We start from the raw sequence: 45,186 nt of genomic DNA, 5'->3' as shown, positions 1-45,186 counted from the left end.
GTTAAATTTTCTATTGTGGCGCCATCTGCCACGTCCACTTCTATAATGTAATCAAATGGATAGTTTGGACCTGTTGCAGTTTCATCCTCATGCAGAACAGCCCTTTTATTGATCCTTATTACCGAGGGGATGATGGTGATATTTTTTGCTTCACCATAGATGGGTGGGTCGACTGTTGGATCATCAAGGGGGTCATTACCAAACCGGAATATCGGTAGCGCTGTTATATTAAGTGGCAGACCTACTGTTGCATTCAGTGCCATTTTCAGGTTTGTTATCATCTCTGCAGGGGGCTGTTCAGGGGCAAAACTGCCAAATGGGTATTCTATGACAAGGAGACTATAACCTGGAGGACCCAATGTAATGTTTCTTGTGAGGGGATCCAGAAGTTCACCTGAATCCGGGAATATTCCAACATTTACGTATTTTGTCGGGAATCCCAGGTAGCTTGAATTCAGAAAAGTTATCTGTGGGGGGAGTATGAGTTCTACTATGGGTCCAAAGCCTGGTGTAGTGCCATTGTTATCAAAATCGACGTTTATCTGGAAGTTCTCGTTTATGAATGATTCTGAGGGTCCTGTGAGCGTAACTGCCGGCTGTCCAAGTGATAGGTCAACCTTTATGGATGTTTCATTATTTATTTCAATAACCTTAACACTCTCAAGATGTCCTCTGTAGCGTGCATGAAGGGTCACTGTCTTTGATGGGGTAACATTAAGTGTGTATGACCCATGAGAATCCGTTATATTGCTGATGACATGTCCTCCATCTGTATGTGCAGTTACATTAACCCCAGCGATGGTTTCGTTTAAGTTTCTACAGTTATAAACAGTTCCATAAATAATAATATCCGAAGAATTTTGATCATCAAAGGCGTATGTAGTGCCTATCAATGAGAACAAAACAAAAACTGCCGCTGAATATAGTAAATATTTATTTACCAATTTATTCATCCCCACTTTCAAATATATCTACGTAAACCTGTTTAATGTCTTGTTCTGGGATATTTATAAAATTAATTGTATTAATGTGTATATAAAAATTTCCATTTTTTTTATCCGCAGCTAAGCCCGGATCTACCGCTTAATTACATGATTAATAATGAAAAAATTTATATTGGAAAATCAATATACTCCCAAACTCAATACCAATGGAGGCCATGATATGTGTGAATCAAACCTATACTCTGAGGATGGAGACCTCCTAATGGAGGATGTTATACTCATCGAGGTCCTTGAAGATGGAATTAAAGCAACCGATGTCCTCAACTCAACGAAGAAGTTTGAAGGAAAACTCACAAGGCTGGACCTCGATAAACACAGAATTTACATAAAGCAGAAAAAATAACCTTTTTCTTAAAATATATTATTCAATAGATCCACTCAACAGCTCAAGTTAAACCACAGAAACAGGGAATTAGTTTTTGAAAAATTTCTAAATACAGAATTCTCTATCAGTAACTTCTGAAACCTATTTTTAAAAATAAAAGGTTTTATGCTGGAATTATTTTCCAGCTGGTATGATGAGGTCCCTTTCACCCTCTGGCATGAACTCCCTGAGGGCACCTGCTGCGATTGACTTCCTTGGTGATGTGAAGTCAAAGGCGAGGTCCTTATCTGCAAATGCAACCTTTATGAGTGGGTTTGTACAGAAGGCGTCTCCCCTTGCAGCGTGAGGTGCCTGGGCTATACCAGCGTACTCTGGCTGGTGACCCACGTTCATTGCGTAGTTCGGATAGTTAGGTCCACGGAGTTCGTGTATGAGTCCCTCATCGCTCCTGATTGAGAGTGAATTGGATGCACCGCACTGGTCCTGCAGGTCGTATCCGTAGAATCCGAGCCTGCTGTGGGCCTCCTTGTGGAGTATCTGGCTGAGGTACCATCCGTTGATACCTGCGTTTGAGTTTCCGGTTGCGAAGGCTGTTGAACATCCTGCTGCTGCGGCTGCAACAGCTGCCCTCTGTGATCCTCCGAAGTGGTCCTCCAGGAGGGTTGGGTATTCCTCGTACTGTTCAAGGCTGTAGAGTGTGACCTCTGTTGAGATGTCCCTGACGACATCCATTGTTGGTTTTGTTCCGCAGATTCCGTACTTGTCATCCACGTACTCCATACCGTAGTAGACGAAGTCGTCGAGGATGTCGTCGGTGTAGGATGCTGTTGCGTACTGGGTGAATCCGACACCACCTGACATGTATGAGCCGAGCCAGACCTGGTCGTAGAGTGCTGCTGCACCTGCTATGACCTCAAGTGATATGTTTGCAGGGTCATCTGAAACCCTTGAGGTCTGGACTATGTCTGCGAATGTTCCGAAGGCAACTCCACCGGGTTCGTTTGGTCCCCTTGCCCTCCTTGCAGGCATTATTGTACCCATCTCTATAACGTCTGCGTGTTTTGCGGCGTATGAGAAGTCAGCGATTGCTGCTTCACCTGCACAGAGTTTGTATGCTGATATGAAGCTCATACCGATCTGCATTGCAGACCATCTTGAGACTGTACCGCCGTCACAGGTCCTCACGACTATTGTTGGGACCCTGTTAACCTGGTAGGTCCTGTTTCCAATGTAGCTTTTGAGCTGCTCGGCCTGCTCTTCAGGGAACTCCTTGTTTATGTCTATGAGTATCCTCTTGTCCAGTTCATCTGCCAGGTTGTCGTCTCCTGTGAAGATCTTGGCGTAGCAGTCCTCCACGAGTCCCGGGTGTACCTCGACCATGTGCTCCTGGACAACGGCACCGCCTGGGAGTGCGTGGTTGATTGCCTCCATGTACTCGTTGATTGTCTCAGGGGTTACCTCCACACCGAGCCTCTTCTCAAGGACGGCGTGTGCTGTGTCCATACCCACTATAACTGTCCTTTTTATGTCGTCCACCATCTGCTGGATGGCTGCGTTGTTCACGAAGTGGAGGTCGTCACCTTCAACGTAGGCGTCTGTTCCTGAAACCCTGTATGCCATGAGTTTCCTCTGACCCAGTGGCACGCCTATGTCAGGGTTGTAGAATGGTATTCCGCCCCTCTTCTCTGCTGCCTTCTTGGCGTACTCTGTGAATTCTTTTTTACGTGCGGACTGTTCCCATCCGCCGAAGCAGTAGAAGTTTGTGTATTTTTCGTCAGGGTCTTCCCCCTCAAACTTCTTCTTTAAAGCCTTAAGGAATAGTTTCTTTTCATCCATTAATCATCACCTAGCCTTTTTCTTAGGTCATCCTTGAATACGTCCATACCGAATCCGCCCAGGGTACGGCCGGTGTGTATGTTTTCAACAACTTCAATTGCCTCTTTATCATCCCTCATAGCGATGTTGTCCTTCCTGTAGATTGTGGTGATCTTCTTGAGTTCATCCTCGCCGAGGGGCTGGCCCATGTCCACTGGCTCGTCAAGGGGCCTTCCTACCTGGTCCTTGACGTAGACCACTTGGCCCTTCTCCTCATCGAAGACGTACCTCTGGAGGGCGTCGAACATTAGACCGTTTTCATCGAGCCTCAGGGAGTGTCCGTGAACTGTTGCACCCCTTATACCGGTTGTTGCAGGGTCAAAGAGCTCGGTTTCCACCAGTTCCTTTGAGACTCCCTCAAGGTCAAGTTCCCTCATCTCAATGACCTGCCTTCCTGAGAGTGTACCTGTGTCAACACCACGGTACCTCCACATGTAGGTCCTTGCCCTGTCATAGGGCTGGGCAGGTGCATTGTACATGGAGTCTGCAAACTGGATGTACCTGACCCTCACACCTTCCTTTGCACCCTGTATGGGTTCAACCATGTCCCTTACGATGTCCTCCTCGAAGTCCATCTCATCCAGTGGTGGGTGCACTGACTTGTAACTTTCACCGGGGTTTCTGTGTCCCAGGACCTTGACCAGGTCCTCGTCTGATACTTCCCTTAATTTACGGAATTCGTAATCAGGGTCCATGTGTTTTCTTCTGTTTTCAGCTATCTGGGTTTCTCCAGGAGTGTACTGGGCTTTGTAAGACATATCATAACCTCACAATCATTTTATGTTAATAACGGTGTCCTTCACCCTTGAACTTGGATCAGCCATACCGATTATCCTGGGGTCGATTTTGTCCTCAAAGTTGAGACCGTATTTGAGGTAATCGGATATGGTGATGTCCTTCTTTGTGAAGGCACCTATGAATAGCTTATAGGGACAGGGGAGCACTTCCCTCAGGATTTCATCGATTTTCTCCATGTTATCCTCCAGGGCCTCCGGGAGTATCCCGACTATGACCTCTCCGACCTTAACGCGGAGTTCAACCTCCTCTCCACGCACCATTATTCTTCTCCGGTCGCTGTGTTTAACCTCTGTGCCCCTTGCAGGTCCATAGTAAACCCTGTCGGGTATCGACGGTCCATGAACCAGTACCCTGACTATACCCTCAAGGGCGTAGATGCTGTTCAGCAGTTTCTCAACGGTTTCCGGTTTCAGGAGCCTCTGGGGAAATATCTTCACATCGACGAATCCTGTTTCTGGCATTTCAACTCCCCGTTTAAGCCTATAACTGGTCCTTTACCTCTGCAGCACCTTTTGCAACGTTGACTATTGGTTCCCTGAAGTAGTCTATTTCGCTGTAAACTGATCCTATGAGTCCTGATGTCTTTTCAACTGAGAACATCTGTGTTCCTGCGTCAAGACACATGGCTGCAGCCACGCATGGGAGGGCGAATCCCTTACTGTGCCTTGTTACGACGTGGTTTCCGTGGAATATACCTGGACCTCCTCCACCATAGATGGAGTGGCTGAAGAATGAGAATCCCACTGCTGTACCCATGGCCCTTCCGAAGTCCACGCCTGGGAGTCCTGTTTCGTATTCAAGGATGTCGTTGTAGTAGAGCACTGTTGATGCAACGCCCTGGGCTGCCCTTGCTGCTCCCACGTTGACTATTGTTGCTGCAAGGAGTCCTGTTGCTGCGTAGGCATTCCATAGTGCCCAGTCGGCTGGTTCGTAGACCTTGTAGCCTGAGTTCATCTCCCTGGCCACTTTAACGACTCCGTCCTCAACTGCCCTTTCCACCAGTGAAGCTATTACTGTACCTACTGTGCCCTTACCGTTCTCTTTAACCAGGTCAAAGAGAAGGTTGTTGGCGTTGAGTCCCTGGTATGCAAGTCCAAGGAGGTGCATTCTTTCGAATGCCCCGACAGCGTCACCTGTTTCGAACATTGCTGTCTGTTCGAGTATGGATGATAGTGCTGATGCGTTGAGTGTGTTCTTTCTTGTGATGGCAACGACGTGGTTTGCCATTATGTTCCTGAGACCGTATCCAAGTCCCTCAAGGAGCACAGGTGGTCCGAGGAGTGTTGAGAGGTTGGCCCCTGTGAAGTCCACTGTCTGTGGGTATCTTCCCATTACAGCTGTTTTAACTGCATTTGCATCGAACATGTCCACGTCGAATTCGTCGATGATTGCCTGTACAACTGCTGCCCCTGTGACAAGTGCTGAGACGGTGTAGTCTGCTGCTACACCCATCCTTGTTGTTGGGACCTGTACCAGGATCTGCTGGCCGTTGTTTATGAGGCGTATGTTTGTGTCGTCGTCCTCTGAGGTCTGGACGAGTTTTTTGACCTTTTCAGCGATTGCCTCTGCGTTTTCAACGATTGGCAGTTCAATTTCCCTTCCCGGGATGAAGTTGGATTTTCCTCCAAGGGCTGCCTTCCTGAGGCTTCCCTCGATTCCGGCGAGGTTCACCGCAACTGACCTCTTCACGTCGCTTACCAGGTTTGCTATTGTCGGGTTCTTAAGGGGGCTTATGGCTTCAAGAGGAACATCCTCCTCAAGGAGCTTACCATCTGCCCCATAGAGATCTATTCTGTCTTCATACATTGGCATGGTATTCACACCTCTTGGTTTTTATTTGTTTATTAATAAAATTTATTAATTTATTATTGAATGTGAGGGGGTTATTGGTTTGGTTTATGGTCTTAACAGTGTTCATCTCAGATTCAATGTCTCTAAATGTGCCTTCAGGTTATACCGAAGTTCATCCTCCAACCTCCAGAGCATAGCTCATTATAGAACAAGCCATACTGCACATATCAGTATTAACCGGTATTAATTCAGATATAACCGCTTATGCTTCATTTTCTGGACATCTATGACTCTATTGAATAAGAAAGAAGGATAATATAAATGTTTTCAAAAGGAAAAAAAGAAAAATTTTAAATATGAAAAAATGGGTTTCATAAAAATATTATTCTGAATAATAACATGTGGCATGTGAAGTCCGGAGTCATCCTGAAAAACAAAAAAGAGGTGGGTTTATTTCAGTGACAGTGCACCCTTCGGACAGGCAGGTATGCACTGGTCACAGAGTATACAGAACCCTTTGAGTGGAACCTTCTCATCGGTGAGTTTCAGCATGTCGTATGGACAGGCCTCTATACAGTCACCGCACTGGTCACAGAGGGCAGGATTGTACTGGACCCTCTTCCTCTTGACAACCTCACCATCAATGACCTTGTCCATATCCACAAGGCTGAGGGCTCCCTTTGGACAGGCCATGGTACATGCACCGCAGCGTGTACACATGGCAAATGATGGCTCCTCATCCACCTTCTCATTGTCAGGGAGCTTCATGCCCTCTCTGGTCACAACCCTTATTGCATCGTTGGGGCATATGTTGGCGCATGCACCGATGAAGTCACATTTTCCTTCATCCCAGACAAGGCCCTCTTCACTTGCAGGTTTGGCAGGTCCGAGTTCCACATCAAGGTCTATGGCATCCACTGGACAGAGCTGTTCACATAACCCGCAGGCTGTACAGATGGCTGGAAGTTCAACTGTAAGGTTTGATGACTTTGGAACTATGAAGTCACCGGGGCATGCCTCAACACAGGTGTTGCAGCCTATACATGCCTCCTCATCCAGTTCGAACTTCCTGATTTCCTTGGCCCTCTTCTCTGGTTTTTTGCCTGAGATGTAGACAGCGTTCCAGGGACAGGTCTGTGCACAGACACCACACTTTATGCAGGTGTCCTCATCGATCTCTATGACTCCACCCACCTTTTCAAGGGTTATGGCATCCACAGGGCATTCAGGGACACACATTCCACAGCCAACACAGTCAGCAATGAATATGGGCCCTTCGATTTCCAGTTCAACCTTTGCTGGTTCCTTTATGCCCTCAACGCCTATGACACCCACAGGGCAGATGTCAACGCACTTCTGGCACATGACACAGAATCCCTGAAGCGGAATCTTTTTGACCTTACCCTCGTCAAGTTTGAGGATCTGTGGAGGGCAGACCTCCACGCAGTCCCCGCACTCATTACACTTATCAGGGTTGAAAACTATCCTGCCCTGTGTGTTACCTGCCTCATCAACCACCAGGTCCTCAATTTTGAGGGCGCCGGTTGGGCAGGCATCGACACACTTGGGTTCCCCGCCGCAGATGTCACAGTAGATAACATCCTCCGGTGTTACCTCAATGGCTGCGGTAGGGCAGGTCCCCTGGCAGGCACCACACCTTATGCAGTCCTCTTTGTTGACAACTATCATTTTACCACCTTTACCCGGGTGAAATTAGATCCTTTTTACAAGGTCGCCTTCACTGTCGTATACTTCCAAGGTGGCAAGTCTCATCTGACTGTCAATGGTGTGTGTCGCGCAGGAGAGACATGGGTCGTATGCCCTTATGACCATCTCCATGAGGTTGAATATCTTATCATCCACTTCAACACCAGGTTTGATGTAGTCCTGGGCAACCTTATGGATACCCATCTCCATGGCAGGGTTGTTCTGGATTGTTGCAACCACGATGTTTGCCCTGGTTATGAGGCCGTTTTCATCACAGGTGTAGTGGTGTGTGAGTGTTCCCCTTGGTGCCTCAACTATACCCACACCGTCGCCTGCCTGCCTTTCAAGTGAGTCAGGGAATTTCTCTCCGGATAGGTCTCCTTCAAGTGCATCGGCTGCACATTCGGCACATGCGAGGAGTTCTATGAGCCTTGCCCAGTGGTAGAGCAGTGTCTGCTGTGCGTATCCAAAGTTGTCCCTGAACTCCTTGAAGTATTCCTGTGCCTTTGGAGCTGCATCAGGCATCTTGTCTGCGACGTTGAGCCTTGAGAGTGGTGAGACACGGTAGACACCGTCAGGGTAGCCCAAGTCCTTTATGTATGGGAATTTGAGCCAGGAGTATGGTTTAACGTGTTCAGCGATGGTGTCGGCGTAGTCTGCTGGCTTGAACTCCCTGAACATGTTTCCTTCCTTGTCCTTTATCCTCACTATACCATCGTAGACGTCCCATACACCGTCCTTAACGAGACCTGTGTGGTATGTCTCGATGTTACCCAGTGAGTTCACGAGGTCAATGTTCTCCTCGAATATTGGAACTGCAAGTTCCAGTGTGGCCTCTGCCAGTTCAACGTTCCTCTGGGCCTTCTGAAGGAGGTCCTTCTGTGTTTCATCGTCAAGTTCTGTTGATATACCCCCTGGTGTTGAGGAGGTTGGGTGAATTGGCCTTCCACCTGTGGCCCTGACGAGTTCCAGAGCATTTTTACGTAACTCTATGGCCTGAAGAGCAACATCAGGGGCGTCCTTTATTATCTGGAAGACGTTTCTTGTCTTCCTGTCCTTACCTGCTATGAAGTCAGGGGCTGCGAGGAAGTAGAAGTGCAGACCATGTGAGTGCATGTATGAGCCCCAGTTCATGATCTCCCTCATCTTGTAGGCTGCAGGGAGAACATCTTCAGGTTCGAATCCAAAGCAGGCGTCAACAGCCTTTGCAGCTGCCAGGTGGTGCTGCACATCACAGATACCGCAGATCCTTGGAACTATCCTGGGGGCTTCCTCTATGGGTCTTCCCTGGAGGAATTTTTCAAATCCACGGAATTCCATGACATGGAGCCTTGTGTCCTCAACATTACCTGCATCATCAAGGTGTACGGTAATCTTGGCGTGACCTTCAATACGGGTCACAGGTTCCATTGTGAGTTTAACCATCTTATTTACCCTCCTTCTTTATTTTCATTGGTATGAGTGCTGCTGGAAGTGTGAATGTGTAGAATGTTCCAACAATGTCATCCAGCTGTTCAGCCACTTCCTCAGGGTCGACGGTTTTGTCCTCCTCGACCTTGTAGTCAGAGGCTATGGCACTTATCATCTTGGCACCCTGGTCCTCCACACGTGCTGTTGGACCGTAGCAGCCACGGCATGGTATGGCTATGCTAGGGCACTCTGCACCGCAGATTGATATGGTTGCTGGGCCCATGCATATGAGTCCCTGTGGTATGAGACAGAGGTCATCCTCTGGTTTACCAACCTCGAACTGCCTTTTTATGAAGTCCATTGCAAGGCCTTCCGGTGGTTTTTCCCTTGGGCAGACCTCACAGAGGTTTGTGCTTGGCAGTTCTATTTCTTCGCCCTTGAGGAGTGCGAGAACAACCTCAGCGACAACATCAGATCTTGGTGGGCATCCAGGAATTTCAAAGTCAACGTCTATGACTTCACCGAGTGGCTTGACCCTTCCCTCAAGGTGTGGTACCTCTTCGGATGGTATGACACCCTCCTCGTTTGGTGTTGTTATTGAGTTGATGTAGGCTTCCTCTATGACCTCCTCCTTGTCCCAGAGGTTCCTGAGGCCTGGTATGCCTCCGTATACAGCACATGTACCGTAACTTACGACAAATTTGGCCTTTTCCCTGAGCTCCTCTGCGAATTCCCTGTTTTCATCGTTTACGATTCCGCCCTCGATGATAACAACATCGAGTTCAGGGATTTCATCGTATTTTGTGTCCATTAAAACAGGGCTGAATTCAAAGTCAGCAAGTTCCATGACATCCAGAAGTGCTTCGTGTAAGTCTGCAATGGACAGGTGGCAGCCGGAGCATCCTCCAAGCCACATTGTTCCTATTTTTGCCTTTTCAGCCATTTAACATCCTCCTTATGCTTCAGCTAGCTGTTTTTTGATTGGTGATGGACCAAGGGCCCTTATTCTGTCAACCATCATCTTGACGGTTTCAGCGAATTTTTCACCCTCTGATGCGGATATCCAGTCGTGGTGGATCCTTTCCCTGCCAATTCCAAGCTCATCTGCCAGTTTGTAGATCAGTCTCATTCTCCTGTCGAGCTTGTAGTTTCCTGCGTCGTAGTGGCAGTCACCGTGGTGGCATCCTGTTACGAGAACACCGTCAGCGCCTTCCCTGAATGCCTTGAGAACAAACTGTGGCTCTATCCTTCCTGAGCACATCACACGGATAACCCTAATGTTTGTAGGGTACTGCATCCTTGCTGTTCCTGCAGTGTCCGCTCCACCGTAGGAACACCAGTTACAACAGAACATCACAATCTTTATGTCATCTTCAGCCATAGAGTTTCCTCCTTGCTTGGGTTGTACTTATAATTGTACTTGGTATATGGTTTAGGAGTGGCAAGTATAAAGGTTACTTATGAAACAATTTCGAAAATTTTATATGTGTGGTTAAAATTTTTATTATTTTTAATACTGCCGGCTCCCCATTAAACCGTTAAATGATGTTCATACAAGTGTCACCGCCTCTCTGAATTTTCCGGAAATTCTTGCAGCGATCTCCGGGATGGTCGTGGAAACTATGGCTGAATCCGAATCCCTGTATGCATCCGCGTCACTGGAACCGCCACATCGGACCTCTGTTTTAATTTCTGATCTGAGGTTATCGGTGCTAACCCATTCAACCCACGGGTCACTGTCCACAAGTACGAATTCATCCACCATTCCATCGAGTTTCTTTGCAATAACCCATGATACAAATCTTGCGCCAAAGATTGCCACTGTTCCGTGTATATCTCCATTTCTGGCCATCTCCACAAGCGTATCCACGTCTCTATTTATCTTAACCCGTTCATAGAGTGGAGTTGATGGGAGGCATGCCCAGTGGGCGTCGCCCACGTATGTATGCCCGATGGTTTCTGGATAAACATTCTCTCTCCCTGAAACCTTTACTGCAGCTGCAAGGGCCTCAAGCTGGGGCTTCTGCACTGGTACAGGTGTGAGAGCAGCCTCAACCTCCTCCCTCATTATCTTCATGACCCTGGGGAGGCCAAACTTACCCCTTCTTGCTGTGCCGGGACTGTAACCACACATGTAACCATGGTGGTTCTTTGGGAAACCTGTTATTATGGCGTTCAGCCCTGCCCTTAGCCCTATGCGGCACTCGTCCTCATATGCGCCGTTGGTTGCAACGATTCTCCCTGGTGTAAGGATCCTTGCTGCGGCAACAGCCCCTGCAAAGGCGTCGAGTCTGTCAGAGGCAAGGTTGAATGGGCCGCCCTCAAGTACGAATACATCGACCCCCATATGGAGTCCTGCCTCAAAGCCAGATATGAGGTCATCGTATCCATCTCCAACGAACATTATGGCCTCAACACCCTTACCATGCTTCCTTGCAAGTTGAAGGACCTCTTCTGCCTCATCAAGGGGTGCTGCATGGTTTTCAGCCCCCTGAACAGGTGTGAGGTTAACAGCCACAGAGGAGGCAAGTTCAACCCATTCATCCCTGTCAGGCAGGCCCTCCTTTTCCTTTTCAAGGAGTCTTGAATGTATACGTTGCCTTGGACAGCCCTCAAAGGGGGGTCCCTCCAGGTAACATTGGCCTCCGCATCCGGTTATTGACCGGGGAAACCTCATGGGGCCGTATCTTCCAAAGTGGTCAAGGTCCAGGGGGACCTCAGTGGTCTCCCGCACCTCCCTCATGAGATCCACAGGCCTCATGCCGTAGTTCTCGGCTATATCTGCAAATGCATAGGCACAGACGTGTATTGTTGCACCTATCGTGTCTGAAAGGATGCAGTTTCCAATAAGATCCATCCTCTCAAGGTCAGATGCGCAGGTGCCCACAATGATCTCTGTGAGGTCACAGCCGAGGGGAAACCTCTTGAAGGTGGCCCCCAGCTTAATCTTATCCTCCCTTGAAAGGTCAGAAATTGCATCCACAACCGCGATGACATCCCTGTCCATTTTCATGATTTCCCATGCAGTTTCAGGATTATCCACTGCTTCCCTGATGATATCGTGCATATTGTTTCACCTTCATAGGTCACTGTGATTCACTCTGATACCAGATGTTATAAATTTTGACAAAAATTATGGGTTAATAAGAACATGCTGCTTTAACCCATAATTTTAATACCTGCTATTTTCCCGCCCTCTTCAGTGGCCCAAGGGATTTTACAGTCTCATAGAAATCCTGCATTGTTTTCTGAAATTTTTCACCCTCTGATGCTGATATCCACTCCCACCTGAACCTTTCCTTATCTACGCCAAATTCAGGGAGGATATCCTCAATGAACCGGGCCCTTCTTTTCCATTTGTAGTTTCCTGAATCATAGTGGCAGTCCCCTATGTGGCATCCGCCGACAAAGACGCCATCTGCACCCTCGCGGAAGGCCTTCAGTATCATTGAGGCGTTAACGCGGCCTGAACACATCACCCTTATTATGCGGACGTTGGGTGGATACTGCATCCTCGCTGTTCCCGCGGTATCCGCTCCGCCATAGGAACACCAGTTACAGCAGAAACCAACTATCTTTGGCTCGAAACTCATCATATCACCCCTGATCCTTCTCCCCGCTGTACATTGGGGGCAGTTCCTGGCTCACCCCTGCTTTGAATCCCGTCCTGTTACGGTATTTTTTCTGTATCCTGTGGTAGATCCTTGCAATGGGTATGTCCATTGGGCAGACATCCTCGCACTGGCCGCAGTTGATGCAGCTGAAGCCCATGTGCGAGAGCCTCACTCCCTGGAATGTGAGGGGGTCCGGTGCCTTCTCATCTGATTCCAGGAGGTAGTCCCTTTCAAGTTCACATTCCCTGCAGAAGCATACCGGACAGGCGTCCCTGCATGCGAAGCAGTTTATACAGCGCTTCCAGTACTCATTCCATTCATCCAGTGAGGGGTATTCCTCATCAAGGTATTTATCCTGAAACCTTCTGGCCATGCTGATCATTGCATTTTCGATTTTCTCCCTTATCTTTATCATCTTCTTGGAGGGTTCCCTCACCTCAATGTATCCACTGCTGCGGGCGCCATCAATGATCTCCTGACCTCTTTCAGTGTTGACCTCTATGAAGGTCCATCCGTCCTCTGCACCCCAGTTTCCACAGGCTATATCAGCGTTGCGTGGGACCATTATTTCGCAGCGCTGACAGTTCTCCCGTCTCCCGAAACCCTCCTCCTCAAGGTAATCGATTGAGATCTCCCTGTGACTTCCATCCCTGAGTTCCACTATGAATTTACCCCTGTCAATCTCCTCACTCACAACATCATCAGGGTCTATCTCATAGAAGGTCTCTATCATTTCCCGGGCGGATACAGGGGCAAGGGTTCCGCCGCAGTTCAGCCCGATCTTGTATACCTTATCAGGGTCTATCTGGTGCCTCTTCTCAAGCTCCCTTATTGCCATTGCATCACAGGGTTTTACAGCTACGGCCAGCCTCATATCACTTAGATAGCGGGATATGAGGTCCCCGAACATGGTGGGTGCGCAGTGCAGGGAACCGCAGGTTGATTCTATACCTGAAGAATCCTCAAGTAGAACGGGGATTCCATCATACACGTCATCTCCCCTTTCCAGTGTTAGTACAGCGTCCACAACTTCTTTATCCAGCATGTACTTGAATATGGCTGTCACCGCTCCTCCACATTCTCCTTTTCTCTGAATCTCCTCGTCTGTAGCCCGTGCAAGGAAGTACTTCATCTCAATCACCTGCCCTGAGTATTCTTTCAAATATTTCCATGTCTGAGAGAACCCCTTCTGGTGCCTGCAGTGCGGGTTCAAGTTTCATGGTGTATCCCGCTGTGCTGGTGTATGAACCTGATTTTTCACACCATGCTGCCACTGGAAGGAAAATATCAGGTGTCAGACCTTCAGTTCTTATGGACTGGAGAACGAATTTTCCTGATACATCCACCGGCTCTGCAGCTGCACCGGGATCTATTAACCAGACAGAATCAAATTCTCCTTCATTAACGGGAGGTAAATGTTGCATCACCCCCCTCGTGTTGAAGTCTTCAAAGATGGGGAGAACATCAAATTCATTTTCAGATGAGAACTCAAGAACGGGTCCTATAATTTCCGGTATTTCAGGTGTTATTATAATCAGAGACCCCCCTGGAAGTTGCTGGAGATCATTCAGTAGCTCCCTCTCATCTGAGAAGGTTATGTGAAACCCTGAATTTACCGCCATTCTTGTTTCATCCCTTCTGTCATAGGATCTCACCTCTGCTCCGGCAGCCATTGCATGGAATATTCTCCTACCTATGAGTGGGGCGCATGTTATGGCATCTCCTATGACTGCAATGTTATCATAGTCCCTGATCTTTCTGATATCAATTTCAGGATAATCAAATTCAGGGAAAACGGTTATTAAACCTGATTTTTTTACATTAAAGTTTTCTATGATTTCTCTGAGTTTGAGTGCCTCCTCATTGGTGAGGGTTCCTGTTGTCAGGATGGATATGTCCTCTGATGAAAGAAGTTCTGTTAATTTATCCAGTGCCTCATCCCAGTTCACTCCACTTAGTTTCCCTGATTTTTTAACTCCAGGGGATGTTACTCTGTCCATCAAGGGGATTTCATAGCAATCCCTGCCGGCCCTGCATGTCTTTCCCTCATTGACCGGGTGTCTCCTGTAGGGGTAGGTTCCCACAGGTGCGCCACCCATCTCCACAATATTCACGCCACAGCCTGCACTGCAGGAAGGGCATAAGGTGTGTTTCACAATCATTTATCTACACCTCCAGATTTTTCACCTTACCCTTGAACTCATCAATACTGAGAAGTTCATTCTGGACGCTGATGGTCCTATCACGGGTTATGTTGAACATCTCCACCATGATGTTAAGTCCAAGGTCAAGCAGAAGTTCAGATAGGTTTCCGGGTAGTTTCTCAGAGTCTTCAAGAACAACCTTCCCCTCCACCTTGAATTTCAGGGGTACTCCTCTTTCTGATTCCATATAAAATGTGTATCCCACCGAGTTATTTCCAAAATCTGTGTAGTCAATTTTCCAGTCCATATCAAGGCTCAGGGTACACGATTTTGGGTTTTTCTCAGGGCGAAAAAGTCCAATCCTCTGAATCTGGATTTCCATGCTTTCACCACAACCTCCGGTTTTATGTTTATCATAAGTATGTGCTAATAAGTATTACATATATAAATGTTTCCAAAATAAAAAAATGATTAAAATGCTTCAAAAAGAATTATATGAAATTTTTGGGTTTATTTTTTGAATTGAGTTCTTCTAAATGTTTAAAAATGAAAAAATAGTATTTAAGTGACCTGTAAACTCAGGATTAATATTTGGGGTCATGGAAATATGTTCATAATAAATATTTATTTTTTATTATTAATGCTGTTCCAGAGGGGGATCCAGCAAAATGAGGAAACAGCCCATCACTTTAACCCTGAGGGTGTCTCTCTGATCTTCTAAATGAAATTAAAAACCGGAAGGTGAGAAATTTTAATATTAATATTTTAATAATTATGAACACCCTGTGTCCTGTAGCTGCTGTAAAGCACACAGGAACCCAGTGATGTTCCTGATGGCTACAGTTGCCCCTCCAGATAAAACAATTCCATTTATAAGCTTTTTGGTTTGAAAATTATCAAAAAATATATTTATACTGGAAACCGATTAATCTGTACTACTAATAATATGAGTAGTATTACAGAAATGGAGTGATAGATATGAAACTTGCAATACTAGGTGCGGGATGTTACAGGACCCACGCGGCCAGTGGAATAACAAACTTTTCCAGGGCCTGTGAAGTCGCTGAAATGGTTGGAAAACCAGAAATAGCCATGACCCATTCCACAATAACAATGGGTGCTGAGCTGAAGGAACTTGCAGGTGTCGACGAAGTGGTCGTTGCAGACCCTGTATTCGACAACCAGTTCACAGTCATAGACGACTTCGCCTACGAGGACGTCATAGAGGCCCACAAGGAGGACCCTGAAAAAATAATGCCACAGATCCGGGAAAAGGTCAACGAAGTCGCCAAGGAGCTTCCAAAACCACCAGAAGGTGCAATACACTTCACACACCCTGAAGACCTTGGATTTGAAATAACAACAGACGACAGGGAAGCGGTTGCAGACGCAGACTTCATCATGACCTGGTTCCCAAAGGGTGACATGCAGCCAGACATAATAAACAAGTTCATAGACGACATAAAGCCTGGCGCAATAGTCACACACGCCTGCACAATTCCAACCACCAAGTTCTACAAGATCTTTGAACAGAAACATGGCGACCTGGTAACCAAACCTGAAACACTCAACGTAACATCCTACCACCCAGGCGCTGTTCCTGAAATGAAGGGACAGGTATACATTGCAGAGGGCTACGCCTCAGAGGACGCAATAGGAACCCTCTTCGAACTCGGACAGAAGGCCAGGGGTAACGCATACCGGCTACCAGCAGAACTCCTCGGTCCTGTCTGTGACATGTGTTCAGCACTGACAGCAATAACCTACGCAGGTATACTATCCTACAGGGATTCAGTTACACAGGTACTCGGCGCACCCGCAGGTTTCGCACAGATGATGGCCAAGGAGTCCCTGGAGCAGATAACAGCTCTCATGGAAAAGGTTGGAATAGACAAGATGGAAGAGAACCTCGACCCCGGTGCACTCCTGGGTACAGCTGACTCCATGAACTTCGGAGCATCAGCAGAGATACTTCCAACCGTCTTTGAAATCCTCGAGAAGAGGAAGAAATAACCGGGCCACGGCCCAAAAAATTTATTTATTTTTTTAACCAACTGGGTTTATAGAGATCCAACTGACTTTTATGTTCCCAAGCAGCTGAAACTGGTGTTAAATTGATGGATAAAATACTCAAAAAGGCGGCTGATGGATGTCCCCTCGATGATAACGAGGTTATACAGTTATTCCGGATAAAAGACCCGAAAGATTTTGCCCTTCTCATGGAAACAGCATTCAGCATCATGAAGGAGCGCAGAGGGGTTATCAAGCTCACATCCACAGTCCACATAACAAATATGTGCCAGGTTAGGCCAAGGTGCGGCTACTGTGGATTTGCCGCCGGAACATCACGTGATGGATACTACAGTTCATTTTTCAAAACCGATGATGAGATCCTTGAAGCCGCCAGGATAATAGAAAAATCTGGAATACCCAGGGTCAGCTGCTCAGGCGCCCATGGATTCAACGGTGAACACGCTGTTAAGGCAGCGGAAATAGTGAAGGAGAACACCTCACTTGAACTGCTCATAAACGTTGGATCCGACCTTAACAGGGCATCAGTGGAAAAACTTGCGGATTACAGTACTGACACTGTATGCTGTAACCTTGAAACCGTCAACAGAGGACTTTTCAGGCGTGTGAAACCCGGGGAGAGGATAGAGGATCGAATAAGAATCTGTGAACTTGTATGTGAAAGCGGAATGGAACTATCAAGTGGTCTCCTTATAGGTCTCGGTGAGAGTTACGCTGACCGCCTTGCACACCTGCGATTCCTTGGTGAATTTGAAACGCTTGGAGAGATACCCATCATGGGATTCAACCCCTACCCTGGAACCCCAATGGAGAACCATCCTCCCTGCCCCCTGGATGAACAGATGAAGACCATAGCCATCACACGTATCATGTACCCCGATATAAGAATAACGGTTCCAACACCCACCATAGGCCCCGAAAATGTCCGTTTCTCACTCATGGCCGGGGCAGATAACCTTGCAACGGTTATACCCGACGGTTACCCCCATGATGTCAAGGGTGTAGGGTCCCCAAGATACGGAAACCTCAACGATGTGCTGAGGGTTGTGAATGAACTGGGACTGAAGCCCCAGATATCAGCAAACCCCGCTGCGGATGGGGTTGCCCTGCTCTGATTCATAATACCCGTGTACACCAGATACCCTTGAGTCCCATCAATAAGCAGTGGTGTGATCATCAACCAATGCCCCTGAATGCCCTTAACTCTTATCAATAAGCAGTGGTGTGGTCATGTTAGAGGATATAATAGCCAGCGCATACCTTGAGTCTGCAGAGGACCGTCGCAGAGGAGACCGTGAAGAGGAAGTCAGAGCAGTGAGGGACTATATAAGCGGCGCTCAAAGGATTGTGGTGCCAAACTGGAACAGGGAAAAGGTTGATGTGATAAACGAGGTCCTAAGATCCTTCAACCTCAGGGAGGCGGAGCACCTTCAGTTCAACACCAACTGGGCGGACCTCACAAGGATGCCGGCCGTTACAAAGGCCCTCATGGCACTGGACATCTCAGGGGCAGATCTTGTTATTGCCCGCGGACGGCTTGGGGTTCCGGGTTCTGGATCGCTCCTTGTGATCATGGACTCCAGGGGGAGGATACTTTCAGCTGCCATGTCACCCCCCCACGTTATACACGAAATGGGGGTTCAGGAGGCCGTGAGATCAGAGATGACCCATGCCCTTGAACGGATAGGCTTCAACAGAGGATCAGAATGAAACACCATGAAACAGGCATAACCGAGACGGTTAAAACATTCTTCTCAACATACAGGGTATACGACATAATCAAGCACATATCGGCAGTTAAATCAGCCGCGGTTACTGAATGGCTCGCTGAAATCGATATGAAACCTGAAAGTGCCCTTATAATCGGCTCATACTTCACAGGTGCTGCGATTGCAGGTTCACTTGACTGTGATGTGACCGTTGCAGATATAAACCCACAGACACGTTTTATCCTTGATGATAACGTGAATTTCCAGGATGGTCTTATGGACCTCAGGGGTCACTGGGACCTTCTGGTTGATACAACAGGTCTCGGGGGTGTCACCGAGGATGAGCTGAGGGGCATCAGCGCGGACACATTCATCGTTGAGGACCCAGCATCAGATGGCAGCGATGATACTATAAGGAGATTCAACAGAACACGTGAAAGGCTCAGAATGGTTGAATCTGACATTTCAGGGGCCCTGCACACCTATGGCATTGGCTCCAAGACCTCCGGTACAATGACTCTCACAGTTGATGTCCTGAGGAGGTCGATGGCCGATGCACTTGAATTTGAGGGTGTGCTCTATGCAACAGCAACCCTTGAATTTTTTGAGAGGATACTCTTTAAGGACAGGGACCCTGAAAGATTCCTGAGAAGCCTTGAATCGCCTGCCCTTGTGGTTTCCTCACTTGAAGATCTTGAATGTGATGGGATCATAGAGGGGAACCTTGAGATGATAAAATCAAGGATAATCCCTGAATAGCAAATGCTGCCAGCAGTTTGAAGGTGACAGTATGAGAATAGAATCCAGATCAAAGACCCCAGGCTGCCATTTCATTCATGTCCAAAGGTGATACCATCAGAATAGAATCATTTATAGAGTTCATGGAGAGCCTGGCACCGCCTGAAATTGCACTTCAAGGTGACAGGATAGGATACCATGGTCCTGAAATTGAGGTTGAATCCGTCCTGGTGCTCATGGACTACCTGGATGATGTGCCTGTGGATGGATATGACCTCCTGGTCCTCCACCACCCACCCCAGGTTGAACCTCCGATTCCCTACTATGTCGCACATTCCAACTGGGACGTTGCCGATGGTGGTGCCTGTGATGCACTTGCAGATGCCCTTGGACTGGACGTTGAATCCTTCCTTGACCCTGAAACCGGACTGGGACGCATATGTCGTGGGGACATTACACTGGAGGAGCTCATGGAAAGAACATGTGATCTGAGACCAGGGACGGTGAGGGTGGTGAACCCCAGAGAATACCTGGACCGGGTGGCGGTTGTATCAGGTTTCGGTCTCTCAGACAGGGACCTCATAAAAAGGGCCTTCTCTGAGGGGGCCTACGTTTATCTATCAGGTGACCTCACCCATGCCTCGGCGGTTCTTGCAAGAAACCTCAACATGACACTCATTGATGCGGGTCATCATGCAACGGAAATGCCAGGACTCCTGAGACTCTGTGATATGATAGAGGGCCTCGGGCTGGTGGTGGACATTACTGATACAGGTACTCCATGGACAGAGTACCGCTATGAAACATTCTAGTAGACTGGTTTTCACAGGCTGGTGATATGATTGGAGATCTCTGAACTTGAAGGTAAAAAGGTGCCCCGTGGGGATGTCACGCTTGTCGGTGCCGGGAGGCTGGGCTTCCGCACAGCCCTCAACCTCATGCAGATCCACCGTGGGGGTCCTGAAAGGATAACGGTCATCGACGGCCAGAGGATATCTGCAGATGACCTGATATTCCGACTCATGGGGGCGGAAATAGGGGAGTACAAGGTGAAGTTCATTGAATCCCTTGCCTCAGATGGCTTTTCAAGGACCGTTCAGGGCATACCCGAGTACATCACAGGGGACAACCTGAACCTCATAGGAGGAGATGTGGTCTGTGTGGAGATCGCAGGGGGTGATACCCTCCCCATCACCGCAGAGATAATCCGATACGCCCAGAATAGGGGAGCAGCCACCATCAGCACCATGGGTGTATTCGGGATAGGTGTGGAGGACGTCCTTGTGGTGGATATAGATGAAGCTGACCCTGAAAACCCCATTGCAGCCTATCTTCAGGCCGAGGGTATCACGGAGCACACGCTTGTGGGTACAGGTAAACTCATAAGGGACTGGGAGCCTGTAACGCCCCACGTCCTGGACAGGGTCTCAGAGGTTATAACAGCAGAGATACTCAAACTCCTCCGGGGTGTTCAGAGATGATAAGGGTTGCCACAGCAGAGTGCTTCACCCATGGCATTGTTGCAAGGGAGATACACGCCTACTCGATGGGTTACCCCATGAACTACCGGTGGAGGGTTGAAGCTGAGGTGTCACTCGTGGCGGGTCTTTTTATACCCACACTTTCAGGTGTCCGTAGCATCCTCAGATTTGAGCCCCCAGAGCCCTCTGCCACCATCAACGATATAAAGGTTTACACTGAAAAGGAGGATGAAAGGGTGGCCCTCATGATGGCCCGCTCTGTCAGAAGGCTAACAGACGCGGATATAGGTATAGGTACAACCGCAGGTACAGGCAGGGGTGGTATTGCTGTTGTATCAGATGAAAGGGAAGAGGTTACAAACTCTGATGTGGAGGCGGACCTCAGATTTTCAGGGACTGAGGAGATCCTCGCAAGACAGAAATCCGGGATCAGGAGGGCGCTGGAGTTATTTGAATCCTTTATCAGTCCACCATAATTAATATCAGAAGTTATTTATTGTATCCACGTTATAGTATTCTAAGGGAAAAATAATAGGTGGTGGTTTAACTGCTTCTTGAGATAACCGACCTTGCGGTCGAAGTTAGCGGAAAACAGGTCCTCAGGGACATAGACCTCTACATCGACAGGGGCGAAACACATGTCCTCCTGGGACCCAACGGGTCAGGAAAGAGCACCCTATTTATGACAATCCTTGGTTTCCCAAAGTACAGGGTCACAGATGGGCAGATACTTTTCAAGGGAAAGGATATAACTGACATGAGCACAACAGAGCGGGTGAGGATGGGTATAGGTGTGAGCTTCCAGAACCCGCCTTCCATAAGGGGTGTGAAGCTTATGGACCTCCTCAAGGTTGAAAGTGGCCTCAGCACAGAGGATGAGCTGACACCCGAACTCAGGGAACTTGCAGCGAGGATGAAATTCGATGATAGCTTCCTTGAAAGGGATGTTAACCTTGGATTCTCAGGTGGTGAGGTGAAGAGGTCCGAGATCCTCCAGCTCCTTGCACAGAAACCTGACTTCATAATGTTTGACGAGCCCGACTCAGGTGTGGACATAGAGAATGTTGAACTCCTTGCAGAGGAGATTAACGTCCTGCTGGACAAGGACAAGAAGCCTGGCATGAGGCAGAAGGCGGGGCTCCTGATAACCCACCTGGGCTACATACTGAACTTTGTGAACGCCGACACTGCCCATGTCCTCATGGACGGCCGGATTGCATGTTCAGGTAACCCCCAGGAGATAATTGAGGATATAAGGAAGGATGGATTCAAGGGGTGTGTTGAATGCTGCGGGATGCACTGAAGAAGGCTGAGAAAGCAAAGGACAAGAAGGCACTCTACGGTGAGGACATCGACCTTGAAAGGTTCATAATGGAGGAAGCCGGTGAACACGAGGAGGTGACAAAGGCCAAAGAGGTCCCTAAGGAGGTCCAGGAGACCCTGCTGAGGGTTGGAGTGGACCCTGAGGAAAGGGAACGTGCAGGTACCTTCATACAGGTTGACCAGTCAGGCATCTGCACCACATGCGCCTCAGAGTCAATCGAAATCATGGGTATGAATGTTGCCCTTGATAAGTACAGCTGGCTCAAGGACTACATGTGGAAGGCTGTTGCAGTTGACACTGACAAGTACACGGCCACAACGGCCCTCAGGGAAGCCGAGGGAGAGATGGGGGGCTACTTCATAAGGTCAAAGCCGGGCGCACGTGAGGTTTTCCCCCTACAGGCCTGTATGTTCATAGGCGATGAGAGGGTCATGCAGACAGCCCACAATATAGTGATTGCGGAGGAGAACTCTGAACTGCACATAATAACAGGGTGCGCCACCGGTGAGGATGTGAGCTCAGCCCTCCACGTTGGTGTATCTGAATTCTACCTGAAGCCGGGCTCCAAGATAACATTCACAATGGTACACAACTGGGCTGAACAGGTTGAGGTGCGCCCACGTACCGGTATAATGGTGGGCGATAACGCAACCTACATAAACAACTACATACTCACAAGCCCTGTGAAGAGCATCCAGTCCTACCCCACAGCCTACTGCAGTGGTGAGAACTCAAGGGTTGTGTTCCAGTCCATACTTGGTGGGCAGAAGGATTCTGTCCTTGATATGGGATCAAGGGTCATCCTTGAGGGTAGGGGCTCAAGTGCAGAGATGGTTTCACGTGCAGTCTCAAAGGATTCATCCCAGATATACTCAAGGGGGCACCTGGCTGGCCGTGTGCCTGAGGTCAGGGGGCACCTGGAATGCCATGGCCTTGTGCTCTCAGATGACTCCATGATATACGCGGTTCCTGAACTTGAGGGAAGTGCAACGGAACTTGAGATGTCACATGAGGCCGCCGTGGGTAAGATAGCCGAGGAGGAGGTCATGTACCTGACCTCAAGGGGTCTTACAGAGGATGAGGCCGCGTCAATGATTGTGAGGGGCTTCCTGAGTATGGATATAACTGGCCTTCCACCGGAGCTTGCGGCTGAAACAAAGAGAATGCTAGATATGAGCCTCAAGGGCATGTGATACTCCTGGATAATATTGTCCAGCAATAACTCAGATATGAGCCTCAAGGGCATGTGATACTCCTGGATAATATTGTCCAGCAATAAATCATTTTTTTTAAGGAGCAGGTAGAGACAGATGGGTATTGTCTTTTCTTTAAGAATAGGTAAGAGTTATTAAAGAATAAGTTAAGAGGCAAGCTAACGAATAAAAATCCATCTATTCTGCGATTATTATGAACTCACCAACCTTCTCAACCTTCCCGAATGGAACAAGGAGATAGTCACCCTTCTTCTTGGCGCCCTTGACTGTCACATTCCTCCCGCTGTCAACCTTAATGACAACGTCCGTTATCTTTCCTGTTTTATCGTTGATTATGAGCTCCTCAAGCTCCCCAAGGATACGTGCATTGTTGGTTGCAACCTGGTAGCCCTTTATTTCACTCCAGTACTTCTCTTCCCCTTTTATGAGTTTCTTCTCTTCCATCATTCTCACCTAATTTTTCCAGGACATGCAGATCACTGCAGCTATTTATGTTTACTGCCAGCTCCAGCATGGAAACCTCAAGGATCCTCTGATCTTGTACTCTGTTTTTACTCATTAATATATTTACCCCGCAGGGTACTAATCCATCCATTGAATCCGAAAACTCGAGTCCATGCATTATGCAGAGTTTTTCAGGTACAGCCACACAGAGGGCCTCCTCCCCACCTGAGAGGTACTCCCCTATTAGCCAGTCAATGGTTGATGGGGAGATCAGTGGTAGATCTGCATTTATAACCAGGACGGGTTCATCCCGGGATTTTTCAAGGTGCGAGAGGATCTCCTGGAGGTCCTCAACGTAACCCATCCCTGATGTCCTGAATACGGCGTATCTCCCCCTTACATGTTCCTCTGTGAGGGGTGTGTTAGGGCTGGTTACAACTATTATCTCATGGACGCTCCTGGAAGAATCAAGGCTATCAAGCACGTAATCTATCATTGGCCTTCCAGATATTTCAAGGAGGGGTTTTTCACATTCAAGTCCCAGACGTGTTCCCCTCCCACCAGCCATTACAAGGGCCAGCATTATCATTCAATCCATTTATCCTCTTTCTTTGACTGGAGCTTTCTTCTCATCCCCAGTATGCATGGGCCGTTCTGCCTTCCGCCGAGTGGGGTGTGGGGTGTTCCCATGGAGTTCATGCACCTCGCCATGACAGCGGCCCCGAGTGCAAGGGCATCGGATACAAATATGCAGTCTTTGAAGCGATCACCCACATATTCCAGTATGAGTCTGGGTTTTGTGCCTGTTATACCTGCCCTCCCTGTAACCCCAAGGACCGAGCCCTCCTCTATGACACCCTCATCAAAGGCCTCATCTATCAGCCTCTTGACTATCAGTGCACTTACATGGTCCAGTGTGGCAAAGAGGGTGTGTATGCCGTCCTCCTGGTATATATTATGACCAAACTCTGTTAGTTCCTGAAGTTTATCCCCATTTTTACCGGCGTCACATCCTATCAGAGTTGTTCCTGCGCTGTATGCAGCCTCCGTATCCACAGGGACCGTCCCGAATCTTTTTCTGTTTACGGGTACCTTCCTTATATCAATTATCTCATCGTGTATCATCTCAGCGTGTTTCCTGGCCTTCTTCCAGTTGGCACCCTTCAGCACGGATTTCTTGTAGAGGTCAAGTGCTGCCCCTCCCCTGCAGTCCACCATTTCGGTTCCTCTGATTATGGCATCGGATATTGCACCTGCAAGGCCGCAGAAGTTTCCAATGGTTCTTGCGTAGGGTTCATCTGAATTGACTATTCTGCCGGCAAGTGTTGTACCGAAGTCCAGGGATACGCAGGGGTTTCTGTAATCAACCGTTGTCCACTTTGAGCCCACCTTGATACCGGCAGTTACAAGTTCACCCTCCATCTCATTTGCAACAACCTCCCTTCCTGTTGGGGGTATGACACTTGCAACCGCACCATCGAATATGACCCTGTCAAGGTATGAGAAGTCCCTGAGGCGTTTGGGGATGTTCTCTATGGAGAGGGCGGGGGCCATTTTCCTTGGGGGTATTCCTGCTGCTAGACATCCGTCTGCAAGGGCTATTATGAGTTTACCCACCTCCTCGGGTGATCCAAAGCCGGCTGTAACACCAGTTGATCTCACCACAAAGTCAAGGTCCTTTTCTATGTCAACCTTCGCCCTTCTGAGGGACTCATGTATTGTATCCCGCACCAGTTCAGAGACAGATTCCTTTGTGAGCTCAACACCCCATACCGTCTTACCGAACACCTCCTCGCCCTCCTTGGGGGGTCTTATGTCACGGGTCATCTTCACGGTCTTATCAAGGAGGTATGTTCTGCTGGTGTTGAGGTTCGTGGCTGTCAGTATGCACTTGGTTGTTGTGTTACCCAGTTCGACCGATGCCACGATGTAGTAGACATCGGGGCGCATGGAGTACCCGGACCCCACGGTTTTCTTTGTGAATGGTGCTGTTTTTGTATCCTCTATGCTTATGAATCTGCTCTTTGCAACAATTGGCTTTGGACCAAATAGTCTGCTCAAAAATGACAACTGATTACCCCCTGATTTAATGTAATATTGTATCCGGGGGGATAATATAAATTTTATGAATAAATCCAGATGAAAAATAATAAAAGGTATTCCTCTGTGGCTTTTGGTGGGTTTTGATGTAAGCTGCTAAACCGTCCTCACCAGGTGAATTGTGCAGGGTGCGTAGTGCACCACCTTCTCTGACACACTGCCAAGGAGGTGCTTGTCAACCAGGCTCTTGCCTGTCCCCATTATGATGACGTCCACGTCCTCCTCCTCTGCAAGTTTAACTATTTCATCTGCAGGGTTTCCCTCAAGCATGACCCCCCTGAATTTCACGTTGGGGTTTTCTGGACCTGTGAGTCCCTTCTCCATGTCCCTGAGGATCTCCTTACCCCTCTCTGTTAACTCCTTAACCATCATCTCCTTAACCTTCTTTGGTGTGAGAAAGGGTACTGAGGTATCAACCACGTAGAGGCATATAACCTCAGCCTCCCTCCCATGGAGGAGGTCCAGTGTGTGCTCTATGAGTTCATCCATGTATTCTCCCATTGTTGGAACCAGAATTTTCCTGTACATTTCAATCACGCCAGTACAAAGAGTCTCATAACTACGTATGATATGTATACTGCAAGTAAAATTATGCCCCCACTCCTTTTAAGTCTCATGTCCCCCTGCTTGATGAGGAGCACCAGGAGTACCGTCACAAGTATCATGACCGGTGCATCGAACCTGAGTGATAGTGGTTCAACTGGTACCGGGGCTATGATGGCAGGGACACCTATACCCACGAGTATGTTGAAGGTGTTGCTTCCAAGGATCGTGCCTATCGAGAGCTCATGGAGCCCCTTCACCGCGGATGATAGTGTAACCACAAGTTCAGGTATACTTGTACCTATGGCCAGTGTGAAGAGACCCATTATCATGGCTGGTATCCCTGCAATATCTGCAAGCTCCACACCACTGTATACCAGGATGCGGCAACCTATAACAAGACCGGTGAACCCCAGAACCGTCAGGGCAAGTTTTTTAAGGTCAAGTGGTTCCCTCTGAGTCTCATCTGAGTTCTCATCGGAATATGATTTCTGGGCCTTTATGAGTCTCCACAGGTAAACAGAGTAAATCAGTACCATTGCAACTGCTGCCAGTCTCCCTATATTCCCGAAGAACATGAAAAACAGTAGAATCAACCCGGTTATGAGGGTGGCGCTGAAGTCCCTTTTCAGGCCATCGGCGTTTGTCTCTATGACACCTGCCACCAGTGCAGATATCCCGAGTATACCTGCAATGTTCCATATGTTTGAACCTATAACACAGCCCACCCCTATGTCTGTGCTGCCTGAGAGTGACGCTATAAGCGCCGAACCGAATTCAGGCAGGGACGTTCCGATGGCAGATGCTGTAACACCCAGTATGACTTCAGATATGCCCAGCGAGGATCCAAGATCCACAAGGTTGTCCACAAAGATATCCGCAGATTTTATAACCAGAATCAATGAGACCACCAGGGCCGCTATAAGAATCAATACCCTTTCAAGCAAGTTATCACCACTGAAAAACTTTCTTCCATTCCCTCAAGACCAGTATATTAATTGCATTTTGACACTTAAAGCTTGTGTCGGAAATATGTTGCCGCTTTCTTCTATTTAAACCATTCCATTATAATAAAAATAGGTTATTTAGTAATAACACGATCGGAAAAAAATAAAATTTCTGGCTGCTCCTAGAGCAGCTTGAAGAATGGGTGGTCTTCCACAGCCTCTGTGCCTATATCCTTGGCTGCTTCGCTTATGAATATGTCAGCCATTGCACAGGCTGGGAATGCCATCTTGGCGTTTTCTATCGGACCGTAGAGTACGAAGTCACCACCGGCCATCTGCTGGATCAGGTTGGATCCAACGTCACATACAGGCCAGGCTTCTTTGTGTTCCTTCTTGTACTCACGGAGCCAGTCCCAGGCTGATGGCACGTTGTGGATACCGCTACCAACAGGGTAGCCCCATTTGCTCTTAACTGCAAATGAGGTCCTCACAGCAACACCTGCCCCCTGACCGAGTGGTGTAACTGCAACGTCCATGAGGTACTTGTCGATACCACAGTCGGCGGCCATTTCAAGAAGACCCTTGTCTATTGTACCGGCACCGTCTTCCCAGATTCCAATTTTACCCTCAACTGTGGGGTCCATTGGGTTGAATCCAAGGACGATTGAAGCTGAGAGTTTGGTGTTCTTGAGTGCCTCGAGTTCTGACTCGTCGGCGGCCATGTTGACTGAGTTGTAGATGGCCCTGTCCTCAAGGCCAACTTCACTGGCGTATTCTGCACCGGCGATTCTTGCCTCACCGGATGTTGAGTCTATGAAGAATGGTGCGTCGGTGATGTCACCCACAAACTCCAGGTACTTGACTATTGCCTCGGGTGTCTGACCGAAGGTCTGTACGATGTGGGGGTTACCTGTGACATCTGACATCTCTTCCTGTGTCTTTATGAGGGCCTCTGCCTTGTCCTTGTCAAAGACACCTGCCTTTTCATCCTCAATGATGTTGTGTCCACCATAAAATATTGTTCCTGCTAATACGGTTGGGTACTCTCCTGGCTGACCACCAATTTTGGTTCCAGCTATGTCCAGTACGATCTGTTCCTTATCAAACCTAAACATATGTAAACCTCCAAGCTATAGTCCGAATAGGGATTTTAAAAGTCCTTTTAACAATCCTGCAAACAGTATGTTGGTTACTGCAAGGATAATCAGACCTATCACAATACCATATAAAATACCAATATCTCTACCGATCTGCTGTCCTATGCGCTGTGAGTACTCACCGACTGTGAACTCCACCTTTTCCTCTATTTCATCCAGTTTCTCATTTGCCTTGTTGAATTCATCAGCAGAGACAAGTACGCGGGGTATTGTGGTTTTTTCTTCCTCTGACATCAGATCACCCCTAATATGCTCATCATTGCAGGCACACCAACAAGGAGGACAGCCAGGAGGAATCCTATGGCTATACCTGAAATCCTTGTGGCTATGAGACCCGCGAATAACCTGCCATCTCTACCGATGAGCTGGTTTCGGTATTTTATGTCCTCTACAACGTTTTTAATGCCACGTATATTTGGTTTGTTGGATAGTATAATCATCTGGAAGCCTCCCTAGACCAGTAGAAGTATGCCCAGTGTCAGGGTGAAGGCAAGACCTATCATTATACCCTGAACCTTACCTGAGTACATACCGGCGAACATTCTGTTGGTGGAACCTATCATTTTAACCTGTGTCTGGATGTTTCTCATCCTGGCCTCAATAAGGGCTGTTTCTGGTGCCACAGGTTTTACCTCTTCGCCTTCCTCTTCTTCTCCGCCTTCCTCGACCTTTATGATCATGGCCTCTTCTTCGAATGCACCGGGGTCCTTCTCGATGCATTCCTTGACCTTGGCCTTGATGGCGTCGGCGTCCTCAACGTCTATGAGGTTGACGATCTCGAGCTGTTTCTGGAACCTCTCAATACCCTCATCAGGTATGTTTTCAATGTATGGAATGGCACCGGTTGCACCGATGATGTTCCTCTTATCAGGGTCCACACCGTTCTGGTGGAGGGCCTCAATGCTCTGCCCGGTTATGTGGCCCTGGACCTCTGAACCGCAGAGTATGAGGAATCTGATGTTGGGGTTTGATATGAGGTTGGCGATCATCTTTTCAATACCGAGGTTCTCTGTCTTGCATGGCCCTGCAATGGCAGCGCCGGCCTCCACTGGTATGTCTTCGATGTGTGAGGCGAGGGTGGTGGCAGCCACGGGACTTTCAGGGTCGCCCACGATGTAGTCACCGTTGACCACAGGCCATCCTTCAGCAGGTGATTTCTTTTCAACCACTTATAACACCTCCTATAAGAGCAGGGCAAACAGGATGATCAGACCAAGTATGAACCCGTAAACCATGTTGGTGAGTTTACCTGCTGTCAGGTACACTCCTTCCCTTCCAGGGTAGGAACCCTCAGGGATGGTTGTTGGGTCCAGTGAGTTAATCAGATCATCTGCTGTAGCCTCTAATGCAGCTATCTGTTCGTTTATTTCATCCATGGATAGTATTATGACTTCCCTTCCAAGGGCAGCCCCTATCATACCGGTGGAAGGATCAAGGGTCAGGTTGTATTCCGGAGCGATCTTAACAAGTGGTAACATTTCCATTTTTAAAGCCTCCTAGTGCTCTTCCTCCTTAGGCCAGAGACCTGACCATTTCACGGATGCGGCTTCCTCTAAGGATGCGCTCACGAATGACTTGAAGGCCACGACCCAGCATAGTGCACCCACCAGTGAAACGAGCCACCAGCCAGGGTTCAATCCGATTCCAAGGAGGCCGACTATGGCCATTGATATGAATCCTGTTGATGCTGCCAGCTTGAGTGTCCTTGTCTGGTTCTCGTTTGGTCCGAGACAGGCGTTGAATGGGTGCTGGATTGCCATTGTGTTGAGTATGAATAGCAAGCCTATGAATCCTGTTGTTATGACTGATGTTAGAACCGCCTGCATGGTGTAGCTGCCTGCAATGGCCGCTGAAAATCCAAGCACTGAGAGAGCTGCTGCCCCTGAAATCTCAGCTGTGCATTTCTCAAGGATCGGGATTTTCATCTTAACTATCTTCTTACCGAGTACGGCCACAACGACACCCAGTATCATGGCAAGTATGAGTCCAGCGACTGGTACTGCCAGTGCGGGTACCGTGAACACTGATGCGAGTCCGGCGACCACACCAACTATACCTATTGAAACTGACATGTACCCGATTGATGGCACACCGGTACCGAGACCGTAGCTTGCAACCCTCCTTATGGCGTCTGCACCCCATATGATTGCGCAGACTGCTCCAAGGGATGCGAGAACGGGGCCTATGACCGGGTTAACTGCTGATGCGTATATACCTGCCAGTCCACCGATTATTCCGAGTGCCATGAGCCTGCTCTCAGGTATGGCTGCGCCGGCTGGTCCTCCTGCTGCTACTGACATTAGAAGACACCTCCGTATACGAGTAATGTTGAAAGGGCCCCTGCAACAATGGAGGCTATGAGACATGCGACTATTCCCCTGCCGATCCTCTTGAATTTAGGATCGTGGAAACCTTCTATTGTACCTCCAATGTTATATGATGCAATAACCGCGTTTATGAAGAATATGCCGACGGCGAAGATTGCTGCAACACCTGCAGCACCCATTGCACCATATGACAGGGTCCTGAGGGCCTCGTTGAGTGCCCAGTAGATGAGCCCACCTCCGATTCCACCGAGGGCTCCCCCGATTATACCGCTGACAAAACAGACCGTTGGAAGACCATGACCCTCGGTACCCGGGGTGACGTATTTTTCCTGTTCCATGCCTGTTAGGGGGTCCACAGCCACCTTTGCAGATACAGGAACTGTACCCACACCATATACGTAGATGAGGTTACCCACAAGCATTGTGATACCTATCATGAGCATTGAACCAACGGCTCCAGCAGCCATTATCATGAGTGGGGACTGTCCGGTCATGGCTGCAGCTGTTATGAGTCCTGTTAAACCTGCACCTGCAGCAAGCATGGCTGTACCGGTACCCACACCTGTGGCTGTTGCCATAGCTGCTGGCGCACCACCCACAGGTACGAAGTGAACGCCTCCACCTATGAGTACTCCTCCAGCGGTTATAGCTCCTATCAGTAGTAATGGATCCATCTATTCATCCTCCTTGTATGGTCCATATCTGTTTCTTGCAAAGACTTCAAGTCTGTTGTTGAGGATTATCAGTAACAAGACTATTATCAGGCCGGATATTATTCCGCCGGTTATACCGAAGACTATTGTGTTCCAGAAGCTGAGGAATACGATTGTACCGAATGCGAATCCTGTTAAGGGTCCACCGTACTTTGCACAGAAGTGAACAACGTCCATTGAGTTCCTTGCACCCAGCTCTGCCTTTGTTGTTATGTCACCGTGAATCGCAACAGGTATACCTCCACCGAATGGGTACTGCTGGTACTCCCTTTCAGCACCGTAGTGGACGTCCCCTGTTGATGAACCGATTGCACCTATTGTTATACCCCAGAGCACTGCCAGAAGTGGCAGTGGGAACGGGTGTGCAAAGCCAGGGATCGGTAATGTCATGAGGTATGATAATCCTACAATACAGAATGTCACGATAAATCCATGCCCTGCAATTGGGCCTAAGTGCTGAACCAGCATGTCCATGAAGAGTGGCTGGTTGAACTGGGACTGGCTGACAATTCGTCCCATGTGGGATGTTACAGCGTAGGTTGTGTGTACCATTGCAGCTATTACAGCGCCAACTGCAATTGCCATTATCACAGGCAGCTGCATTGACTGCATCAGCACATATGCAACTGAACCAGCAATTCCGCACCAGGTTCCGTAGGCAACGGGTTCCCCTGAAACGGCCTTGTTGATTATTCGGTGCAGGTGTCCCATCTGTGGTGCGAGCTGAACCTGTGAGTTGGGGTTACTCTGGGATCCTACGTCAGACTCTAAGTCCTCTGCGGCTCCTGCTATGGTTGCAGCTGCACCCATGAGAGCTACAACACCTAAACCTGTTATCATAGGGTCCATATTTCTTCCTCCTTTTATTTTTTTGAATAAAAAAAATTAGGTGCATTACACTTAAAAAGTTTGTGTAATGCACCTTCGTTAATCTATTTTGCAGGTGTTATGAGTGCTCTTTCACCGGCTGGTTCGAACTCTCGCAGAGCACCTTTGGCGAATTCGCCACGGACGTTGGTGAAGTCGAAGACGAGGTTGTCGTCTGCAAAGGCTATTTTCACCAGTGGGTTGAACACGAAGGCGTCTCCACGGGCAGCGTGTGGTGCCTGTGATATACCTGCGTATTCACCCTGGTGTCCCACGTTCATGGCGTAGTTTGGATAGTTAGGTCCACGAAGCTCCAGTGGCAGTCCCTCGTCGCCCCTTATTGAGAAGACGTTGGATGCACCGCACTGGTCCTGGAGGTCGTAACCGTAGAATCCTAGCCTTGAGTGCTGTTCCTTGTGGAGGTACATTGAGAGGTACCATCCGCTGAGACCTGTCTGGGCGTTTGCTGTTGCAAATGCTGTGGAACATCCGGCTGCAGCTGCAACGACTGCTGCCCTCTGTGATCCACCGAACTGGTCCTCGAGGAGTGCTGGGTATTCCTCGTACTGTTCAAGACCGTAGAATGTGACCTCAGTTGCAACGTCCAGGACGGTGTCCATGGTGTTTGGTGCCTCACAGAGTCCATACTTGTCCTCCACGTACTCCTTACCGAAGTAGGTGAAGTCGTCGAGGATGTTGTCTGTGTAGGCTGCTGTTGCGTACTGGGTGAATCCTACACCACCTGACATGTATGAGCCGAGCCAGATCTGGTCGTAGAGCATTGCACCGGTTGCCACAACATCCAGTGACACCCGGACAGGGTCCTCATAGTTGACCCTTGAGCTCTGACAGATATCGGCAAGGTAACCGAATGGCACACCACCAGGCTCGTTTTCACCCCTTGCACGTCTCACAGGCAGGTATGTACCCATGTGTATAACTTCAGCGTGTTTTGCAGCGTATGCGAAGTCACCTGTTGCGGCTTCACCTGCTGCCTGTTTGTAGGCTGAAATCATGGACATACCTATCTGCATGGCGGACCATCGTGAGGTTGTTGCACCGTCACAGGTCCTTGAGACTATGGTTGGGATCCTGACAACCTGCCAGATTCCGTCTCCAACCTCTGCCTTGAGGGTTTCTGCCTGGTCTTCTGGGAACTGTTTGTTGATGTCTATGACGAATGCAGGGTCGATCTCATCCGCTATTTCGTCGTTACCTGTGAATACCTTGACGTAACTGTCTGCCACCAGTGCAGGGTGGGTTTCCACCATGTGCTCCTGGACGACAGCTGCACCTGGCATTGCGTGATTCACTGTTTCCAGGTAGTGGGTTATGGTCTCAGGTGTGACCTCCTTACCCAGCCTCTTTTCTATAACAGCGTGGGCGTGGTTCAGACCGACAATAACGGTTCTCCTTATGTCGTCCCACATCTGCTGCATGGCAGCGTTGTTTACGAAGTGGAGGTCGTCACCTTCAACATAGGTATCGGTTGTTGAAACCTGGTAGGGCATGAGTACCCTCTGACCAAGTGGGGTACCTATGTCAGGGTTGTACTGGGGTATGCCCCTCTTTGCTGCCACTTCTTTACCAGCGTTCACAAACTCGGTTTTTCTTTCTGACTGTTTCCAGCCACCAAGTGTGTAGAATGTGGTTTTCTTTTCTTCAGGGGATTCTTCAAATTTTTTCTTTAAAGCATTTATGAACAATTTGTCAGCCATAATCTACACCTCCCCCGGATTATTCTGGGTTGAACCCTCCTTGTGATCTTAAAACGTGGATTCTCTGCATGATCTCCACGGCTTCTGTATCATCACGGTAGGCTTCACCATCCACACGGTAGATGGTTGTTTTTTCCATCAGGGTTTCTTCATCCAGTGGTTCACCAAGATCCACAGGTTCGTCGAGTTCGTCGCCGATCTGGTTTTTGACCATTTCGACTCTGCCGGTGTCCTTGTTGTAGATCTGCCTTCTGAGCATGTCGAACATCATACCGTCCTCATCGAGACGCAGTGAGTGTCCGTGGACAGATTTACCCCTGACACCTGACCTTGCAGGGTCAAAGAACTCTGTTTCAAGGAGTTCCTTGGATATCTTTTCAAGGTCCCTCTCCCTGGTCTCTATGATCTGACGACCTGATAGTGTACCTGCGTCTGCACCCCTGTACCTGCAGAGGTATGCCCTTGATCTCACATATGGCTGGGCCGGGGCGAAGTACATTGAGTCTGTGAACTGTATGTATCGGACCCTGTCACCGGCCTTTGCACCGTCTATTGGTTCGACCATTTCTCTTATTGCGTCCTCTGGTTCATCCATCTCTTCAAGTGGTGGGTGAACACTTGGGTATTCTTCCCCTGGGGCCCTGTGACCCAGAATCTTTACTACATCTTCATCTGAGATTTCTCTCAGTTTTTCAAGTTCGTATTCAGGGTTACAGAAATTCCTTCTGTTCTGAGCAACCTTAGTTGTTCCGGGATAGTATTGTGCCATATCATGCACCTCCTAAAGCTAACTTAACCTTCCTTATAATCTCATCCAGTTTTTCCTGGGGACAGGTTTCTCCTCTAATAACTCCACTCACGATGTCAACGATTGTTCCCCTGGTTTTTGGTTCATCCGGCATTACGGCCCTGGTTTTGACACCTATCTTCGCAAAGTCCTCAAAGTCAACCGGGTATTCGCATATGACTATGCATGGACGGTCAACGTTTCTGAGTATGAGGCGTGCCTTGTAAGTGATGTGGTTCTTGACCCCGCCAAGGTGCACCACCAGGAGTCTGTGCCGCTTCATCTGCTCGACTTCTGCAGGTGTCAGACCAAAGAGACTTCCTGCTCCGGCGCTTGGAGCGTCCTGTGGAACCCCTGCGCCTGCGTTCAGTACCAGGGTACTGGTCATTATGTTTGCTTCCCTCAGGGCAAATGTTATCTCGCAGACAGGCTTCGTTATGTGGCGCCTGCCCGGTGACATTGCCACTGCCAGAACTTCACTTCCGCACTGGGCAAAGGTGCCCCTCTGGGCTATTCCTCCACCTTCACCCATGCCCATTGTCTCTCTACAGTCAACCACGTGAGTGCACTTTCCGATCATCTAATGCTCCTTCTTCCTTTTTATTATTGTGGCCCTTTCACTGAGCCTGGCGTTCTGATCCGTGAGACCGATGAGTTCATCAGGAATCTCATCAAGGTTCTCGCCGTACTTTATCTCGTCTGTGACGGTCTTCTGTGTTCTTATGTATCTGCCGGGAGTAACATCATATCCAAAGGGCAGGAGATCCTCACAAACCCTCTTGATATCGGTTATTGTCTCCTCGTCCTCCACTTCAAGCAGCACACGGCCAGTTTTAACCTGAAGTTCAAATTCCTGGCCTTTCACGTTGATTATGCGCCTGTCAGGGTGGTCCTCTGGTGGTAGTCTCTGTCCGTGGATCACCATTCGCTTAACGCCGTGGATGTCCTCAAGGCGGTTAAGGAGTTTCTCTGTGGTGTCAGCCCCTAGCAGCCTGTGAGGAAATATCTGAACGTCCATTGGTTTTTTGCCCCCAGTTCTGAGAGATTATTTAAATTTCGTTTTTAATCTCAGCTGCTGCCTCCACAACATATTTGAGTGGTTCTCGGAACTCGTCAACCTGGCTGAATACTTCTTTTATGAGTCCAGAGGTTGCTTCTGGTGAGAACATCTGGGTTCCTGCATCCAGTGCCATTGCGGCTGCCACACATGGTATGGCGAATCCTTTACTGTGCCTTGTAACGATGTGGTTTCCGTTGAAGATACCTGGTCCACCTCCACCGTAGATGGAGTGGCTGAAGAATGAAAATCCTACAGCGGTACCTTCCACTTTACCGAAGTCCACGCTTGGTAGTCCTGTTTCGAATTCTATGAGGTCATTGTAGTATAGCAGAGTTGATGATACACCCTGAGCTGCCCTTGCTGCACCCTGGTTAACCATTGTGGCTGCCATGAGTCCTGCTGCTGCATAGGCGTTCCACATTGCAAGGTCGTCTGTGCCGTAGACCTTGTAGTCTGTAAGTTCCTTCTCAACCTTTATGACACCATCTTCCAGGGCCCTTTCAACCAGGTCTGCTATGACTGAACCAACCGTACCTTCTTTACCGTTGGCCTTAACAAGGTCAAAGACCAGGTTGTCTGCGTTCATTCCCTGGTATGCAAGTCCAAGGAGGTGCATCCTCTCAAATGCTCCTACAGCGTCACCCATCTCGAACATTGCTGTCTGTTCAAGTATGGTTGATAGTGCTGCTGCCTGGAGTGTGTTTTTGAGTGTTGCTGCAACAACATGGTTCACCATGATGTTCCTCAGTGCGTATCCTGGGCCTTCCAGTTTCTGTGGAATGTCCAGCATCGTTGCTATGTTTGCCCCCATGTACTCCACAGACTGTGGATATCTTCCCAGAACGGCTGCTTTAACCATGTTAGCGTCGTACATGCTAACATCAAATTCGTTGATTATGGCCTGGACAAATGCTGTGGCGGTTACGAGTGGTGCTGCAGAGTATTCTGCTGCAACATCGAACCTTGCACTTGGGACCTGTACGAGTGCCCTTTTACCTCCGCCAAGGAGTTCGACGTTGGTGTCGTCGTCCTCGGTCACCTGTATCATTTCCTTTGCAGCGGCTGCTATTGACTCGGCGTTCCCGACAATGTCGAGGTCGAGTTCACGGCCCATTATCTTACAGGCAGGTCCGCCGACCTTCGCTGTCTTCAGGGCGTTTTCTATACCTTCAAGGTTCACAGCCACTGTCCTTTTAATCCCCTGCACTATGCTTTTAATGGCGGGGTTTCTAAGTGGGCTCAGAGCTTCTAATGGCACCTGTTCTTCGACGAGGTTGCCTCTGTCGTCGTACAAGTCGACCTTATCCTCAAACTTCGCCATTTTTTCCCTCCTAACAATCAGTTCAGTATACTAAACATCCAAGACCCCCCCTTTTCAGGAAAGGCAAGAAGGCCCTTGGAGGGTGTTAAAACACCCGTTTTAGTATACGGTGCATATTTAACTTGATCATAATTAATTAAGATTTCTTTCTGAATCAAGTCGAAAGATTTATATGTATCAATACGTTTTCTTCGGGTTTTATGGATTTTTTGTACGGCTGCGTTGATTTTTATGATCATGGACACCGCAGTTATGATGGCTGCAGGGTAATAAATTATATTTAAGGCGCGGCACAGAAAGAGGAACATGCAGATAATAGCAGATTTGGGTGGTATACCTGGCAAGGACTGCAGGGGATTCTGCAGGTACTGTTACTTCAGGAAGGTGGGTGAATTTGAACCCTTCGGCTGCAGGAACTGCTCTCCAGGGAGGGTGGGCTGTGAAACCTGTGGAAGGGATGTTGCAGAGAGGGGAAGGGAATTTTTACCCCCGTTCCTTGTCATGGGTAATGTGCAGACAACACTTATGATGCAGAACCTTCAGGACAAGGACCTGAAGATAAACATCAGCGGCGGGGGCGATGTGAGCTGCTACCCCCACCTTGAGGAGCTGACAGCTGGGCTTGGTGAATTTGGGATACCCATGCACCTTGGCTACACCAGTGGAAAGGGGATAGATGACCCTAAGATAGCCTCGAGGCTCATTGAAAATGGTGTGGATGAGGTAACCTTCACTGTGTTCTCAGTGGATCCCCTCCTGAGGCAGGAGTGGATGCGTGATAGGAACGCTGAAAATGCACTTGAGGCCCTCAGGATATTCTGTGAATCCTGTGAGGTCCACGCTGCAGCGGTGATCATACCCGGTGTGAATGATGGTGATAAACTCCTTGAAACCTGCTCCAGACTTGAGGAGTGGGGGGCAACCGGATTCATAATGATGCGGTTTGCAAACTATGAGCACCAGGGACTGATACTTGGCAATGAGCCAATAATTGAGGGTATAGAGCCGCACACCGTACAGGAATTTGAGGACCTTGTGAGGATGGTTGACCGGGAATTCAATCTCAGGGTTACAGGGACTCCCGTCTGCGACCCTGAAAACGGGACCCCATTTGTCCTTGCAGATGACTCAAGCCGGGAGTACCTGGATATACTCCCTGAAATCAGGGGCGAGGCAACCCTGATCACAGGATCCATTGCAGCACCCTACATAAGGAGGATAATAAGGAACCTCGGGGCAGATGACATGGTGAACGTTGTTGGTGTTGAAAAGGACATAGCATGCCTCATAACAATGAGGGACCTTGAGGGTGTGGACCTCAGCGAACTTAAGGAAACGGTGATAATCCCTGGCAGGGCATTTGTCCATGAAATGCAGGCCAAGGAGGTGCTAAGCCGCGATGGTACCGACCGGATAGTCATAAGGGGTCCTGAAAGGCTCACCGTTGATGGGGAGATGAGCGGTACGCTATCCCAGTATGATGTTATAGAGAGGGAGATGGAAGCATTCTATGAACTTATACAGGCAATAAATTTCTTTGGTGCTTCTGAATGACTCATGTGGTTGTTTTAACACCTGAACACTACAATTACGGTTCAATGCTCATTGCAGGTGCCTTGAGGGACCTCGGTCACAGTGTTGAACTCAGGAAAGGATTTGATGGGGTGGACACAGAGATCGTATTCATAAGCCTCCAGTCAACCATCCACCTGGTGAAGTACAGGGATATTATTAATAATATGGGGGGCTTCAGGGTGGTCGGTGGTCCAGTCAGCATAGACCCCGGGATGGTGTTCAGGTACCTTGATGTGGACCTCGTGATTAGGGGGGAGGGCGAGGATAAGGTTGGTGATGTGATGGAGCTTGCAGCTGGAAGGTGTGAACCAGATGACGTTCCCGGCGCAGCCTTCAGAACATCTGATGGAATTTCAATGAATGAGTCATCGCCCTGCCCCATGAAGAGAGTCCTCCCCCTTATTCCATGTGACATTTCCCGGGAGGACATAAGGGGCGCCAGTGTTTACATCGAGACCCACAGGGGCTGTCCAGGGAACTGCACCTTCTGTCAGGTCCCCGAATTCTTCGGCAGGAAGGTCAGAAGCAGGCCCCTTGAGGACATAATCAGGGAGGTGCGGCAACTGAAGGCCTCAGGCGCCAGGAGATTTGCAATAAGTGGTGGTACAGGCACCCTCTATGGCAGTAGCAAGTTTCGTGGTATTGATGAGGACTCCTTCAGGGACCTCCTGAGGGGTATAAGTGAGGTTACAGGTGCTCGAAACCTCACAGTGCCTGATATAAGGGTTGATATGATCAGTGAAGATGTGCTTGAGGCCATATCCAAGTACACGAACGGATGGGTGTTCTATGGTGTTGAATCAGGGAGCCAACGGATGTTGAGGAAAATGAAAAAGGGTATAACTCCTGATCAGGTTGTTGAGGCTGTTGAACTTGCAAGGAGGTACAATTTAAGGGTTGCGGGCTCCTTCATAGTCGGTTACCCGGGTGAGGGCGAAGAGGAGTACCAGGAAACCCTGGAAATTGCAGATGAACTCATGTTAGATGACTACTTCGTGAGCATTGCTGAGCCGCTCCCCGGTACTGAACTTGGTGAGGAGGTCAAGAACCTCTCTGATGATGAAAACCCTGTATTCATGAGGTCCAGTAACAGGCGATTTGAAAGTGTGGCAGAGGAGAGAGCATTCAATTTCCTCCTGGAATCATATGTATTCAGAAGCGTGCCGGTACCCGTCACATCCAGGCTTTTAAAATCAATCCGTGATGAGGCCCGTAAGCAGCAGGAACATATAAGAACCGTTACAAGGATGCTCCAGGGAAAGCTGTGATGGGTGATCAGCCTCCAGTGGATATCAGCCTAAAAATTTCATCGATGCATTTTTAATGACCTCCTCAAGGGATGAGCCTTCGGGGGGTACTGTTCCAAGGAGATAATCTGAAAAAAGAAGTTTAGGGCCCTCTGATAATTTTTCAACCACTAAAACATCGATATGCTCGTTTTTCAGGGACTCGGCGGCTCGAATCCCCCTCTTCTTTTTAAGTGATTTCCCGGGATTCTCAATTATCCTGTAATCAAGTATCTCCCCCCTGATGGTTTTTGCAATGAGGAAAAAGTTAGCCCTTCCGAAGTGGGTGGTGAATGTGGAATGCAGGCCACGGTTATCCTCAAGTGGCACAGCAACCACAACTTCATCCTTTTTAACGGTCTCAGGCTGGACCGTGAGGTGATCAATGTGTGGGACAACCTCCTTAACCTTGGAGTTTATCTGAGAAATGATCCTCTCTATTTCATCTACATGCAGTCCTTTTTCAAGTTCGATATGCAGTTCGCCAAAGAGGTAGGGTCCCGATCTTCTTATTCTAATCTCATGAACCCCCTTAACACGTGGGAGTGATAAGACTGTATTTTTTATGATTTCCATTGAATCACTGTCAATACATGCATCAAGGAGGGTTAGAACATCATATTTTGCAAGCCCAATACCAATATAAATGATTGCTGCCGCTATAATCACTCCCACAATCCCCTGAAAGCCGTGAAGACCCATATACTCTCCCACAATCCCCATGAAAACAAGAACAGAAGATACTACGTCCACATAGCTGTGTTTTCCATCGTTCAGGAGGGCTGTTGATCCTATTTTCTTTCCCACCCTTACCTTATAAAATGCAATGACATAGGAGGCCCCGATTGATATTAAACTCACAGCAAGGCTTGCAATGGCCATGGAAACTTCTGAAGCTGGATTTAAAATGTAAATAATGGAGTCCCAGCCTATTTCCAGACCCGTTATGATAATCAAAACTGAAACTATGAGGGAAACAAGGGTTTCAATTCTATGGTATCCATAGGGGAATAGTTCATCGGGTTTTCTCTGTGAGAGTTTAAGACCTATGAACACTGCGGCTGATGAGAATACATCTGCAAAGGAATGTATGGCGTCTGCTATCAGAGCTATATTTCCAGAGAGATAACCAGTAATCCCTTTTATCAACATTAGAATTATATTGCTGATTACTGAATACTTTGAAGCGATCTCTCCCTCCTTCAGTCGTGCTCCATCCCCTGCCATGTCAACCCAGTCCCATATCTAACATTATCCTCTCAACCATCCCCATAAACCGCTTTTTAATGCGAGGTTTGCAGAGCACTGCGGGCACTCCCTTAATCATAGCATCTGTAAATGCCGGGTCATAGGGTATTTTTCCTATAATATGAATTTCATTCTCATCTGCAAGATGTTCTATCTCAGCTGTTATGTCCTGATTTAAATCGTATTTGTTGATTATCATGGAGTGTGAAATTCCAAAATGTCTTACAAGTTCCATTGCACGTTTAGAATCATTTAAAGCTGCCCTTGTGGGTTCCGTTATTATAATAGCATGATCACATCCCTTTACTGAGGATACCACCGGACAGCCAATACCAGCTGCTGAATCCAGGAGCGCGACATCCAGGTTCTCTGATCTTCCAATCTCAAAGACCTTCCTCCTCACAGCATCCACAATTTTTCCTGAGCCTCTCTCACCAATCTTAAGATGACCAGACACCACACTGAAACCATAACCAGATTTAAAAGAACAGACCTTTCCCGTATCAACTTCCTGGATGTCTATTACCCTCTCTGGACATATATATGCGCATGCTCCACATCCTTCACATAAAAATTCATTTATTTCGGGTGAGTTCCTAGCATTCCACTTTATTGCATTGAATCTACATACCCTCACACATTTCCTTCTTGATTTACATCCCTCACCCAATAAAAAAGCCCTTTCAGAGGCCCTTATGGTTTCGCACTCCAAACCCCCTGAAGATCCCATGATGAGTGCCAGATTGGGTGTGTCCACATCACAGTCGCCAAGGATGATTTCTGATTTATCGGCAAGCAGAACTGCCATGGAAGATACTATGCTGCTCTTTCCAGCCCCACCCTTCCCCGAGAGGATACATACTTCCTTCACATTAACACCTCTGCATCTCAAGTAACTCTGCGACGGTATCTATCCCCGGAACCTTAAAGGGTTTGCCTGATGAATAGGCCGCCATAATCTCCTTAGAGTAGTCTATCTCAGCCACGATAGGTTTTCCTGTCTCTCTGGAAACATCAAGCACCAAGTCTGCCTTACCCGTGCCTGCACGGTTGAGGATAATATTTGAATCTACACCCAGCCTGTCGAGCAGTTCAAGTATCCGCCTCAAATCATGACTACCAAAGGGTGTTGGCTCTGTAACAGCAAAGGCAAGGTGAACACCCATGAGGGCATGTATAACATTACAGTGAAGCCCTGCAGCCGTATCAATGATAACAAAGTCCATCTCACGGTGCTCTCTAGCTTTTTTCATGAGCGAATCCACTACCCGCGCACTTGATTCTATATTCACGGTTGTTTCCCCGGAAAATAACCTGAAATTTCTTCGGATCTTTTCATCATAATTCTCAGGGAGTTCACCATCATAAAGGAAACCTGTAATCGTTTCCTCCTCCTTTATTGCATTATTTCTGCATGAAAGGATGCAGGTGCCGCAGCCATTGCATCTATCCCTTATAAAAATGGGGCGTCTGCCATCAACGACTACTATTGCATTTTTCCTGCAGACCTCTGAGCATTTACCGCACATGGAACATCTGGAAAAATCAAAGGATGGGATCTGAAGCGTTACTTCATCTGTTTTTTTTTTCTCTGAACTGATAGGATGTGGTGATCATCTGGACACTCAACGTCTGTGTCTACCAGCAGAACCCTGAATTTATCGGCTAGGGTTATTGCAAGAGAACATGCTATAGTTGATTTTCCTGTTCCTCCCTTTCCCCCAGTTATTGCTACCATTAAAGGTTTCATTGAAACACCAGATCATCGTGAATTTACTGTCCATCTCTGCCCCTGGCTGCTGACCTTATCTCCTCAAGATTTCCCTGTGTGAAGAGTTCTATATTTTCTTCAACCGATGCATCTGCTGCCCTGTATATCTTTATACCCAGTTTATTCAGGACTTCAAAGGCATTTGGACCTGGTGAAGAAGCTATAACTGCTTTTACACCACTATTTGCAATTATCTGGGCTGTTTTTATACCTGCCCCTCCTGAAGATGATGCTGAAGGGTTCTCGATAACTTCAGAGAATTCTATAGAACCATCCTTCATTTCAACAATCATAAAATATGGAGATCTGCCGAAAAATCTGTTGACCTCTGATCCTGCATCGGGTCCGGAGGACGCTATTGCTATCTTCATCAATTGACACCTCCATCTTTCAGATAAGTCTCCAGTCTATTGAATATATTCACCATCTCAGTGTTAATGTCTGAAATGGGTGATGATTTGTTATCTTCGGATATCTCTGTTTCAAAGGGGATCTGGCCAAGAAACGGGAGATCAAATTTATCTGACAGGTATTTTCCACCATCTTTGCCGAATAGGAATAATTTTTTGCCGCATTCAGGACACTGGAGATATGACATGTTCTCTATGATTCCCAGGATCGGGACATTCAGTTGATTAACCATATTGATACATTTTTCAACATCATGGATTGAAACTTCCTGTGCGGTTGTGACTACAATCACGCCATCAATGCCAGGGACTGACTGAAGAACAGTGAGGGGCTCATCACCTGTTCCGGGAGGGTTATCCACGATTAAAACATCGACATCTTCCCAGTTAACATCTGCAAGTAGCTGTCTTATAGCTCCTGTCTTTTTTGGTCCCCTCCATATGACCGGTGTGTTCTCTGATGGAAGAAAAAACTCTATAGACATCACAGTTGCACCGAGTGGAGTGGGTATGGGGTTTATAAGATTTCCGGTCATGGTGATTTCAGGTTCCTTGACATGCATCATCTTGGGGATATCAGGGCCATGAACATCTGCATCCAGTACACACACCCTGTAACCATTCCTGGTAAACTCTTCGGCAAGTTTTACTGTAACTGTGGACTTACCAACACCCCCTTTTCCACTCATAACAACGATTTTATGTTTTATTGTGGACATGGCCCTGGCGATTTTCACGTCCTGTTCCATGATAGCCAGTTTTTGAGCATCTTCAGCCGTCATAATGCACCTCAATGTTGTCCGCTGCATGGATTTGGAGCTCCGTTGAGCTCACCCATTTTAAGGAGGTTAAGTGTTTCAGCCACTGTTCCCCCTGCACCCATCAGAACATCAATTCCATGGCTCCTGAGAAGGTTAATGGCCTTTGATCCCATATTTGTGCATATAATGAGATCTGCATCGGAATTTACCACGAGCTCTGCGGGTGTTAGTCTTCCTCCGCTGTGCCTTCCATCTATCCTCACAATTTCCAGTTCACTGGTTTCGTCATCATAAAAAGCAAAAAGGGGCGTTTTTCCAAAGTGTTCTGAGACCCTTGAATCCATACCCCTTTCCTCTGCTACGGGAATGCATATTTTCATATGGTTGTCCTCCTGTTCAGTTGGCGCCGCACATGGGTGCTCCACACTTGGGACACCTTTCTGTTCTGCATGGTACGCCTGGTGTTTTCGGTGCCTCGTATCCGCATTCAATGCATTTGCAGACACGTGGAGCTCCGCGTCCAGCACCAAAGCCCCTGCCAAATCCGCCTCTACCTGCCTTTGGTAACGTTTCGGCTGATACGACGGTTATGTTCTCTGAACCGCAGTCCGGACATTTTTCATATTCCTTTTCAGGTGAAATCCATTCAAACTGGCAGTCCATGCATTTGTATCTTTTTCTGTCTGTGATATAATCACCTCCCTTCAACATTATTGGTCTGCCCTCGACCAGAGCAACTGCTATCTTGCCCCGTGCTGATGTCAGGGTTCTGTGGAATGTTGGCTGTGATATTCCCATGATTTCAGCGGCTTTTTTCTGTTTTATGTCGTGGTAGTCCCTCAGCCTTATGGCCTCAAATTCATCGAGGGTTATCTCAACCCCTGTCTCCTCATCACTGGTTTCAGGGGAAAATGCAGCCACACGGGGTTCTCCGAGAATTCTTCTGAATCTTCTTGGTCTAGGCATGTTTTGAATATATATTCAAA

The 45,186-nt window shown here is 48.2% G+C and carries 52 protein-coding genes; 12 read left to right on the top strand and 40 right to left on the bottom strand.

Annotation, left to right across the window (positions count from 1 at the left end; genetic code table 11):
• The coding region (locus ACPLJI_RS05790) for a carboxypeptidase regulatory-like domain-containing protein (protein ID WP_424741163.1) at positions 1 to 953 on the bottom strand (953 nt) is incomplete at its 3' end.
• 211 nt (positions 954 to 1,164) lie between these two features.
• Between ACPLJI_RS05790 and ACPLJI_RS05785 the strand changes: the two genes are divergently transcribed.
• Entirely contained in the window at positions 1,165 to 1,347 is a 183-nt protein-coding gene (locus ACPLJI_RS05785; RefSeq protein ID WP_013296301.1) for a CooT family nickel-binding protein, read from the top strand.
• A 156-nt stretch (positions 1,348 to 1,503) separates the two neighbouring features.
• Here the strand turns inward: ACPLJI_RS05785 and mcrA (ACPLJI_RS05780) are convergent, their stop codons facing one another.
• The 13 genes from mcrA (ACPLJI_RS05780) to ACPLJI_RS05720 form a co-directional block, all read right to left on the bottom strand.
• Positions 1,504 to 3,165 carry a coenzyme-B sulfoethylthiotransferase subunit alpha gene (mcrA, locus tag ACPLJI_RS05780; RefSeq protein WP_424731191.1) on the bottom strand — a complete coding sequence of 554 codons (1,662 nt, stop codon included), beginning with the start codon at positions 3,163 to 3,165 and terminating at the stop codon, positions 1,504 to 1,506.
• A complete protein-coding gene (gene mcrG / locus ACPLJI_RS05775) occupies positions 3,165 to 3,962 on the bottom strand; it encodes a coenzyme-B sulfoethylthiotransferase subunit gamma (RefSeq protein WP_424731192.1) in 798 nt (265 codons plus the stop codon). Before mcrG (ACPLJI_RS05775) ends, mcrA (ACPLJI_RS05780) begins: the two co-directional genes overlap by 1 nt.
• A gap of 15 nt (positions 3,963 to 3,977) precedes the next feature.
• Entirely contained in the window at positions 3,978 to 4,463 is a 486-nt protein-coding gene (mcrD, locus tag ACPLJI_RS05770) for a methyl-coenzyme M reductase operon protein D (protein WP_424731193.1), read from the bottom strand.
• Positions 4,464 to 4,482: 19 nt separating this feature from the next.
• Positions 4,483 to 5,814 (bottom strand): coenzyme-B sulfoethylthiotransferase subunit beta, encoded by a 1,332-nt coding sequence (gene mcrB / locus ACPLJI_RS05765; RefSeq protein WP_424731194.1) that lies wholly within the window; start codon positions 5,812 to 5,814, stop codon positions 4,483 to 4,485.
• Positions 5,815 to 6,243: 429 nt separating this feature from the next.
• Complete coding sequence (mvhB, locus tag ACPLJI_RS05760; RefSeq protein WP_013296306.1) at positions 6,244 to 7,482, bottom strand: polyferredoxin protein MvhB; 1,239 nt, start codon at positions 7,480 to 7,482, stop codon at positions 6,244 to 6,246.
• Between the two features lie 24 nt (positions 7,483 to 7,506).
• Positions 7,507 to 8,925: a F420-non-reducing hydrogenase subunit MvhA gene (mvhA, locus tag ACPLJI_RS05755; protein ID WP_424731195.1), complete on the bottom strand. Its 1,419-nt coding sequence runs from the start codon at positions 8,923 to 8,925 to the stop codon at positions 7,507 to 7,509.
• A gap of 1 nt (position 8,926) precedes the next feature.
• Complete coding sequence (gene mvhG / locus ACPLJI_RS05750) at positions 8,927 to 9,853, bottom strand: F420-non-reducing hydrogenase subunit MvhG (RefSeq protein ID WP_424731196.1); 927 nt, start codon at positions 9,851 to 9,853, stop codon at positions 8,927 to 8,929.
• A 12-nt stretch (positions 9,854 to 9,865) separates the two neighbouring features.
• Positions 9,866 to 10,291, bottom strand: coding sequence for a hydrogenase iron-sulfur subunit (locus ACPLJI_RS05745; protein ID WP_237779326.1), 426 nt, complete (start codon positions 10,289 to 10,291; stop codon positions 9,866 to 9,868).
• A gap of 168 nt (positions 10,292 to 10,459) precedes the next feature.
• Complete coding sequence (gene hmdC, locus ACPLJI_RS05740; RefSeq protein ID WP_424731197.1) at positions 10,460 to 11,977, bottom strand: 5,10-methenyltetrahydromethanopterin hydrogenase cofactor biosynthesis protein HmdC; 1,518 nt, start codon at positions 11,975 to 11,977, stop codon at positions 10,460 to 10,462.
• Between the two features lie 115 nt (positions 11,978 to 12,092).
• The gene (locus tag ACPLJI_RS05735) at positions 12,093 to 12,503 is read right to left on the bottom strand and encodes a hydrogenase iron-sulfur subunit (RefSeq protein WP_424731198.1); all 411 of its coding nucleotides are present in this window, start codon (positions 12,501 to 12,503) and stop codon (positions 12,093 to 12,095) included.
• Between the two features lie 4 nt (positions 12,504 to 12,507).
• On the bottom strand, positions 12,508 to 13,662 hold the full coding sequence (locus ACPLJI_RS05730) for a Coenzyme F420 hydrogenase/dehydrogenase, beta subunit C-terminal domain (protein WP_424731239.1): 1,155 nt from the start codon (positions 13,660 to 13,662) through the stop codon (positions 12,508 to 12,510).
• Positions 13,658 to 14,686, bottom strand: coding sequence for a formate dehydrogenase (locus tag ACPLJI_RS05725; protein ID WP_424731199.1), 1,029 nt, complete (start codon positions 14,684 to 14,686; stop codon positions 13,658 to 13,660). Before ACPLJI_RS05725 ends, ACPLJI_RS05730 begins: the two co-directional genes overlap by 5 nt.
• A gap of 4 nt (positions 14,687 to 14,690) precedes the next feature.
• Complete coding sequence (locus ACPLJI_RS05720; protein ID WP_013296314.1) at positions 14,691 to 15,050, bottom strand: hypothetical protein; 360 nt, start codon at positions 15,048 to 15,050, stop codon at positions 14,691 to 14,693.
• A 596-nt stretch (positions 15,051 to 15,646) separates the two neighbouring features.
• Here ACPLJI_RS05720 and hmd point away from each other — a divergent pair.
• From hmd to ACPLJI_RS05675, 9 genes are all read left to right on the top strand, one after another.
• Entirely contained in the window at positions 15,647 to 16,681 is a 1,035-nt protein-coding gene (gene hmd / locus ACPLJI_RS05715; protein WP_424731200.1) for a 5,10-methenyltetrahydromethanopterin hydrogenase, read from the top strand.
• A 101-nt stretch (positions 16,682 to 16,782) separates the two neighbouring features.
• Positions 16,783 to 17,814, top strand: coding sequence for a 5,10-methenyltetrahydromethanopterin hydrogenase cofactor biosynthesis protein HmdB (gene hmdB / locus ACPLJI_RS05710; protein ID WP_424731201.1), 1,032 nt, complete (start codon positions 16,783 to 16,785; stop codon positions 17,812 to 17,814).
• A 115-nt stretch (positions 17,815 to 17,929) separates the two neighbouring features.
• On the top strand, positions 17,930 to 18,409 hold the full coding sequence (locus tag ACPLJI_RS05705) for a DUF3236 domain-containing protein (RefSeq protein ID WP_424731202.1): 480 nt from the start codon (positions 17,930 to 17,932) through the stop codon (positions 18,407 to 18,409).
• A complete protein-coding gene (locus ACPLJI_RS05700; protein WP_424731203.1) occupies positions 18,406 to 19,167 on the top strand; it encodes an SAM-dependent methyltransferase HcgC family protein in 762 nt (253 codons plus the stop codon). The genes ACPLJI_RS05705 and ACPLJI_RS05700 overlap by 4 nt, the downstream gene beginning before the upstream one ends.
• Positions 19,168 to 19,244: 77 nt before the next feature.
• Positions 19,245 to 19,958: a Nif3-like dinuclear metal center hexameric protein gene (locus ACPLJI_RS05695; RefSeq protein ID WP_013296320.1), complete on the top strand. Its 714-nt coding sequence runs from the start codon at positions 19,245 to 19,247 to the stop codon at positions 19,956 to 19,958.
• A gap of 30 nt (positions 19,959 to 19,988) precedes the next feature.
• Positions 19,989 to 20,627: a hypothetical protein gene (locus ACPLJI_RS05690; RefSeq protein WP_424731204.1), complete on the top strand. Its 639-nt coding sequence runs from the start codon at positions 19,989 to 19,991 to the stop codon at positions 20,625 to 20,627.
• Positions 20,624 to 21,103, top strand: a complete 480-nt coding sequence (locus ACPLJI_RS05685; RefSeq protein ID WP_424731205.1) for a FeGP cofactor biosynthesis protein HcgF family protein — start codon at positions 20,624 to 20,626, stop codon at positions 21,101 to 21,103. Before ACPLJI_RS05690 ends, ACPLJI_RS05685 begins: the two co-directional genes overlap by 4 nt.
• 71 nt (positions 21,104 to 21,174) lie before the next feature.
• Complete coding sequence (gene sufC / locus ACPLJI_RS05680) at positions 21,175 to 21,930, top strand: Fe-S cluster assembly ATPase SufC (RefSeq protein ID WP_424731240.1); 756 nt, start codon at positions 21,175 to 21,177, stop codon at positions 21,928 to 21,930.
• Positions 21,912 to 23,144, top strand: a complete 1,233-nt coding sequence (locus tag ACPLJI_RS05675; RefSeq protein ID WP_424731206.1) for a SufB/SufD family protein — start codon at positions 21,912 to 21,914, stop codon at positions 23,142 to 23,144. The genes sufC and ACPLJI_RS05675 overlap by 19 nt, the downstream gene beginning before the upstream one ends.
• 198 nt (positions 23,145 to 23,342) lie before the next feature.
• On the opposite strand, the gene ACPLJI_RS05670 is transcribed toward ACPLJI_RS05675, so the two are convergent.
• From ACPLJI_RS05670 to mcrB (ACPLJI_RS05585), 18 genes are all read right to left on the bottom strand, one after another.
• Entirely contained in the window at positions 23,343 to 23,609 is a 267-nt protein-coding gene (locus ACPLJI_RS05670; RefSeq protein WP_010876775.1) for a PRC-barrel domain-containing protein, read from the bottom strand.
• Entirely contained in the window at positions 23,563 to 24,198 is a 636-nt protein-coding gene (locus ACPLJI_RS05665; protein ID WP_424731207.1) for a TIGR00454 family protein, read from the bottom strand. Before ACPLJI_RS05665 ends, ACPLJI_RS05670 begins: the two co-directional genes overlap by 47 nt.
• Positions 24,195 to 25,679 (bottom strand): methanogenesis marker 14 protein, encoded by a 1,485-nt coding sequence (locus tag ACPLJI_RS05660; RefSeq protein WP_424731208.1) that lies wholly within the window; start codon positions 25,677 to 25,679, stop codon positions 24,195 to 24,197. Before ACPLJI_RS05660 ends, ACPLJI_RS05665 begins: the two co-directional genes overlap by 4 nt.
• A 126-nt stretch (positions 25,680 to 25,805) precedes the next feature.
• Positions 25,806 to 26,237 (bottom strand): universal stress protein, encoded by a 432-nt coding sequence (locus ACPLJI_RS05655; protein WP_013296327.1) that lies wholly within the window; start codon positions 26,235 to 26,237, stop codon positions 25,806 to 25,808.
• A gap of 5 nt (positions 26,238 to 26,242) precedes the next feature.
• A complete protein-coding gene (locus ACPLJI_RS05650; protein WP_424731209.1) occupies positions 26,243 to 27,199 on the bottom strand; it encodes a calcium/sodium antiporter in 957 nt (318 codons plus the stop codon).
• Positions 27,200 to 27,381: 182 nt separating this feature from the next.
• Positions 27,382 to 28,314: a tetrahydromethanopterin S-methyltransferase subunit H gene (mtrH, locus tag ACPLJI_RS05645; protein WP_424731210.1), complete on the bottom strand. Its 933-nt coding sequence runs from the start codon at positions 28,312 to 28,314 to the stop codon at positions 27,382 to 27,384.
• A gap of 15 nt (positions 28,315 to 28,329) precedes the next feature.
• Positions 28,330 to 28,590 (bottom strand): tetrahydromethanopterin S-methyltransferase subunit MtrG, encoded by a 261-nt coding sequence (gene mtrG / locus ACPLJI_RS05640; RefSeq protein WP_013296330.1) that lies wholly within the window; start codon positions 28,588 to 28,590, stop codon positions 28,330 to 28,332.
• Positions 28,590 to 28,796 carry a tetrahydromethanopterin S-methyltransferase subunit F gene (gene mtrF, locus ACPLJI_RS05635; protein WP_013296331.1) on the bottom strand — a complete coding sequence of 69 codons (207 nt, stop codon included), beginning with the start codon at positions 28,794 to 28,796 and terminating at the stop codon, positions 28,590 to 28,592. Before mtrF ends, mtrG begins: the two co-directional genes overlap by 1 nt.
• Before the next feature lie 12 nt (positions 28,797 to 28,808).
• Positions 28,809 to 29,525, bottom strand: coding sequence for a tetrahydromethanopterin S-methyltransferase subunit A (gene mtrA / locus ACPLJI_RS05630; RefSeq protein ID WP_013296332.1), 717 nt, complete (start codon positions 29,523 to 29,525; stop codon positions 28,809 to 28,811).
• Positions 29,526 to 29,537: 12 nt separating this feature from the next.
• A complete protein-coding gene (locus ACPLJI_RS05625; RefSeq protein WP_147671450.1) occupies positions 29,538 to 29,840 on the bottom strand; it encodes a tetrahydromethanopterin S-methyltransferase subunit B in 303 nt (100 codons plus the stop codon).
• Between the two features lie 12 nt (positions 29,841 to 29,852).
• Positions 29,853 to 30,656 carry a tetrahydromethanopterin S-methyltransferase subunit MtrC gene (gene mtrC, locus ACPLJI_RS05620; protein ID WP_424731211.1) on the bottom strand — a complete coding sequence of 268 codons (804 nt, stop codon included), beginning with the start codon at positions 30,654 to 30,656 and terminating at the stop codon, positions 29,853 to 29,855.
• Positions 30,656 to 31,357, bottom strand: coding sequence for a tetrahydromethanopterin S-methyltransferase subunit D (gene mtrD, locus ACPLJI_RS05615; protein ID WP_424731212.1), 702 nt, complete (start codon positions 31,355 to 31,357; stop codon positions 30,656 to 30,658). Before mtrD ends, mtrC begins: the two co-directional genes overlap by 1 nt.
• Complete coding sequence (mtrE, locus tag ACPLJI_RS05610; RefSeq protein ID WP_424731213.1) at positions 31,358 to 32,245, bottom strand: tetrahydromethanopterin S-methyltransferase subunit E; 888 nt, start codon at positions 32,243 to 32,245, stop codon at positions 31,358 to 31,360.
• 83 nt (positions 32,246 to 32,328) lie between these two features.
• Positions 32,329 to 33,981 (bottom strand): coenzyme-B sulfoethylthiotransferase subunit alpha, encoded by a 1,653-nt coding sequence (gene mcrA, locus ACPLJI_RS05605; protein WP_424731214.1) that lies wholly within the window; start codon positions 33,979 to 33,981, stop codon positions 32,329 to 32,331.
• Between the two features lie 19 nt (positions 33,982 to 34,000).
• Positions 34,001 to 34,750 carry a coenzyme-B sulfoethylthiotransferase subunit gamma gene (gene mcrG / locus ACPLJI_RS05600; protein WP_424731215.1) on the bottom strand — a complete coding sequence of 250 codons (750 nt, stop codon included), beginning with the start codon at positions 34,748 to 34,750 and terminating at the stop codon, positions 34,001 to 34,003.
• Between the two features lies 1 nt (position 34,751).
• Positions 34,752 to 35,348 (bottom strand): methyl-coenzyme M reductase I operon protein C, encoded by a 597-nt coding sequence (gene mcrC / locus ACPLJI_RS05595; protein ID WP_237779303.1) that lies wholly within the window; start codon positions 35,346 to 35,348, stop codon positions 34,752 to 34,754.
• Positions 35,349 to 35,786, bottom strand: coding sequence for a methyl-coenzyme M reductase operon protein D (gene mcrD, locus ACPLJI_RS05590; protein ID WP_424731216.1), 438 nt, complete (start codon positions 35,784 to 35,786; stop codon positions 35,349 to 35,351).
• A 31-nt stretch (positions 35,787 to 35,817) separates the two neighbouring features.
• Positions 35,818 to 37,149, bottom strand: a complete 1,332-nt coding sequence (mcrB, locus tag ACPLJI_RS05585; RefSeq protein ID WP_013296341.1) for a coenzyme-B sulfoethylthiotransferase subunit beta — start codon at positions 37,147 to 37,149, stop codon at positions 35,818 to 35,820.
• 306 nt (positions 37,150 to 37,455) lie between these two features.
• Here mcrB (ACPLJI_RS05585) and mmp10 point away from each other — a divergent pair, with 306 nt between their 5' ends.
• Both mmp10 and ACPLJI_RS05575 read left to right on the top strand, forming a co-directional pair.
• On the top strand, positions 37,456 to 38,703 hold the full coding sequence (mmp10, locus tag ACPLJI_RS05580; RefSeq protein WP_424731217.1) for a methyl coenzyme M reductase-arginine methyltransferase Mmp10: 1,248 nt from the start codon (positions 37,456 to 37,458) through the stop codon (positions 38,701 to 38,703).
• On the top strand, positions 38,700 to 39,992 hold the full coding sequence (locus tag ACPLJI_RS05575; RefSeq protein ID WP_424731218.1) for a methyl-coenzyme M reductase glutamine C-methyltransferase: 1,293 nt from the start codon (positions 38,700 to 38,702) through the stop codon (positions 39,990 to 39,992). Before mmp10 ends, ACPLJI_RS05575 begins: the two co-directional genes overlap by 4 nt.
• 24 nt (positions 39,993 to 40,016) lie before the next feature.
• Here ACPLJI_RS05575 and ACPLJI_RS05570 read toward each other — a convergent pair whose 3' ends face one another.
• The 8 genes from ACPLJI_RS05570 to ACPLJI_RS05535 are packed head-to-tail and all read right to left on the bottom strand — an operon-like array spanning position 40,017 to position 45,166.
• Positions 40,017 to 41,237, bottom strand: coding sequence for a cation diffusion facilitator family transporter (locus ACPLJI_RS05570; protein WP_424731219.1), 1,221 nt, complete (start codon positions 41,235 to 41,237; stop codon positions 40,017 to 40,019).
• 1 nt (position 41,238) lies between these two features.
• Positions 41,239 to 42,129: an ATP-binding protein gene (locus ACPLJI_RS05565; RefSeq protein WP_424731220.1), complete on the bottom strand. Its 891-nt coding sequence runs from the start codon at positions 42,127 to 42,129 to the stop codon at positions 41,239 to 41,241.
• Between the two features lies 1 nt (position 42,130).
• A complete protein-coding gene (locus ACPLJI_RS05560; RefSeq protein ID WP_424741164.1) occupies positions 42,131 to 42,817 on the bottom strand; it encodes a 4Fe-4S binding protein in 687 nt (228 codons plus the stop codon).
• Positions 42,818 to 42,825: 8 nt separating this feature from the next.
• Positions 42,826 to 43,008, bottom strand: coding sequence for a P-loop NTPase (locus ACPLJI_RS05555; RefSeq protein WP_424741162.1), 183 nt, complete (start codon positions 43,006 to 43,008; stop codon positions 42,826 to 42,828).
• Positions 43,009 to 43,031: 23 nt separating this feature from the next.
• Positions 43,032 to 43,400: a NifB/NifX family molybdenum-iron cluster-binding protein gene (locus ACPLJI_RS05550; protein WP_424731222.1), complete on the bottom strand. Its 369-nt coding sequence runs from the start codon at positions 43,398 to 43,400 to the stop codon at positions 43,032 to 43,034.
• Positions 43,400 to 44,221 carry an Mrp/NBP35 family ATP-binding protein gene (locus ACPLJI_RS05545; protein WP_424731223.1) on the bottom strand — a complete coding sequence of 274 codons (822 nt, stop codon included), beginning with the start codon at positions 44,219 to 44,221 and terminating at the stop codon, positions 43,400 to 43,402. Before ACPLJI_RS05545 ends, ACPLJI_RS05550 begins: the two co-directional genes overlap by 1 nt.
• 8 nt (positions 44,222 to 44,229) lie before the next feature.
• Positions 44,230 to 44,580 (bottom strand): NifB/NifX family molybdenum-iron cluster-binding protein, encoded by a 351-nt coding sequence (locus ACPLJI_RS05540; RefSeq protein WP_424731224.1) that lies wholly within the window; start codon positions 44,578 to 44,580, stop codon positions 44,230 to 44,232.
• Positions 44,581 to 44,596: 16 nt separating this feature from the next.
• Positions 44,597 to 45,166 carry a DUF134 domain-containing protein gene (locus ACPLJI_RS05535; RefSeq protein WP_424731225.1) on the bottom strand — a complete coding sequence of 190 codons (570 nt, stop codon included), beginning with the start codon at positions 45,164 to 45,166 and terminating at the stop codon, positions 44,597 to 44,599.
• Positions 45,167 to 45,186 lie beyond the last annotated feature (20 nt).

The sequence above is a fragment of the Methanothermobacter sp. genome, assembly GCF_049720995.1.
Taxonomy (GTDB): Archaea; Methanobacteriota; Methanobacteria; order Methanobacteriales; family Methanothermobacteraceae; genus Methanothermobacter.
Note: the sequence above shows the minus strand (reverse complement) of the source record. Positions and strands in the feature narration are given on the sequence as shown.

Bases quoted from the DNA above. Each gene is read 5' to 3' on its own strand.
- ACPLJI_RS05785 (WP_013296301.1), top strand. From the start codon at position 1,165: ATGTGTGAATCAAACCTATACTCTGAGGATGGAGACCTCCTAATGGAG.
- mcrA (WP_424731191.1), bottom strand. From the start codon at position 3,165: ATGGATGAAAAGAAACTATTCCTTAAGGCTTTAAAGAAGAAGTTTGAG.
- mcrG (WP_424731192.1), bottom strand. From the start codon at position 3,962: ATGTCTTACAAAGCCCAGTACACTCCTGGAGAAACCCAGATAGCTGAA.
- mcrD (WP_424731193.1), bottom strand. From the start codon at position 4,463: ATGCCAGAAACAGGATTCGTCGATGTGAAGATATTTCCCCAGAGGCTC.
- mcrB (WP_424731194.1), bottom strand. From the start codon at position 5,814: ATGCCAATGTATGAAGACAGAATAGATCTCTATGGGGCAGATGGTAAG.
- mvhB (WP_013296306.1), bottom strand. From the start codon at position 7,482: ATGATAGTTGTCAACAAAGAGGACTGCATAAGGTGTGGTGCCTGCCAG.
- mvhA (WP_424731195.1), bottom strand. From the start codon at position 8,925: ATGGTTAAACTCACAATGGAACCTGTGACCCGTATTGAAGGTCACGCC.
- mvhG (WP_424731196.1), bottom strand. From the start codon at position 9,853: ATGGCTGAAAAGGCAAAAATAGGAACAATGTGGCTTGGAGGATGCTCC.
- ACPLJI_RS05745 (WP_237779326.1), bottom strand. From the start codon at position 10,291: ATGGCTGAAGATGACATAAAGATTGTGATGTTCTGTTGTAACTGGTGT.
- hmdC (WP_424731197.1), bottom strand. From the start codon at position 11,977: ATGCACGATATCATCAGGGAAGCAGTGGATAATCCTGAAACTGCATGG.
- ACPLJI_RS05735 (WP_424731198.1), bottom strand. From the start codon at position 12,503: ATGAGTTTCGAGCCAAAGATAGTTGGTTTCTGCTGTAACTGGTGTTCC.
- ACPLJI_RS05725 (WP_424731199.1), bottom strand. From the start codon at position 14,686: ATGATTGTGAAACACACCTTATGCCCTTCCTGCAGTGCAGGCTGTGGC.
- ACPLJI_RS05720 (WP_013296314.1), bottom strand. From the start codon at position 15,050: ATGGAAATCCAGATTCAGAGGATTGGACTTTTTCGCCCTGAGAAAAAC.
- hmd (WP_424731200.1), top strand. From the start codon at position 15,647: ATGAAACTTGCAATACTAGGTGCGGGATGTTACAGGACCCACGCGGCC.
- ACPLJI_RS05705 (WP_424731202.1), top strand. From the start codon at position 17,930: ATGTTAGAGGATATAATAGCCAGCGCATACCTTGAGTCTGCAGAGGAC.
- ACPLJI_RS05700 (WP_424731203.1), top strand. From the start codon at position 18,406: ATGAAACACCATGAAACAGGCATAACCGAGACGGTTAAAACATTCTTC.
- ACPLJI_RS05695 (WP_013296320.1), top strand. From the start codon at position 19,245: ATGTCCAAAGGTGATACCATCAGAATAGAATCATTTATAGAGTTCATG.
- ACPLJI_RS05685 (WP_424731205.1), top strand. From the start codon at position 20,624: ATGATAAGGGTTGCCACAGCAGAGTGCTTCACCCATGGCATTGTTGCA.
- ACPLJI_RS05675 (WP_424731206.1), top strand. From the start codon at position 21,912: ATGCTGCGGGATGCACTGAAGAAGGCTGAGAAAGCAAAGGACAAGAAG.
- ACPLJI_RS05670 (WP_010876775.1), bottom strand. From the start codon at position 23,609: ATGGAAGAGAAGAAACTCATAAAAGGGGAAGAGAAGTACTGGAGTGAA.
- ACPLJI_RS05665 (WP_424731207.1), bottom strand. From the start codon at position 24,198: ATGATAATGCTGGCCCTTGTAATGGCTGGTGGGAGGGGAACACGTCTG.
- ACPLJI_RS05655 (WP_013296327.1), bottom strand. From the start codon at position 26,237: ATGTACAGGAAAATTCTGGTTCCAACAATGGGAGAATACATGGATGAA.
- mtrH (WP_424731210.1), bottom strand. From the start codon at position 28,314: ATGTTTAGGTTTGATAAGGAACAGATCGTACTGGACATAGCTGGAACC.
- mtrG (WP_013296330.1), bottom strand. From the start codon at position 28,590: ATGTCAGAGGAAGAAAAAACCACAATACCCCGCGTACTTGTCTCTGCT.
- mtrF (WP_013296331.1), bottom strand. From the start codon at position 28,796: ATGATTATACTATCCAACAAACCAAATATACGTGGCATTAAAAACGTT.
- ACPLJI_RS05625 (WP_147671450.1), bottom strand. From the start codon at position 29,840: ATGGAAATGTTACCACTTGTTAAGATCGCTCCGGAATACAACCTGACC.
- mtrC (WP_424731211.1), bottom strand. From the start codon at position 30,656: ATGTCAGTAGCAGCAGGAGGACCAGCCGGCGCAGCCATACCTGAGAGC.
- mtrD (WP_424731212.1), bottom strand. From the start codon at position 31,357: ATGGATCCATTACTACTGATAGGAGCTATAACCGCTGGAGGAGTACTC.
- mtrE (WP_424731213.1), bottom strand. From the start codon at position 32,245: ATGGACCCTATGATAACAGGTTTAGGTGTTGTAGCTCTCATGGGTGCA.
- mcrA (WP_424731214.1), bottom strand. From the start codon at position 33,981: ATGGCTGACAAATTGTTCATAAATGCTTTAAAGAAAAAATTTGAAGAA.
- mcrG (WP_424731215.1), bottom strand. From the start codon at position 34,750: ATGGCACAATACTATCCCGGAACAACTAAGGTTGCTCAGAACAGAAGG.
- mcrC (WP_237779303.1), bottom strand. From the start codon at position 35,348: ATGATCGGAAAGTGCACTCACGTGGTTGACTGTAGAGAGACAATGGGC.
- mcrD (WP_424731216.1), bottom strand. From the start codon at position 35,786: ATGGACGTTCAGATATTTCCTCACAGGCTGCTAGGGGCTGACACCACA.
- mcrB (WP_013296341.1), bottom strand. From the start codon at position 37,149: ATGGCGAAGTTTGAGGATAAGGTCGACTTGTACGACGACAGAGGCAAC.
- mmp10 (WP_424731217.1), top strand. From the start codon at position 37,456: ATGCAGATAATAGCAGATTTGGGTGGTATACCTGGCAAGGACTGCAGG.
- ACPLJI_RS05575 (WP_424731218.1), top strand. From the start codon at position 38,700: ATGACTCATGTGGTTGTTTTAACACCTGAACACTACAATTACGGTTCA.
- ACPLJI_RS05570 (WP_424731219.1), bottom strand. From the start codon at position 41,237: ATGGCAGGGGATGGAGCACGACTGAAGGAGGGAGAGATCGCTTCAAAG.
- ACPLJI_RS05555 (WP_424741162.1), bottom strand. From the start codon at position 43,008: ATGAAACCTTTAATGGTAGCAATAACTGGGGGAAAGGGAGGAACAGGA.
- ACPLJI_RS05550 (WP_424731222.1), bottom strand. From the start codon at position 43,400: ATGAAGATAGCAATAGCGTCCTCCGGACCCGATGCAGGATCAGAGGTC.
- ACPLJI_RS05545 (WP_424731223.1), bottom strand. From the start codon at position 44,221: ATGACGGCTGAAGATGCTCAAAAACTGGCTATCATGGAACAGGACGTG.
- ACPLJI_RS05540 (WP_424731224.1), bottom strand. From the start codon at position 44,580: ATGAAAATATGCATTCCCGTAGCAGAGGAAAGGGGTATGGATTCAAGG.
- ACPLJI_RS05535 (WP_424731225.1), bottom strand. From the start codon at position 45,166: ATGCCTAGACCAAGAAGATTCAGAAGAATTCTCGGAGAACCCCGTGTG.